Source organism: Chryseolinea sp. H1M3-3 (assembly GCF_029360725.1).
Taxonomy (GTDB): domain Bacteria; phylum Bacteroidota; class Bacteroidia; order Cytophagales; family Cyclobacteriaceae; genus Chryseolinea.
Window position 1 is genome coordinate 57,672 of the sequence record NZ_JARKMY010000014.1, and the last position, 57,671, is coordinate 115,342.

General features: G+C 41.5%; 54 protein-coding genes and 1 riboswitch (1 of these 55 only partly in view). Of the genes, 21 read left to right on the top strand and 33 right to left on the bottom strand.

Features of this window, described 5'->3' with window-relative positions:
- Positions 1-411: the 3' end of a DUF418 domain-containing protein gene (locus P2W71_RS21460; RefSeq protein WP_276373413.1), read on the top strand. It extends 849 nt beyond the left edge of the window; the window shows 411 of its 1,260 coding nt (coding positions 850-1,260); its start codon lies beyond the left edge, outside the window; it ends in the stop codon at positions 409-411.
- Positions 412-467: 56 nt separating this feature from the next.
- On the opposite strand, the gene P2W71_RS21465 is transcribed toward P2W71_RS21460, so the two are convergent.
- Positions 468-1,211 (bottom strand): porin family protein, encoded by a 744-nt coding sequence (locus P2W71_RS21465; RefSeq protein WP_276373414.1) that lies wholly within the window; start codon positions 1,209-1,211, stop codon positions 468-470.
- Positions 1,212-1,454: 243 nt separating this feature from the next.
- On the opposite strand from P2W71_RS21465, the gene P2W71_RS21470 reads away from it, so the two are divergent.
- From P2W71_RS21470 to P2W71_RS21515, 10 genes are all read left to right on the top strand, one after another.
- The gene (locus P2W71_RS21470; RefSeq protein WP_276373416.1) at positions 1,455-3,371 is read left to right on the top strand and encodes an adenylate/guanylate cyclase domain-containing protein; all 1,917 of its coding nucleotides are present in this window, start codon (positions 1,455-1,457) and stop codon (positions 3,369-3,371) included.
- Positions 3,372-3,463: 92 nt separating this feature from the next.
- Positions 3,464-3,814 (top strand): hypothetical protein, encoded by a 351-nt coding sequence (locus P2W71_RS21475; protein WP_276373417.1) that lies wholly within the window; start codon positions 3,464-3,466, stop codon positions 3,812-3,814.
- Positions 3,815-3,983: 169 nt separating this feature from the next.
- A complete protein-coding gene (locus P2W71_RS21480; RefSeq protein WP_276373419.1) occupies positions 3,984-4,337 on the top strand; it encodes a hypothetical protein in 354 nt (117 codons plus the stop codon).
- 129 nt (positions 4,338-4,466) lie between these two features.
- Positions 4,467-5,279 (top strand): MotA/TolQ/ExbB proton channel family protein, encoded by an 813-nt coding sequence (locus P2W71_RS21485; protein ID WP_276373420.1) that lies wholly within the window; start codon positions 4,467-4,469, stop codon positions 5,277-5,279.
- Between the two features lie 14 nt (positions 5,280-5,293).
- Complete coding sequence (locus tag P2W71_RS21490) at positions 5,294-5,890, top strand: biopolymer transporter ExbD (RefSeq protein WP_276373421.1); 597 nt, start codon at positions 5,294-5,296, stop codon at positions 5,888-5,890.
- Between the two features lie 37 nt (positions 5,891-5,927).
- Complete coding sequence (locus P2W71_RS21495) at positions 5,928-6,434, top strand: biopolymer transporter ExbD (protein WP_276373422.1); 507 nt, start codon at positions 5,928-5,930, stop codon at positions 6,432-6,434.
- Positions 6,431-7,234, top strand: a complete 804-nt coding sequence (locus tag P2W71_RS21500; RefSeq protein WP_276373423.1) for an energy transducer TonB — start codon at positions 6,431-6,433, stop codon at positions 7,232-7,234. The genes P2W71_RS21495 and P2W71_RS21500 overlap by 4 nt, the downstream gene beginning before the upstream one ends.
- Positions 7,231-7,434, top strand: coding sequence for a hypothetical protein (locus P2W71_RS21505; protein ID WP_276373424.1), 204 nt, complete (start codon positions 7,231-7,233; stop codon positions 7,432-7,434). Before P2W71_RS21500 ends, P2W71_RS21505 begins: the two co-directional genes overlap by 4 nt.
- Positions 7,431-8,339, top strand: coding sequence for a substrate-binding domain-containing protein (locus P2W71_RS21510; RefSeq protein ID WP_276373425.1), 909 nt, complete (start codon positions 7,431-7,433; stop codon positions 8,337-8,339). Before P2W71_RS21505 ends, P2W71_RS21510 begins: the two co-directional genes overlap by 4 nt.
- Positions 8,340-8,428: 89 nt before the next feature.
- Positions 8,429-10,039, top strand: a complete 1,611-nt coding sequence (locus P2W71_RS21515; RefSeq protein ID WP_276373426.1) for a tetratricopeptide repeat protein — start codon at positions 8,429-8,431, stop codon at positions 10,037-10,039.
- 130 nt (positions 10,040-10,169) lie between these two features.
- Here the strand turns inward: P2W71_RS21515 and P2W71_RS21520 are convergent, their stop codons facing one another.
- The 13 genes from P2W71_RS21520 to P2W71_RS21580 all read right to left on the bottom strand — a co-directional run bounded on the left by P2W71_RS21520 (position 10,170) and on the right by P2W71_RS21580 (position 26,385).
- Complete coding sequence (locus P2W71_RS21520; protein WP_276373427.1) at positions 10,170-11,420, bottom strand: glycosyltransferase family 4 protein; 1,251 nt, start codon at positions 11,418-11,420, stop codon at positions 10,170-10,172.
- 33 nt (positions 11,421-11,453) lie between these two features.
- Complete coding sequence (locus tag P2W71_RS21525) at positions 11,454-12,437, bottom strand: NAD(P)-dependent oxidoreductase (RefSeq protein ID WP_276373428.1); 984 nt, start codon at positions 12,435-12,437, stop codon at positions 11,454-11,456.
- 44 nt (positions 12,438-12,481) lie between these two features.
- The gene (locus P2W71_RS21530) at positions 12,482-13,036 is read right to left on the bottom strand and encodes a putative colanic acid biosynthesis acetyltransferase (RefSeq protein ID WP_276373429.1); all 555 of its coding nucleotides are present in this window, start codon (positions 13,034-13,036) and stop codon (positions 12,482-12,484) included.
- 28 nt (positions 13,037-13,064) lie between these two features.
- On the bottom strand, positions 13,065-14,252 hold the full coding sequence (locus P2W71_RS21535) for a glycosyltransferase (protein ID WP_276373430.1): 1,188 nt from the start codon (positions 14,250-14,252) through the stop codon (positions 13,065-13,067).
- A gap of 116 nt (positions 14,253-14,368) precedes the next feature.
- Positions 14,369-15,517, bottom strand: a complete 1,149-nt coding sequence (locus P2W71_RS21540; RefSeq protein ID WP_276373432.1) for a glycosyltransferase — start codon at positions 15,515-15,517, stop codon at positions 14,369-14,371.
- Between the two features lie 80 nt (positions 15,518-15,597).
- On the bottom strand, positions 15,598-17,250 hold the full coding sequence (locus tag P2W71_RS21545) for a hypothetical protein (RefSeq protein WP_276373433.1): 1,653 nt from the start codon (positions 17,248-17,250) through the stop codon (positions 15,598-15,600).
- A 45-nt stretch (positions 17,251-17,295) separates the two neighbouring features.
- Positions 17,296-18,222 (bottom strand): hypothetical protein, encoded by a 927-nt coding sequence (locus P2W71_RS21550; RefSeq protein ID WP_276373434.1) that lies wholly within the window; start codon positions 18,220-18,222, stop codon positions 17,296-17,298.
- A complete protein-coding gene (locus P2W71_RS21555; RefSeq protein WP_276373435.1) occupies positions 18,203-19,258 on the bottom strand; it encodes a glycosyltransferase family 2 protein in 1,056 nt (351 codons plus the stop codon). Before P2W71_RS21555 ends, P2W71_RS21550 begins: the two co-directional genes overlap by 20 nt.
- A gap of 97 nt (positions 19,259-19,355) precedes the next feature.
- Complete coding sequence (locus P2W71_RS21560; RefSeq protein ID WP_276373437.1) at positions 19,356-20,918, bottom strand: polysaccharide biosynthesis C-terminal domain-containing protein; 1,563 nt, start codon at positions 20,916-20,918, stop codon at positions 19,356-19,358.
- Between the two features lie 52 nt (positions 20,919-20,970).
- Positions 20,971-23,292 (bottom strand): polysaccharide biosynthesis tyrosine autokinase, encoded by a 2,322-nt coding sequence (locus P2W71_RS21565; protein ID WP_276373438.1) that lies wholly within the window; start codon positions 23,290-23,292, stop codon positions 20,971-20,973.
- 5 nt (positions 23,293-23,297) lie between these two features.
- The gene (locus P2W71_RS21570) at positions 23,298-24,080 is read right to left on the bottom strand and encodes a polysaccharide biosynthesis/export family protein (RefSeq protein WP_276373439.1); all 783 of its coding nucleotides are present in this window, start codon (positions 24,078-24,080) and stop codon (positions 23,298-23,300) included.
- 95 nt (positions 24,081-24,175) lie between these two features.
- Entirely contained in the window at positions 24,176-25,540 is a 1,365-nt protein-coding gene (locus P2W71_RS21575) for a WcaI family glycosyltransferase (protein ID WP_276373441.1), read from the bottom strand.
- Positions 25,541-26,238: 698 nt separating this feature from the next.
- Positions 26,239-26,385: a hypothetical protein gene (locus P2W71_RS21580; RefSeq protein WP_276373443.1), complete on the bottom strand. Its 147-nt coding sequence runs from the start codon at positions 26,383-26,385 to the stop codon at positions 26,239-26,241.
- Positions 26,386-26,441: 56 nt separating this feature from the next.
- Here P2W71_RS21580 and P2W71_RS21585 point away from each other — a divergent pair, with 56 nt between their 5' ends.
- Both P2W71_RS21585 and P2W71_RS21590 read left to right on the top strand, forming a co-directional pair.
- The gene (locus tag P2W71_RS21585) at positions 26,442-26,711 is read left to right on the top strand and encodes a hypothetical protein (RefSeq protein WP_276373444.1); all 270 of its coding nucleotides are present in this window, start codon (positions 26,442-26,444) and stop codon (positions 26,709-26,711) included.
- A 3-nt stretch (positions 26,712-26,714) separates the two neighbouring features.
- Entirely contained in the window at positions 26,715-28,142 is a 1,428-nt protein-coding gene (locus P2W71_RS21590; protein WP_276373445.1) for a PorP/SprF family type IX secretion system membrane protein, read from the top strand.
- Between the two features lie 15 nt (positions 28,143-28,157).
- Here the strand turns inward: P2W71_RS21590 and P2W71_RS21595 are convergent, their stop codons facing one another.
- The 4 genes from P2W71_RS21595 to P2W71_RS21610 are packed head-to-tail and all read right to left on the bottom strand — an operon-like array spanning position 28,158 to position 32,540.
- On the bottom strand, positions 28,158-30,587 hold the full coding sequence (locus P2W71_RS21595; RefSeq protein ID WP_276373446.1) for a leucine-rich repeat domain-containing protein: 2,430 nt from the start codon (positions 30,585-30,587) through the stop codon (positions 28,158-28,160).
- Positions 30,574-31,407: a hypothetical protein gene (locus P2W71_RS21600; RefSeq protein ID WP_276373447.1), complete on the bottom strand. Its 834-nt coding sequence runs from the start codon at positions 31,405-31,407 to the stop codon at positions 30,574-30,576. The genes P2W71_RS21595 and P2W71_RS21600 overlap by 14 nt, the downstream gene beginning before the upstream one ends.
- Positions 31,404-31,982, bottom strand: coding sequence for a hypothetical protein (locus tag P2W71_RS21605; protein WP_276373448.1), 579 nt, complete (start codon positions 31,980-31,982; stop codon positions 31,404-31,406). Before P2W71_RS21605 ends, P2W71_RS21600 begins: the two co-directional genes overlap by 4 nt.
- Before the next feature lie 24 nt (positions 31,983-32,006).
- On the bottom strand, positions 32,007-32,540 hold the full coding sequence (locus P2W71_RS21610; RefSeq protein WP_276373449.1) for a nucleoid-structuring protein H-NS: 534 nt from the start codon (positions 32,538-32,540) through the stop codon (positions 32,007-32,009).
- 514 nt (positions 32,541-33,054) lie between these two features.
- Here P2W71_RS21610 and P2W71_RS21615 point away from each other — a divergent pair.
- Positions 33,055-36,960, top strand: coding sequence for an Ig-like domain-containing protein (locus tag P2W71_RS21615; RefSeq protein WP_276373451.1), 3,906 nt, complete (start codon positions 33,055-33,057; stop codon positions 36,958-36,960).
- A gap of 5 nt (positions 36,961-36,965) precedes the next feature.
- Here the strand turns inward: P2W71_RS21615 and P2W71_RS21620 are convergent, their stop codons facing one another.
- The 6 genes from P2W71_RS21620 to P2W71_RS21645 all read right to left on the bottom strand — a co-directional run bounded on the left by P2W71_RS21620 (position 36,966) and on the right by P2W71_RS21645 (position 41,970).
- Positions 36,966-37,682: an ATP-binding cassette domain-containing protein gene (locus tag P2W71_RS21620; RefSeq protein WP_276373452.1), complete on the bottom strand. Its 717-nt coding sequence runs from the start codon at positions 37,680-37,682 to the stop codon at positions 36,966-36,968.
- On the bottom strand, positions 37,679-38,353 hold the full coding sequence (gene modB, locus P2W71_RS21625) for a molybdate ABC transporter permease subunit (RefSeq protein ID WP_276373453.1): 675 nt from the start codon (positions 38,351-38,353) through the stop codon (positions 37,679-37,681). The genes P2W71_RS21620 and modB overlap by 4 nt, the downstream gene beginning before the upstream one ends.
- Entirely contained in the window at positions 38,350-39,123 is a 774-nt protein-coding gene (modA, locus tag P2W71_RS21630) for a molybdate ABC transporter substrate-binding protein (protein ID WP_276373454.1), read from the bottom strand. The genes modB and modA overlap by 4 nt, the downstream gene beginning before the upstream one ends.
- 96 nt (positions 39,124-39,219) lie before the next feature.
- Positions 39,220-39,573 carry a winged helix-turn-helix domain-containing protein gene (locus tag P2W71_RS21635; protein ID WP_276373456.1) on the bottom strand — a complete coding sequence of 118 codons (354 nt, stop codon included), beginning with the start codon at positions 39,571-39,573 and terminating at the stop codon, positions 39,220-39,222.
- 14 nt (positions 39,574-39,587) lie between these two features.
- Entirely contained in the window at positions 39,588-40,883 is a 1,296-nt protein-coding gene (locus P2W71_RS21640; RefSeq protein WP_276373458.1) for an enolase C-terminal domain-like protein, read from the bottom strand.
- An 88-nt stretch (positions 40,884-40,971) separates the two neighbouring features.
- Positions 40,972-41,970, bottom strand: coding sequence for an AraC family transcriptional regulator (locus P2W71_RS21645; RefSeq protein WP_276373459.1), 999 nt, complete (start codon positions 41,968-41,970; stop codon positions 40,972-40,974).
- Positions 41,971-42,116: 146 nt separating this feature from the next.
- Here P2W71_RS21645 and P2W71_RS21650 point away from each other — a divergent pair, with 146 nt between their 5' ends.
- On the top strand, positions 42,117-42,503 hold the full coding sequence (locus tag P2W71_RS21650; protein ID WP_276373461.1) for a hypothetical protein: 387 nt from the start codon (positions 42,117-42,119) through the stop codon (positions 42,501-42,503).
- A gap of 100 nt (positions 42,504-42,603) precedes the next feature.
- Here P2W71_RS21650 and P2W71_RS21655 read toward each other — a convergent pair whose 3' ends face one another.
- The 4 genes from P2W71_RS21655 to P2W71_RS21670 form a co-directional block, all read right to left on the bottom strand.
- On the bottom strand, positions 42,604-42,897 hold the full coding sequence (locus tag P2W71_RS21655) for a hypothetical protein (RefSeq protein ID WP_276373462.1): 294 nt from the start codon (positions 42,895-42,897) through the stop codon (positions 42,604-42,606).
- 117 nt (positions 42,898-43,014) lie between these two features.
- Positions 43,015-43,422 (bottom strand): DUF1801 domain-containing protein, encoded by a 408-nt coding sequence (locus P2W71_RS21660; RefSeq protein WP_276373464.1) that lies wholly within the window; start codon positions 43,420-43,422, stop codon positions 43,015-43,017.
- A 24-nt stretch (positions 43,423-43,446) separates the two neighbouring features.
- Positions 43,447-43,851 carry a VOC family protein gene (locus P2W71_RS21665; protein ID WP_276373466.1) on the bottom strand — a complete coding sequence of 135 codons (405 nt, stop codon included), beginning with the start codon at positions 43,849-43,851 and terminating at the stop codon, positions 43,447-43,449.
- A gap of 55 nt (positions 43,852-43,906) precedes the next feature.
- Positions 43,907-44,329 carry a VOC family protein gene (locus P2W71_RS21670; protein WP_276373468.1) on the bottom strand — a complete coding sequence of 141 codons (423 nt, stop codon included), beginning with the start codon at positions 44,327-44,329 and terminating at the stop codon, positions 43,907-43,909.
- Positions 44,330-44,638: 309 nt separating this feature from the next.
- Here P2W71_RS21670 and P2W71_RS21675 point away from each other — a divergent pair, with 309 nt between their 5' ends.
- Entirely contained in the window at positions 44,639-45,619 is a 981-nt protein-coding gene (locus P2W71_RS21675) for a helix-turn-helix domain-containing protein (protein ID WP_276373470.1), read from the top strand.
- Positions 45,620-46,179: 560 nt separating this feature from the next.
- Here P2W71_RS21675 and P2W71_RS21680 read toward each other — a convergent pair.
- The 4 genes from P2W71_RS21680 to P2W71_RS21695 all read right to left on the bottom strand — a co-directional run bounded on the left by P2W71_RS21680 (position 46,180) and on the right by P2W71_RS21695 (position 49,472).
- The gene (locus P2W71_RS21680; protein ID WP_276373471.1) at positions 46,180-47,262 is read right to left on the bottom strand and encodes an acyl-CoA dehydrogenase; all 1,083 of its coding nucleotides are present in this window, start codon (positions 47,260-47,262) and stop codon (positions 46,180-46,182) included.
- Positions 47,263-47,264: 2 nt separating this feature from the next.
- Positions 47,265-47,903 carry a nicotinamide riboside transporter PnuC gene (gene pnuC / locus P2W71_RS21685; RefSeq protein ID WP_276373472.1) on the bottom strand — a complete coding sequence of 213 codons (639 nt, stop codon included), beginning with the start codon at positions 47,901-47,903 and terminating at the stop codon, positions 47,265-47,267.
- Between the two features lie 47 nt (positions 47,904-47,950).
- A riboswitch (TPP riboswitch) is annotated at positions 47,951-48,094 on the bottom strand.
- Positions 48,095-48,287: 193 nt separating this feature from the next.
- Positions 48,288-48,878 (bottom strand): DinB family protein, encoded by a 591-nt coding sequence (locus P2W71_RS21690; protein ID WP_276373473.1) that lies wholly within the window; start codon positions 48,876-48,878, stop codon positions 48,288-48,290.
- Positions 48,879-48,932: 54 nt separating this feature from the next.
- The gene (locus P2W71_RS21695) at positions 48,933-49,472 is read right to left on the bottom strand and encodes a Crp/Fnr family transcriptional regulator (RefSeq protein ID WP_276373474.1); all 540 of its coding nucleotides are present in this window, start codon (positions 49,470-49,472) and stop codon (positions 48,933-48,935) included.
- A 153-nt stretch (positions 49,473-49,625) separates the two neighbouring features.
- Between P2W71_RS21695 and P2W71_RS21700 the strand changes: the two genes are divergently transcribed.
- On the top strand, positions 49,626-51,263 hold the full coding sequence (locus tag P2W71_RS21700) for an ABC-F family ATP-binding cassette domain-containing protein (RefSeq protein ID WP_276373475.1): 1,638 nt from the start codon (positions 49,626-49,628) through the stop codon (positions 51,261-51,263).
- A gap of 79 nt (positions 51,264-51,342) precedes the next feature.
- Here the strand turns inward: P2W71_RS21700 and P2W71_RS21705 are convergent, their stop codons facing one another.
- Positions 51,343-52,233 carry a DUF2167 domain-containing protein gene (locus P2W71_RS21705; RefSeq protein WP_276373476.1) on the bottom strand — a complete coding sequence of 297 codons (891 nt, stop codon included), beginning with the start codon at positions 52,231-52,233 and terminating at the stop codon, positions 51,343-51,345.
- A 441-nt stretch (positions 52,234-52,674) separates the two neighbouring features.
- Here P2W71_RS21705 and P2W71_RS21710 point away from each other — a divergent pair, with 441 nt between their 5' ends.
- The 4 genes from P2W71_RS21710 to budA all read left to right on the top strand — a co-directional run bounded on the left by P2W71_RS21710 (position 52,675) and on the right by budA (position 57,658).
- Positions 52,675-53,838, top strand: coding sequence for a Gfo/Idh/MocA family oxidoreductase (locus P2W71_RS21710; RefSeq protein ID WP_276373477.1), 1,164 nt, complete (start codon positions 52,675-52,677; stop codon positions 53,836-53,838).
- Positions 53,839-53,947: 109 nt separating this feature from the next.
- Positions 53,948-55,267 (top strand): galactonate dehydratase, encoded by a 1,320-nt coding sequence (gene dgoD, locus P2W71_RS21715; protein ID WP_276373479.1) that lies wholly within the window; start codon positions 53,948-53,950, stop codon positions 55,265-55,267.
- A 194-nt stretch (positions 55,268-55,461) separates the two neighbouring features.
- The gene (locus tag P2W71_RS21720; protein WP_276373480.1) at positions 55,462-56,685 is read left to right on the top strand and encodes a heparan-alpha-glucosaminide N-acetyltransferase domain-containing protein; all 1,224 of its coding nucleotides are present in this window, start codon (positions 55,462-55,464) and stop codon (positions 56,683-56,685) included.
- A gap of 175 nt (positions 56,686-56,860) precedes the next feature.
- The gene (gene budA / locus P2W71_RS21725; RefSeq protein WP_276373481.1) at positions 56,861-57,658 is read left to right on the top strand and encodes an acetolactate decarboxylase; all 798 of its coding nucleotides are present in this window, start codon (positions 56,861-56,863) and stop codon (positions 57,656-57,658) included.
- Positions 57,659-57,671 lie beyond the last annotated feature (13 nt).

The window sequence follows — 57,671 nt, forward strand, 5'->3', positions numbered from 1 at the left end:
AATGACGCCAACATGTTGGCAGGTTTATCCTTTTTTAATGTATTTAACACTTTCCTGGCCGCTGTTTATGTAACATGGTTTGTGTTGCTGTTTCAAAAGGACAAATGGAAAAGCAGGCTCTTACATTTCTATTCGGCGGGAAGAATGGGTCTCACAACTTATTTAATGCAAAGCTGTTTTGGCATTCTGATATTCTCAACGCTTGGTTTTGGATTGTTAGGCGAACTGGGCGCCGCGACTTGCTTTGCCTTGGCCATCGTGCTCTTTTTGTTCCAAATGTGGATCAGTAAAGTATGGATGACCTATTTCAATTATGGACCGGTGGAGTGGGTTTGGAGAAGTCTTACGAACTTTAAAATGCAACCTTTAATGAAGTCTCGTGTAGCCAAACCGATGGTGGCACTCGAGTGACAACATAAAAAAACCTGACAAAATTTGTCAGGTTTTCTTACCATCCAATTGTAAATTTATTTACTTCTATGTCCGGCCAAGTTCACTGCCAGATAAATCTGACCCACGGAGTTCTTGGTGTCTCCCAACATTGCTTTGGCGCCCGAACTTCTGGCAATCGTATTCAATCCATAGTTGTAACGCGCACCTAATTGTATATCACCTAAATTAAAACCAATTCCGCCCACTAAACCGTAATCCCAATCATCAAAGTTATCGCGATCAAGCTGAACGAAACCATCTCCTAAGTCGCCATCTGTATCAATATTTGCACCTACCAGGTACGCCCAGTAAGCACCGGCATGTATTTCAGCCGCATTGCCTAACTTAAAGACAGCTAAGATGGGTACGTCGAGATAATTGAGATTGAACTTGGTTTCTTGATCGATCACTCCGAAGGTGGTAGTTACTTTATTTCCTTTGGTTGAATAATTCAACTCAGGCTGAATAGCAAAGCCTTCATTGGCAAAAAGTTGTCCATAGACACCGACGTGAAAACCATACCGTGCGTTGTTGTCTGTTACCTCATCCGTTATAAGATTACTTGCATTTAAACCGCCTTTAAAACCAGCGCGTGCGCGTGGCTGATCGTCGTCTCGATCGTCCGTGTCAGTGTCAATAGTGGTAGTTTCAGTTTGCGTTCTTACTGTTGTCTCAGTCGAAGTTTCATTTTGTGCCTGGGCGTTTATCGTAAAAGCCATAAACGCTGAAACAAGCGCGAGCATTCCAAGTTTTTCTTTCAATAATCTATTCGGTTTCATAGGTATATTTTTTGGTTAAACATTTTTCTTTTCATCAAAGAAACAACATGCCACTTTTGCTAAAAACTACTAGTGGTTGGTGTATAAGCAGCGTCTACGTTGCGCAATGGGCAAATTAGTTGTCAATCAATTTGTTTTCATGATGTGGGATTTTTCCCAGCATAGGAATTGTTGTGAAGTTGTGCTACAACATGTGGACATTTTTCAGCGTTAAATTCATTTTCTTGTTAGTTTTACAAATCAATGCGTCAACTGGTAGCTATCGTTTTTGCGGACATGACAGGGTATACAGCCCTCATGCAAGAAAATGAGCGCCTTGCAAAGTCTAAGCGAAAGCGTTTAAAGGAGGTTCTCGACGCCACCTTGGAAAAATACAACGGCAAAATTTTACAAAATTACGGTGATGGTTCATTAAGCATTTTTCAAAGTGCAATTGATGCGGTGAACTGTGCCATACACATACAACAACAACTCAGGCTGAAGCCAACGGTAGATTTGCGAATAGGTATACACACAGGTGATGTGACAGTAGAAGAAGAAACGATATATGGTGATGGCGTAAACATTGCATCAAGAATCGAATCCTTGGCAGTTTCCGGGAGCATCTTTGTATCCGAAAAAGTGTACGATGAATTAAAAAATCAGCAAGACATCTACACAAGGGAGGTGGGCTTTTTTGAACTAAAAAATGTTAAGCGTCCGATGCGTGTATTCGCGATAGCCAACGAAGGCATTGTCGTGCCCCATCGCAGCGATGTTATCGGAAAGACAACGCTGCCCACGAACCGACTGGCAGTTCTTCCTTTTGTCAACATGAGCGCTGACGCTGAAAATGAATATTTCAGTGACGGCATTACCGAGGAGTTGCTAAACGCTTTAACAAGAGTCGGGGGATTTCAGGTCACGTCGCGAACTTCAGTTTTTGCCTTCAAAGGTAAGCATGACGATATCCGTGATATCGCTACCAAACTCAACGTAGACAAAGTTTTAGAGGGAAGTGTAAGAAAGGTGGGTAACAGGGTGCGCATAACTGCCCAGTTAATCAATGCTGCAGATGGTTACCATTTGTGGAGTGAAAGTTATGACCGAAATCTGACAGACATTTTTGAAGTACAAGATGAAATCAGTGGGATTATTACCAATAAGCTTCGGGAAAACTTTTCCGCGGGCCATCACTCGGGACAACTTGTCAAAACGCCAACTGACAACATAGACGCTTACACAAGCTATCTCAGGGCCTTGCATTACTGGAATAAACTCACGCCTGCCGATACACGAAAAGCAATTGAATGTTTTGAGAGGGCTATCGCCTTAGCACCTGACTATGCGCAGGCGTACGCTATGGCTGCAGGCGCCTACAGTCAGCTGGGATCGATGGGGCAAATGCTTCCGGCCGAAGCATTTGAAATCGTACGTCGTTATGCCGATAAAGCGTTGGAAATAGACGATAGTATTGCCGAGGGATATATTGCGAAAGCAAGCCTGTATCTGTTTTATGAATGGAAATGGGAAGCGTGCTACAATGCCTTGCAAAGGGCCATTAAACTAAACCCAGGCGTTACAACAGCCTATCAGTTGCTGGCATACTACTATATTATTATGGGGCAGAAAGAGGATGCCGTAAAAACGATGGAAAAGGCAGTACAACTTGATCCGCTCTCTCCTATCATGAATCAATTCCTTGGGAACACATATATTTTCGCGGAACAGTATGATGACGCTATTTGTCGGGCTGACGTGTTGCTTGAGATGAATCCAGAAATGCGGGTAGGCATAGAGTTAAAAGGTTGGGCAACCGGGATGAAAGGCGATTGGGAGCAAGCGCTGAAGTTATTTCAAGAAGTCCACCGACTGACAAATCATCCTTTAAAAGGATTGATGGGTGTAGGATATGCTTATGCGATGATTGGCGAACAGAACAAAGCCATGGAATGCATTCAAAAATTAGAACGCCGTCAACGCGAAGATCCTAACACCATAATTGATGGTGACCTTGTAGGAATCTGGTATGCACTGGGAAATATGGATAAAGTCTTTTACCACATCAGTCAGTGTGTCAAAAAACGCACCGCACCTGTAAACTATTTTTTAGAATACCCTGTCTTCAAAGGCCTTGCAAAAGATCCACGTTATGCTGAATTACGGCTAAAAACGAATTAAAAAACTCGTTTTTATATCTCCACATATTATTTTTGTTGTCGTAATCATTTTCAGACAAATTTTGCTTTACCTTTGTGATACATTGATCAAATATGATCAGCAATAGGAAAAAAATCAGAAGCGTTGGTGGGTTGTTGCTTGAAGCATTAATGCTTCTTTTTATCTTCACCTGCTCTGTTTCCAAAACTTGCCATACAGACCGTGATTTGAAAAGAGGTCTGGTTATCAATGCTATTCCCGCCGATCAAATTGCTTTCCGGGATTCGGATTCTTCTTCGGAGATTTTATTAAGTTTTGTTTCTAAAATTCAAGCGAGTGATTTTTACACGTCCGCTGGCGCGGTCGATTTACCTGCTATTGAACTCACCAATGCTGAAGGATTTTCAGTCAATCCATTCCTTTCTAATACTTTCTATACACACATTACAGCAAGCGCCCCTTGATTAGTTGCCATTAGCACCGTCGTTCCGAAGGTGCTGGTAGTCTTTTCGTAACATTTAGCAAAGCATCTCAGCATGCAGCTATAGGTAGTCTCACTACGAAGGAAATGCGAATACGCAACTAACTTTTGATGTAATGAATTTCACTAGAAAAACCATGATTAAAAAGGTCATGGCGAGCTTATCAATTGCGCTGTTTATAGTCGCCATGCTTTCAAGTTATTTCCTTTCAGAGAGAATGGGAATTCAACATAAAAGTATGTCGTGGCGAACCGTGAAAGAACTGTCGATCTCTTCAAATGACTTCTGTTTTTCCCATCAGTTTGCCAATAGTGAATCTATCCAAAACATACAATTATATACCTTGCAAGGCGAAAAGCTTTTGCGATCCTCAATCTTCGATTACGACATCACGCATTTTTTAACATTAACACAAACGTGGTTTGTTCTTTCTCCTTATCGCTTATCCCTTTCGCCGAAATGGTGCCCATCGATACACATTGCCCACCGGAGACTTGTCATTTAAAGGTTTATTTAATAGTGATGTGACTTTCAGGCGATATTAACATTTCAATATTGCCTGCAGACAATTACGGATGATTTCTCATCCGGACGAAATATCATTTTCTTATAAATCTTTAATAATCATTTCAATATGAAAACTTCAACGTCATTATCTGATAATTTAAAATCTGTATTTGCAGCTGTAGTCATACCGATCGAATTGCTGCTCGCGATCGTCATCTATCTTTTTGTCCTGGGGAATCCAGACAACTTTCAAGGAAATGATCCGGCAAATCATCCGCTTCCTGGAAACTACCTGGGCATTGTGTACAAAGGTGGATTTATAGTTCCTATTCTGATTTCACTTCTAATGATGGTTCTAACGTTTGGTATAGAGCGCATACTTACCATTAGCAAAGCCAAGGGAAAAGGAAACATTAAAAATTTCATACAAAAAATCAGAACACTCCTTTCCACGAACAATGTAAGCCAAGCCATAACCGAATGCGACCAGCAAAAAGGATCGGTAGCAAATGTCGTCAAGGCCGGACTTACGAAATACGGTGAACTCTCAAAACACAACGGCATTGAATCGGACAAGAAGGTGCTCTTGATTCAAAAAGACATTGAAGAGACTACACAACTAGAGATGCCAATGCTCGAAAAAAACCTGGTCATAATTGCCACGATTGCATCCATTGCCACACTGTTGGGATTATTAGGAACGGTATTGGGTATGATTAAAGCCTTCGCCGCCCTCGCAACGGCAGGGGCACCCGATGCAGTTGCATTAGCAAACGGCATTTCCGAGGCCCTGATCAATACAGCGCTGGGCATTGGCACATCTGCAATTGCTATCATTCTATACAACTACTTTACAAGTAAAATTGATGCGCTAACGTATGGAATAGACGAAGCAAGCTATAGCATCATTCAGAATTTTACCGCCCATTCCAAAAATTAATTTAGTATGAGGTTATGGGAAAAGTAAAAGTAAACAGAAGCTCGACTTCTATTGATATGACGCCTATGGTCGACCTGGCCTTTCTGCTGGTAACATTTTTTATGCTTACCACAAAATTTGCCCCGGAAGAACCACTGGCTGTCGATATGCCAACGTCAGTGTCAGAGATAAAACTTCCCGATACAGACATCCTTACTATTTCGGTATCGAAAGAAGGTATCGTGTTTTTCAATATGGATGGGAAATACAACCGGGAAGAATTACTGACCAAGATGGGCGAAAAGTATGGGGTTGAATTTACACCACAAGAAGTACATGCATTTTCACTGCTTTCAAGTCTTGGAGTTCCTGTTGGAAACCTTAAACAATTTTTGAACCTCGAACCTGAGGCAAGAAAAATGACCAAACAACCGGGAATTCCGTGCGACTCGTTAAACAATGAACTCGCTGACTGGGTAATTTATTCCAGGATCACAAATCCTAAAGTGCGTATAGCCATTAAGGGAGATCGAGATGCCTATTACCCTGCGATAAAAAGTGTGCTAACCACGCTCATCGACAAAAAGGTAAATCGCTTTAATCTCATCACCAACATGGAAAAGGGCTCATGATAAGCAACGTGATTATCACCACAAAAATACTATTGAAATGGCAGAGATAAGCAGTCAAGGTGGCGGCAAAAATGGTAAAGTAAGGAGTAAAAAAACATCTACCCGGATCGACATGACGCCAATGGTAGACTTAGCATTCCTTTTACTAACTTTTTTTGTAATGACTACCACATTGAATAAACCTCAGACCATGGAGATTACCATGCCTGAGAAGCCTAAACAAGAAGATCAACAACCTATGGTTAATGAAAAACGTGTGCTCACGCTTGTTCTGGGAGAAAATGACAAGATATACTGGTACCTCGGTATTACAGACCCGAAGGTAAACGTAACGAACTTCTCTAATGATGGTGTACGTAAAATTCTATTACGCGAAAATGGCCAGATTAAAGATATGGTCGTGCTCATAAAACCGGCTGATGAATCGAAGTACAAAAACGTAGTCGATATACTGGATGAAATGAACATTAGTAATATCGCACGGTATGCTTTGGTGGATATCACCGCTGTGGATAAGGAACTCATCAAAGAATCAAATTTATGAAAACAAAAGAATTGGATTCATCTACATGGGAAGACATTGTCTTTGAAAACCGGAATAAGGCATATGGTGCATATTACCTCCGGAATACGTACAGAAGAAATATCGTGATTGCAGTGGCGATCGCAGTGACAATAATTGCATTTGTTTTGGCTTTTCCTGTCATCTCCGAATTCTTTAAGGATAACACTGATGCTGGGGAAGTTGAATTGAAACAAATCAAGTACAATGAATTGGCGCCTCCACCTCCGATTGATAAAAACACACCGCCGCCGCCGAAGCTCGATGTACCCCCGCCTGTTAAAACAATCATCAAGTTTCTTCCACCCAAAGTCACCGAGAAGGAAATTGTTGAAGAAGAGGAAATGCCTACCATTGAAGAGATCAAACAAAATGATACAGGCGCCGAAACGATGGAGGGTAATGGAGATATTGTTTTTGATGAACCTGTTGAAGAAGTGTTAAAGGAGAAAGGCGATGAAGATGTAATCTTCACCATTGTAGAACAACAAGCTGAATTTCCAGGAGGATTCGAAGCGATGGTAAAATTTCTCGCGAAAAATATGAAGTATCCGGCAGCCGCAAGACGAATGGGCGTTGAAGGATCGGTCTTCGTAAGTTTCGTCATTGACCGCGAAGGGAATATCAGTGATCCACAGGTAATAAAAGGAATCAGTGCAGAATGCGATAAGGAAGCTATTCGTGTGGTACAACTTATGCCACCATGGAAACCAGGCAAACAAAATGGAAAACCCGTACGATGCCGCTTTGTGCTGCCGATAAAGTTTAAGCTGGCAGTATGAAAACATTCGAAGTGATTTTAAAATACCTCGGATTCGCCATGGCCCTTATTTACATGGTTGCAGGTGTTACGGTGCTCTTACAGCCCGGTACACTTTTCAACATACCCAAACCTTATGTGGTGCCAATAGGCATAGCGTTAACAGGGTATGGTTTATTTAGGTCTTACCGGCTGTACCAAAAATATTTCAGACAAGTATGAAACAAATCATAATTGGTGCGCTTGGGATCATATTGCTGATGCGATGTGGGGATAAAGACAAACATGGAAATATGTTGGACACCCCAACAAGTGGCGCAATTACTATTACCGTGGACGAATCGCTTAAGCCCCTGATCGACGCTGAGATTAGCGCCTTTGAAGGAATATACCATAACGCCAAAGTCCATGTCGTATATACCAGCGAAAGTGAAGCAATTACCAGATTGCTCAATGACTCCGCGCGATTATCGATCATAACAAGAAAGTTACGTGAAAACGAGAAAGCAAATTTATTGCGCCAAGCCATCGTGCCGAGCCAATTAAAGTTGGCAACTGGAGGGATAGCGCTTATTTGTAACCCGGCATTCAACGATAGCTTGCTGTCGATTGCAAAGTTGAAAGCTCTCCTGTCGGGCGATAAAAATTCCATGTCGGTCACACCGGAAGCGGTTGTGTTCGATCAGCCTAACTCAGGCATCACTCGGTTTCTTACTGATACGTTAAAACTAGTCGGCCCCTTGCCAAATTATTGCTTTGCCGTAAATGGGAATGCCGAAGTCGTCGATTACGTATCTAAAAACCGAAAGGCAATCGGGCTAATCGATATTAGCTGGATAAGTGATCGAGACGACTCCACGGCAAACGAGTTTCTTAAAACAATTAAAGTACTTGCCCTTGCAAACGATTCAGCATTTTATCGCCCCTATCAAGCTTACATGGCTCAAGGACAATATCCGCTACTTCGTGATGTGATGATCGTCAGTCGCGAGGCAAGAACAGGCTTGGCTAGCGGTTTCATGGCCTTTATGGCCAGCGATAAGGGTCAGCGAATTGTTTTAAAATCAGGACTCGTTCCGGCCACGATGCCTATTCGGATTATAGAAGTCAATCATGAACCCTTTTAAAACAGGGAAACAGTCAATGCGAAGCAGTCTCAAATGGCGGCACATTAGACACCTTAATTCACAAATACAAAACGTCAAAAATTAATTAAATGAAAAAAAATATAATCGACCTCCTAAGCAGACTATGGTTCCCGATTTTGGTGCTGCTCTGCTGCCTTATACTAAGCATACGATTTGCCACAGGCCAGGATATTGAATTGAAAGACGCCAAAAGATTGGTAGAAGTAGACCAGCAAAAAAAAGCAATTTCATTGTTGAATGCGGCAATCGAAAAATATCCACTTAATGCTCAAGTATGGTTCCACCATGGAATGGTGCATCTAAAAAATAAAAACGTCGATGTAGCAACAAAGTCTTTCGACAAAGGAATTCAACTCGACGAGAAAGAACCCTTGAATTACATAGGGCGAGGATCAATCAGCCTTGCTGAAAACAACATCCAAAAAGCGGAAATAGATTTCACCAGGGCACAATCGCCTTCCAAGGGAAAAAATACTTCCGTTCTAAAAGTTCTGGGAGAAGCATATTTGCAGCACGCAAAGCTCCATGAAAAAGCTTTGGAAGTGTTATTGAAAGCAAAGGCCATTGACAATCATGATCCGGAAACTTTTTTGCTTTTAGGTGATGCGTACCTTGCCCAGAATAATGGAGGTCTCGCGGTAACAAGTTATGAAAACGCAGCGATGCTGGATTCAAAATCTGCCAGGCCACACTACAAGATTGGTCTTGTCTATTTGCGTTCCCGAAATTTTCCCGGAGCACAGGAAGCATTTGTTAAGGCTATTCAAATTGACCCAGCCTACACGTTAGCTTACAAGGAGCTGGGTGAATTGTACTATCAAATGAAAGATGGTCCTAAGGCAGTTAAGGCGTACGAATCTTATCTTTCCCTTACAGACCAACCTGACGAAGGAAAAGTACGCTATGCTTTTTTTCTATTCATGGCTAAGGATTTCGCGAAGGCGAATTCAATCTTTTCCGCTTTAATAGACAAAGGGTCCACTACCCCAACGATGCTGCGTTTTTATGCTTTCTCACTTTATGAAGCAGGCGATTTGCAACAAAGCCGAAAAATATTCGAGCAATATTTTACATCCGCCGCGACAGAAGAGATCGAGGCGTCCGATTATGCGTATTACGGCAAACTTTTGCTCAAACAAAACCAGGACTCAACAGCCATTGTTGCTTTCGGAAGAAGTCTTTCACTGGACGGAAATCAACCGGAGCTTCTTCAACTACAGGCGGAATCGTATTTCAAAATTAAAAAATATGCCCAGGCAATTGAATCATATGAAAAGTTGATGTCGATAAGGTCTAAGCCGTTATCGCAAGACCTTTATACACTTGGAAGGGCATATTATTTCAATCAAGAATATGATAAGGCGGAAGTCACTTTTCAAAAGTTGGTTGAACTTCAACCCAATATGACAGTAGGATATTTATGGACTGCCCGAACAAAATCTAACCTCGATCCTGAAAGTGAAAAGGGGTTAGCAAAACCATTCTACGAAACACTGATTGAGAAAGCGTTACCTACACCTGAAAAAAATAAGAACGATTTGATGGAGGCTTATTCATATTTAGGATATTATCATTTCCTGAAACAAGAAGCTGCTATTTCAAAGAGTTATTGGAATAAGTTGTTGGAATTAAATCCCAATGACACGAGAGCGAAAGAAGCGTTGAAGGCTTTTCAATAGTAATTGAAATATTAGGAGGCCTTGACAAAGCGAGCCCGCTAAGTACTGAATAAGTTTAAGCGCTTGAGATTGTAGTCAGATGTGAACAACGGTATGATTATGCTTTAGACAACGACGATGCAGGGTATGTTTATTCTTTGTTGAATTGCGTCAAACTATTTACAATGACAGAACCATAATTCTCCCACGTATAGGTTGCAGCATGTTGCTTTGCGTTGATACCCATTTGCGGAATGGCAGATCGATTGTCCAGGAACCATGAGATTTTTTCGGCTATGGCTTGAGGAGATCGGATTGGTACAAGAAAACCTGTTTTGCCTTCTTCCACTAAATCCGACCCACCGGTGTTCTCAGTGATGATGATCGGCAGGCCCTGGCTCATGGCTTCCTGCATCACGAGTGCCCGTCCCTCGACAATAGAGGGAAGACAAAACACATCACATGACCGCATCAATTCGAGCACTTGTTCGTTGGGACGGTTGGCCTCGTATTGAAAGTTCGAAAATTCTTTTTTGTAAAAATCCATCGGAGCCAGCAGAGAACCAAGTACGACGAGTTCAATATTCTTGTTGTTCAGCATTTTGAACGCATCGAAGAGATCTCCTAATCCTTTCCGCTGTCCCATGCTTCCAACGAATAAAACCCGAAGTGGTCGTTCAGCAGAAGGCTTGCGCTCGCGTTGGCTACTGGCTTGCCCTTCAGGAGACCCAAAAGGTGACACCACAATCTTTTTGTTTTTAGCCCATGATGGAAGGGAATTCATAACAAAACTTCCAGGCCCCACAACAACATCTGCGAGTTCCAACTCGCGAGTTTTTCGATTCAATTTTTCTTCCGAATCGGTTATACCCCCACCAAGTGTAATGGCCCAGGAAGGCTTACGTGTCGCCTCTTCAAGTAAAAGCTTCCGACTGGTTTCCCAATAAGCAATTGGCAAATCGTAAATACATTTTAACCCAAGGTTCTTTGCCCGTTTAAAAGTTTCGAAAGCACCGTCTTCATACCCATAAACAGCGTCAAACGGTTGTCTACGAAGTAATGAAGATAATCTTTTCGATACATTTTTATCAAGATCCCGGTATACAGCATCAATACTTGCAAAGCTTTTTTCACTTTGTGTAAATTTCGATAAGCCAAATTTCGGCAAAGCTAACCTAAGCCCTTCCAATATAGGGCGCGTTGTAACTCTGGAGGCAGGAATAGGATATGTCCTACGAAGCAATTCACTTCTTACTCCAGACGGCAATGCTTTTAGCCATGATGATGCGGCATCTACGTGAACCGTTGTATTAAATTCCGCGAGTAAACCGGCCTTATCAAAACTGCTCAGCACAGCCCTCACATTTCTATTGCCTGTAGGATGTGTTACAATAATCTTCATCAATTCGATCTTATGGGGTACACCGCCGCAGCATTAACCTCGAGGCGTCCTAATTTTATAACCTTTATAATCAATCAACCACTGAAGGGTTTTTTTAACCCCGTCTAGGCGGCTCACTGGAGCAGGTCCTGTAATTCTATAAATATCATCCAAGGGCAGAATATTATTGGTAGTCATATTGGACAACCTGAAACTTGTAATCGGAAATCTTATTTTAAGTTTAGATAAAATATCTCCACCCCATGCTGCCATTCTCATAACGAAGAAAGGAATTTTTTTAATGTTCCCTTTGCCCATTTCAACCGAAATCTCATTTGCCCATTCAGAAATTTGAATCGGGGGAATGTCACCAAGGTAAAAGGTTTTCCCGTGAACAGTATCTGAGGCAATCAATCTCTGAATTTGAAACACCGTATTTTCAACAAAGCCATAGGTCTTTGTACAAGTGTTGCCGAAATCAAAATACTTTCCCTGGTATACAATGTTAAAGAAATCAATGTAAGGTATTTTGAACCAAGGACCCCAGATCGAAGTCGGTCTGACAATCACCCAGCTGTAGTTTGAATTACTTATCTTTTTTACTAATTGCTCACCTTTGACTTTACTCTCCCCATACAGTGTGTGAGGTTTATAATCATCATAGTCTTTGGGGATATATCCTGGTTTACATACATACATCGAGGAAGTAAAGATCACCTTTTCTAGTAATGGCAACTTATTGCATACATCAATCAAATATTGCGTGCCTTCTACATTTGCACTATAGTATTGTTCGGTTTTTCCGTCAAGGTCTGTAACCGCGGCGAGGTGTAGGACAATCTCAGGATTGAATTTCAAAATTTCAGATTCAAGGTTCTGATAATCCAAAATGTCAACCTTCCTCCAATGTGAAAGATGTTGGTCTTTAAAAGGTTTGTCGCGATCCAGGTTCAGAACTATGTTTCCATCCTTCAATAAAGCATCCATCATATTGGTGCCTATAAAACCTGAACCGCCAGTGATAAGAATTCTTCTCATTATTCAATCAAATCTTAATTATTTAATGTGTACAGACCATAAGTTTAAGACTGGGAGGGCCGGTCTCTGATGGGTGTTGCTGGAGTTCCAACACAAATTTTTCCCGGCGGCAAGTCTTTCAAGACGCTGCTTCGTGCGCCTACAATTGTTCCTTTTCCGATTGTTACGCCAGGCGCGACATAAACATCCGTGGTAATCCAACATTCATCTTCTATCACCAGGGGTTTAAAAAAAATGTCAAACGTTTTTTTGTCGTATTCGTGTCCCCCCGTATTGAAATAAACTTTGTGAGCGATGGCCACGTGACTGCCTATGCGAATATCTCCAAGGCTGTACAGCATGCAATCATCACCCACCCACGTATAATCTCCAATGGTGACTTTCCATGGATAAGTGACTTTGACCGTTGATCTGATCTTGGCATGTTTTCCAATGCGAGCACCAAACAATCTTAGCAAAAACGCCCGCCAGCCGTACAAGAACTGCGGCGACCAGCTGAATAATGTTGCCTGAACAATCCACCAAAGTTGCACGGTGATTTTTGATCGGCCTCTAAATGAGTCCGGTACTTTGAATAAGCTTAAGTCTTGGTATCGCATTTCCGTTTAAACCTAAATGAAAACTGGTCTACAAACTATTGATTTTTTCCAAAAACCTTCTCGACGCAGGTCCTTTTTCAAAGGAATTGATAAAGCAGTCTTTAGCATTCTTAACCATTGATTTTTTTGCCGTGTCAGGCATGCTATACCAACGTTCAAGCATATGCGTTGTCCCTTCCATCGTGTCGTCTGCGATAAGTCCACCCCCGCCAGATTCAATTTCGCGCCAGATGTTCACTTGATTTGAAATGAGAACAGGTTTAGCACATGCCAGTGCCTCAACCACGGCAATACCAAAATTCTCTTGATGGCTTGGAAGGACAAATGCCTCGCAGCCATAAAAGGCCCCCCATTTCGCATCACCGGTAAGCATGCCAGGAAAGAATACCGACGAACCTAATCTTAGGGTGTCGTATGCCAAATGTTTCATATCCTGGCCATAATTACTTTCGAGGCCTGGACCCGCTATTACGAGTTTCGGCAACTGCGGAGTCCCTTTTACCTTTTTTGTAGCCAGCTCACCGTAAGCTTTTATCAGGAGGTCCACACCCTTTTTTTCGTGTATGCGACTAAGAAAAAGTATATATGCATCCACACCAAGTTCCGGTACCTTTTCTGAAAAAGATTTTGCCATCGCCGGCGTATATGCAGGAGGTTGATCAGAACCTAGCCCTACTACCAACTCGCGTTTTGGCTTGTAAGGACGAAACGGCTCGCGCGCAAGACGGCATTCCTCTTCACAAGTAAACAGAATGCCGTCGGCCATGTTAATAAGTTTTCCTTCAATGAGTTTCCAGTAAATAAAATTTCGCAGGGCTTTTAGCTTTCTTCCAGCCGCTCGTTGAAAATAAGGATCCAGCATTCCGTGGGGCATCACGAATAATTTCGGCTTTTTTCCGGTTATCTCTCCTATCGCCTTTCTCACGGCGTAACCGTAATAAAGCCACAAGCCGTGGACGACGATTGCATCAAACCTTGGTAAGTTAACAACTAACCAGGGAATGAGTTGGGGATGACGTGACCAAGGTCCCTGGCCAATTCCGATGCCATGCACCGGAAATGGATCCTCCTTTAGAAACTTGGCGTCAGACGCATCGAGGCTTACCACTTCGTTTTCAACTCCCAACGTTGAGAGACCTGAGATAATCAATCGCACAGCCTGACAAACGCCGCCGAGTTTTGGATCCATGCTCGGGCTAACATGCAGTATCTTCATGAAGCATTCCAGGTTTGCAATGGCGATATAAACAAGCTACGATGCATCTTGATTAACTTTAGGAACAATTTTTCGAAACCCGCCATTATTGAAATCATAATTACACGATGCTTACATTAAGAATTGTTAGGCATCAAACCATGCAATGCCAGATAACTGTTAATCATACGATCAACGCTGTACTCAGAAGCATTTGCAAAACCATTCCGTATCACATTTGCTCGAAAATTCTGATCTTTTAACTTTAAAAATGCTGCAGCAAATTCTTTAGGCTTTGTCGGGTCTGCGTGCAACGCAGTACCATTGCTTACCTCGGGCATGGGTTCAATCATACTCGCTATAACCGGTGCACCGCATGCCTGCGCCTCAATAAGAGGCCAACCGAATCCCTCCGAAAACGAAGGAAACACAAAAGCCTCGCATGCACTGTAAAGCGCAAGCAATGTTTGATGATCCGGATTAACAACGGAAAAAACCCGCTCACCTAGTCCTAACGCCTTTGCATGAGATCGTATGTCATCACCTATTCCTTGGCCCGCATAATATATATTTCCCGTCCATTGTGTCCCAAGTTCTGCCACCATGTCCATCAACATCTTCCTGTTTTTTCGGGGCTGATCAGATCCAACGTGGAGTATAAAAGGTACATCCGTTTTAACATTTGCTTTCACCAAGAGTGGAAGCCTTTGCTCGATTTCCAGTGGAGCGAACTTGGCATTAAATCCAAGATGAATTACGCGCCAATCTTTTTTAGCGTCTTGATGTGAAGAAAGATTTTCTAATTGCGACAGTGTGAGCCGTGAAGCGGCAGCCAGCAATCTTGACTTTGTTAAGTTACGTAGAATCCAGCGTTGAAGAATTTTGCCTGTGATCGAAGCCTCACAATAAGCATCCTGATAGCCCATAGCGCCACGTATGGCCAATACGTCATGACATGTAATACCGGTCCTGTCTTTAGGTAAAAATTTTAGATATGGTGAATTGGAATGGTCGCAGACATGAAATCTCGTACTTGCTTTCTTCAATTTCTTGTCACGCAGGCGCCACATCAACACAAGAGGGAAAATTATGTACTTATCAATATAACCCAACCACTTGGCTATGCCTCCAGTCGTTTTATCAGTTAAGGCTCCCACGATAATGTCAGGTTTCCAGATCTCCGCTTTGTAACCCGCATTTAATATTCCGCGGTTGAGCATTTCTGCAAATCGTTGCATACTTTCCTGCTTGTCATGAGAATAATTTCCAATCAAAATAATACGCATACGACCTCTATACCTTCAGTTTGGGTTGAATTTGATCTACGGAATTCGAAAACATGACGGGGAGAAATTTCAATACCAGGTTAATTAATGCTAAAACCGATCTGTCGTTTTCGGCGAACAAAGAAGATACTAACGAGACGCGTGACGTGGAACATCACGAAGTATAACACCACGATCTGTATCCACCCGCGCATGAGATAGATAACTCCCTGAACGACTGTTTCGAAAAGTAAGAATTGATAAAAGGAGGTTAACGCTAATGCGCCGCAAAGGCTGAATTTAAATCGATCTTCCGGAGCTTGGGATACGGCTGATATGCCATCTTTTCTAGGGCGAAAGAATTTATCATTTAAGTAAAATATTGGCATCACAACAAGTCCCAGACAAAGCAAATACCACCAGCCAAATGTTGCCATACCAGTTCCGGCAACATGGCCGACACGCCAACCCGTTGGTGTTCCATAGCCTCCGGAGAGGACGTATAAGTAGTCCCCAAAGGAAAGCGCATGAAGTGTCTCTTTGTCTACATCAAAATTAAACATGTCGAGCACGGGACTTGGAAGCGCTGCTAATAACTGATCGACTGAAAATTCCTGCATATCCGGGTCGTGTGTACCAACCTTAGAGTATGTGATGAGATTGGAGTCGTTGAATTTAATATTTGCGAAACGGGCTGTGAATATATTATCAAGGTATCGCTCATCCCAATCGAAGTCGAGTGATTCACTTCTATCATCATTTTTTCTTGCCTCAATTGCCTTTTTATCATCTAAAGCTTCAATTGTAAGACTTAAAAGTTCTGTTGGAGAAACATCATTTCTTTGATCCCTCACAATAAGCATGGCTGTTCCCAAATCTGTGAAGGGGCCGGTCAACAACCAAAAGAGGACTCCGGCGACTGCAAAATTCCTGAACGTAAATAACTTGGTCTTGAACACCCCTAATAATAGACCAATTACATATGCAAAGGCAGGTGTTGTTAAACCGAAAATAAATGTACCTCTGCTATTCTGCGCAATACTCAAAATAAAAAGTAGCACGGCGTAACCAAGTATTAACAGCGGAAAGGCTTTACTTGGTTTTTCATTACTTCCATACAATTTGCCTAGCGGAATAAAAAAAGGCGCATACATGAATAAGGCGAGCGCTTGTAAGAATTTTGCAGCCGGATCGCCCGTAGCACCCTGGCCAACCTCCGGATTTGCTAAATGAACATAGAATGATGAAGCCATGCCCAGCAACCCCATAAGCCACACCTGTAAGTTTGCGGGGGGCTGAAAAAAGCCCGCCTTCTCAAGTATGGAAAATGGTCGGTCAGGTGTAGCCTTCATTAAAAAACGATAGGCTGCGTGCGCTAGCACTAAAACCATCAGGCATAGGGTTGAGTGAAGAAATACTTCTTCGGGCATTTCCAGATTATGGATCAGCGGCTTATTTTCAATCGTAGTAAACAACAGGGGAAAATAAAACTGAGAAGCAGTGAACCCTAAAATCATAAACGTTGATAAGAGATACGTTTGCAACATGTTCGCCTGAAGCCAAATTTTTGTCGTTAGCAGCCAGGCAAACAGCACTGCCGCCATGGCGATGATATTTGTAAGACTTGAAAAGAATATTAATTGATATACAATGGAAAGTGACAATACAATCCACGAGAGCCGTACAATTTGTGAAAGAAAAGACGTTTCTTTCTTTCGAATACTCACATGTAAATCTTCATTCAGTTGGCTCATTGCTTCCATTGTAATAAAACAAATAAAATATTAAACAGTTGCGCTTCACTGGCAAGAGACTATATCCTCAATCTCTTTTGATAACACTTTTGCCCAGCGTCTCTGCCCCGTTTCATTTATGTGAATGTCATCCCGGAAATCACTCAGCTTTTCAGCAACGTCGATTCCGGTAATGACTTTGATATTGTTCTTCGCGCAGAATGACAAAATCGCTTCACCCTTCGAATTAAATTTTCCCTGCTCTACTTCTTTGCGCTCGGCGTGGAGGCAAACGAGTAACGGGATGTTGTTAGCTTCACTATAAGTTTTAAAAAACTCAAAACCAGGATTAAACTCTGTACCATCCTTGTTAATCATCAATTCATTCGCATTATCTCCAGAGCCAATCGCATTCATAATTCGGGGCATAACATAACGGCTCATCAATTCTAACAATGCCAAAGGATATTGTTTCTCAGGATACGACTTATGAACACCAACCGTTTTTTCGTGAGTCATATTGTCGTACGCGTCATGGCTGCTTACAAAAAGCAGAATCATCTTTGCGTTGAACGAACCGTACCTGTTTAAATAAGCTGCGCAATTATCAGGGCCCCAACTGGCAGCACTCACGTTAAGAAATCTTGCACCACTATAACTTTCTCTCAAAGATTTTTCAACGATGGTTGTGGCCAGACTATCCTGATCCGTTAAAGTTCCGCCATTAAGAACCGAATCACCAAAGCCCAACACAATACATTTATCCTGCTCCGTAAGGGGAAGACTTCGCATCGAATATTCATTATAAATATTATCATTTCCGAACCGAACAACATGCTGATTCGGTTTTGCGATGTATTCAAAATCCCGATCCTCCTGAAAAAGTAACATCTCTCCAAATCCCCATACATTTCTTAAAACTATCTCAACCACTATAAAAAGAATTCCGATGAACAAGAAAATAACAACTGCTCTAGTCCCTGACCTGTTCATGTGCGGGTTTCAATTTTGCCGAACTGATATATTCAATGTTTTCCACTTTATCGGATGTTAGCAGTTTTGACTTTTTTAGAATTTTTGTTGCCAGTCTTGAGGCCACCACATATCGTAGCTCTTGTGATAATGCATAAGGCAAACATCGCATAAATTGCATTCGCCAGAAAATTGGTGATTGCAGTCGAAAGAATAGTTTAAGTGCTGTTAATCGGCCATAAAATGCAGATTTAATTGCATCGCGTAAATGATAGGAACAAACTTGCGTGTTATAAAATGCAATTAGCGTCTTACGATCACAGTGCTTTGACAACTCATCTATGATTTTCTCATATACACCTACGGATTCTTCATGATACTCCCCCTTTGTGATAGCATACGTAGCGGCAACGCGGTCGTGCCTGCGGATATAAATCGCCTGCAACGTACTCAGGTAAATATTTTCTTTCTGAGTAAGCCGCAGCCAGAATTCGTAATCTGCGGAGAACTTAATATCATATAGAAAATGCTGTCCTGCTACCAACGATGTTTTCCCGGACACCTCTGAAAAATTTCCGGGAATGTTTCCAAATAAAAAGAACGCAAAAGTTGAATCAATGCCTTTAAATGTTTTGGGCAAGACTTCGTAAGAGAACGTTGTTAATTTGTCGTGCTTTAACTGTCGCTTTTTCCAATTGAATGATATCAAGCCAACATCAGCGCCGGCACCCTTCCATTCATTCATTATTTTGGTTAAAGATCCAGGATAGAAATAATCGTCCGCACACAACCCAACAAACAAAGGTGCACGTGCCTTATTAAATAAGAAATAGATATTTCTATAAACGCCCAAATTTTTCTCATGGCGGTATACTTTGATTCTCGGATCGTTCAAAGATTGAAGAAATTCGGAGGTTCCGTCAGTAGACGCATTGTCGCCAACGATCATTTCCCAGTCTTGAAAATCCTGTGCTAAGACTGACTCAACAGTTTCTTTGATGTAAGGGAGTCCATTCCATACAGGGGTTAGAATTGAAATTGCGGGCACTACAGACATATATATTAAAATTTTTAAAGGCTCACTACTGTTCTATTCCATTAGTTATTCAATATCGTTTGTTACTAAATAGGTTCCTGTTACTAAACAACTTACCCTATACTAAAAGCCATTTAACATCTAACAAAAATACCAATCGTTTGATACCGGGTACCCTATTAACGATGTTTTTAGCACTCTGAATGGCAACCGTCGGTAAGACCTGCCAATATTTCCAGAGGTTGATAAAACAGAGAACCAACGTTATCGAAAGTGTAACCCATTTCAAGTGCGGAAGTAAAATGATGCACACCAGACCGGCTGCAGCAATTACAACAGACAGCAAGGCAATATAAAATGGTCGTTTTGGCCACCTTAGATTATTTTCCCTTAGCCAACGTTCAGCTATAAATTTATAACCTACGGCAGCAACGACCTCAGCTGCCAATAATGCAATAGCGGCGCCGATAATACCAATGACCGGAACCAGTATAGCCAGCAGGACAAGGACGGTTAAAGCGGCAAAGGCAGACAGCCATAGCTGTATCTTTGTTAAGTTATTTCCAATCACCACGGCCACGGCGGGCTGCACTACGGCGTATACCAGAACACCAAGGGAGAGCAACGCAAACAGCAACGGATCAAATGTAATTTTCCCTTGGGTCCAGAACAAAAATAAGGGCTCAATAACTATTTGAAGAAGAACTACACCAGGTGCAATACATGCTACTACAACTATCCATACCGTTGCAAAAGCGGCTTCACTGCGCGCCTGATCCCGGTCATGCAGGAATCTCATCAGATCCGGAAGCATCGGATTAACAATAGTGTTCAATCCTTGCAATGCCATGTTCGCTCCCGTCCGCATTGTTGAAAATGCAGCTAATCCAGTTGCCCCTGCTAAAGGCGCGAGCACCAGACGTACGCCTTGTTGTCTTACGTTCTCAAATAAGGCTTTACCCAGCAAAGGCGTGGACTTTCGGAAATTAGAAATCCCTAAGGCCACGGAAGGCTTGACAAGTATTATTCTTACCTTCTTCAGCAGTTTGTACAAGTCGACAAAGAAAATCAAGGCGTATAAAAAAGCCCCCAACGTCAAGGCGATACCTGCCATAAGAAGATCGCCTCCCATCACAACCGCGATGAGCGGTGCTAAGGTTGTGATGATGGTATAAACAAATCCCCACCAAGCCATTCTGGGATAATATCCAAAGACTGCTAAACCTCTTACAATCAATCCTGAAAAAGACATGACGACAAGCCATGAAATACCTTGCAAAATCAATACTATTCCTGCTGCATTGATTAGGTCGATATCATTTGTGCCGGATTCGCCGAGCAGAAAAGTCATGATCCCTGTAAAAAAGAATAACACGATCAACAATATTTGTCCAACGCTAATCAGAACTGACACCACAATAGCTGACCAAAGCGCTTTGCTCAAATCCAGTATATTTTTACTGCCGAGTCGCAGAAATTCGAAGCCCATATAATTTTGATGACCGAGATCCAGCATAGAGAGTGCGCTCATTATTCCCTGAATAGCAAGCCAAATACCATACGTTTTGACACTCCAATAATTGAGGTATACCGGCACCAGCACAATCTGAGCAGCGACTGTTGCAGCAATCTGTGCCCACGAAGCTGCACTCCCGGAAATCAAACGCGCAGCTGTGGACATATATACCTCATATTAATTCACTTCATTGCCTTTACTACTCTTCAGCGTCTAACTAAAGATTAACGAGGCTAATCTGTTCCTTTTCAATTTCATGACTCTTGTATCCATACCCGCTTGCTTCTTTGGAGTCATTAAGGACGATCATAGGATGAGGGAATTTTTTATTAACATAAATGTCATCTATTAGCTCAATGTTTGCCCTAGTGGTATGGTTATATCTCAGGATATAAATTACAGAGTCCACGACGGAGTTGAGACTGAATGCATCGGCCACTTTTCCAACAGGAGGAGTATCAATAATGATATAATCAAATTTTTCTCTAAGCTCCGTGATGAAGTTAGCCAAATTTTTTGAGGTCATTAACTCCGAAGGATTTGGAGGGATTGAACCTGATAGAGCAATGAACATACCACGAACAGATTTATGTTGTTTAATGATATCTTCAAGCCCATACTTTTCTTTACCAATCAGGTAATTTGTAATACCCAATCCTGGTTTCAATCCAAGCTGTTTTGCCATTGTAGGTCTTCTTAAATCAAGTTCAAGAACCACTACTGATTTTCCAATCAATGCAAGGCTTGCAGCCAAGTTGATTGAGAAAAATGTTTTTCCTTCTCCGGGCATGCTTGACGTAATCATCAGAACTTTGTTCTCCTGCCCTGCCGTTGCAAAATAAAGATTTGAACGAATAAGGCGGAAAAGCTCTGCCAAAGGCGAGGTACTATCTTTAGTTATCACCAGGCTATTACCGGATGAGTTGCGCGAAATTTCTCCCAAAATCGGCGTACGGGTAAGCCGTTGTACTTCGCGTTTTGATCGAATTTTGTTGTTCAGTGCGTTTTGGATGTATATCCCCGAAAAAGGCAAACCGAGACCAACGATTATTGCGAACAAATACACCAATGACTTTTTAGGACTGACGGGTTTATCTTCTACTAACGCAGGATCGATCATACGAGACTTAGCGACGGTTGCTTCAAGGGCCAATGCAGCCTGTTCACGCTTTTCTAACAAATAGAGATAAAGATTTCCTTTTGTTCCCTGTTGTCTATTGATTTCCAAAAGCTCTCGTTCAATAGTAGGTACCTTACTGATTTGAGTCCGGAATTTGCCTGACGTTGATTGCATATTCCTCCGGCTGATCATTAAGCCTTGCTTAATGGTGTGAAGGTTTTCAAGGATGCTCAAGTGTAGTGATGCAAGCTGATCGTTAAGATCCTGAACCAGTGGATTGCTTGGCAGTGCCGTACGCAACATCCGTTCACGTTCCAATTGAAGTTCATTAAATTTAGAAATCAACGTTTCTAATGTCGGCTCACTTATACTTAGGGTACTTGGCACAACTTCATACTTGCCACCCCGCTCCTGTAAATATTTCTCAAGTGATTCAAGAACATCTATCTGATTGTTCAACTCAGCAAGCTGCTGATTATACGTAGATGCCTGTTTCAAATATTCATCGGTGTCAGACGTTACGTTAGTTACCAGGTTGTCACGTTTGAATGCTTCCACATCCTTTTCAACATTTGTCAATTCATCTGTAAGATATTTTAATCGTTCATCGATAAACTGAATGGTTGTGTTGGCAAGCCGGTTTCTATCTTCTAAGGCTTCCTTGCTATAAACTTCTAATAATTTGTTTATAATATCCCTGCCCTTCTCGGGAACAGCTTCAATTACACTTAGTCTGATTACACTGGCCCTCTTATTCACTGCTTCAATTGTCAGTCCTTCACTATAATCATTAGCGAGCTTAACGATATCATGAAACTTTACAATAATGGGTTGTGCTGTACGTCTTTTCGCTGCCGAATCCAGCGGTGCAGCTATTACAGTAAAGAGACCATAAGGCATACTGATTTCTTCACCATACTTATGACTTACAGGTTTCTGACCTTCCTCCTGTATTGTAAACATGGTACTGGTTTTCCTGGTGATCGTAATGGAACGACCGTATGCAGTAGGGTGCAATTTGGTAATACTCAATTTCAACGGAAGTTCGGCACCATAGATTTCTTTGGTTTTGAATCCTTCCTCAATATGGTAAGTTACAGAGAGCGAAAGCTCCGAAAATACACGATGCAGTAAGCTTTTCGCATTTAAAACCTCGAGTTCGTTATCGATATTCTGCTTTGTATTAAAAAGCGTTACATCGGTTGGATCAGAGTTCCTCAGTGTATTCTGATTTTCTTCATTTTTCAAAAGTATGCTGCTGCTGACGCGATACTTGGGCGGCGCAAAATATAAATACACAAATGCGAGGCCTAAGCTCAATATCAATCCGAGGAGGAATAAATACCAACGGCGTGAATAATTTTTAACCACCTGAATGGCATCAACATATTCCGCGGAATCCTTTTCTCTCTTGTCCATAATTTCTACCTGTTATAATAAATCGTAACTATTACAAAACCCAATGTTGAAATAATCGATGCCCATATCGGGATATATCGATTATTTGGATTTATTTCTGCTGCTTTTTCACGGTTCGATGGCTCAACATAAACAATATCATTTTGCTGTAAGTAGAAAAATGGTGAGTTGAGCACGTCCTTGTTATTTAAATTAATCCTGGTAGCGCGGCGCACACCTTGTTGTTCTCGAATGATTAAAACATTTTCACGCTTTCCAAATGCAGTCATATCGCCCGCTAAGCCTAACGCCTCTAAAACATTAATTTTTTCAGTCTCAACTGTGAAGGTAGACGGTGCGTTAACTTCACCAATAACTGTGATTTTAAAATTTAAGAATCTAACATTCACAATGGGATTTTTAACATGGGTTTTTATTTCCGAAGTCAATTTATCGGTCGCCTGCTCTTTAGTTAAACCAGCAAGCATTACTTTTCCAATGACTGGGAAATTGATATATCCGGTCTTATCAACCAAATAACCTTCACTTACTTTCGTAGCTGCTATAACGTTGCCGTTATTCGCAGTAGCCGGCAGGATAACATTATTAAAAAGGACATTGGACTCTGGATTCAAACTGCTTACCGTAATACTTAAAATATCATCCGGTTGAATTGTTGGTTGTACATAATTCTTGATCGGTGCTTCATGTGCTGATCCTGTAGGTAAGTCGCTGAAATAAACTAAATTTCTTTGAGCGCATGAAGTTCCCAAGAATATCATAAGAACAAAAAGAAGTTTGATGTTCATCCTACCGTAGTAGTTATACATGTTTTTCACAGAGCAAGTGGTTTGTTGGATAATATTTATTAATTGTCAGTTCGAGTGTTCTACGTAATCTTAAATTAGTTATTTATTTTGATTGTTAGTTTTGACTTCGGCTCCTTCATTTCTTTTATTTTGGAACTCAATGCCCCAACCTTTGCAACAGAAACATCAGACAAAATATTTTCTTGACCGACCCTCTTACTTTGAATGAATGATTCGTATGCATTTAGAATCTTATCACCTCGGAGATATTCCTCAGCATATTTCCGGGCATTAATATTCATCGCCGAGTAATCATTGTTTACGATGTTAAGAATACATGCCTTTAGTTCATCTATGTTTTCTGCACTTACCAAGACGCCAATTTTATGTTCTTTAATCAATGTATGAAGACCTGAGCCGGGATTAGCAGTAACAATGGCCAAACCACCAACAGCTAAAATTGCAGAAAGCTTAGATGGCATCACCAGGTCCACAGCACTTGCTTTTTGCAATACCAAGTGGATATCAGCAAGATTGAGAAAATCATTAAATTCCGAAGGCGGTTGCAACGGCATAAAATTGACGTTACTAAGTTTCAATCTTTTAGCTAAATCCTGCAATTCTTTTTTATAAGGTCCAGAGCCGCAGATAATAAATTTAATATTTTTAAGGCTCCTTAACTGGTTGGCAATCGTCAAGATTGAATCCAAGCCCTGCTTTTCTCCAATTGCACCAGAATATAAAACGATTTTATCGGAAGGTTCGTAAGAAAATTTCTTTTTAAGATTTGATTTGTCTTCAATGGGATAAAATGAATTGACGTCCGTCCAATTAGGAAATAGTAGAACATCCTTTTTAGCTTTATTTCTCACCTTAACCACCATACCTGGGGAAATGGTACTGATAACATCACATTTATTGAATATGTATTTTTCAACTTTGAAGAGGAGATTGATGACGCCTTTGGATTTAATTAATTTCAAATCCTTCGCAGCTTCAATTTGTAAGTCTTGAATATGATAAAGGAATTTCGCCTTATGCAATTTTCTAAAGAGTATGCCAAACAAACCTAGTTGAAAGGAAGGCGCAACAGTCATGACATAATCAAATTTTTTACCGGCCAACAACTTTAGCACGGGAAAAAAAGCAGACGTCAAAAACGATAAATCCAAAACCATTCTTTTCAACCCGGAAGGATTGTTCGGAACGTATTGCGGGCATCTGTAAATTTCAAGAGATCCACCCGAATTTGCATCCACCGTTTTTTCAATGGTATAACGAAAACGTCTTTTATAATAAGGCTCCTGAATTTTCCAAAAGGGATAATAAGGATAGGATGTCACCACGGTACAATCGTATCCTTGGCTTACAAACCAAGAAACCATTTCACCACTGTATTTACCAATACCTGTTGGCTCTGGATAGAAATTATATCCAATTAATAATAATCGATTCTTCATAAACGGGGTTTTTACAGCAGCAAGGGTTTACATTTTCTTATTTTTTTATATTAATACTTGGTTTAATTTTCAATTAACTAATGACCTTGGCCCGTTATTCATAATGGGACACAAATCGATCGTGTATTGAATTTTACTCCACCCAACATACAGCTAAACGTGATTAAATTAGCTTTTCAAGCTGAATTCCCACAAAGTTTAAAACTGAATGTGCCACCGCTGCCTTTCTCATTAACATTTATATCAACGAAAGGGATAATTTGCTACTGCGTTAACCCTCATGTTCAATCAAAAACGGCTTGAAAAAACCTATAAATAACGATTTTCTCAATGACCCCGGTTTTGATTAGTCGATGATATTGCTCATGGGCTATTGAATATTCGGGGAATAACTTCCTTTATTCCTAATTTCAAACGGTAGCATAAACATTATCTTTCATCTGATTGCGAGTGGATTTTTTTAATTCATTTTGAAAATTCCCGAAGCTCCGGTGACATTAACATGATAAAATATGAAATGTTTAGGATAACGGTCGACTATACTTAACACCCCAACAACTAAGATTTTACATAACCCATTTGATGTACGTGTTGCTCATACGCCGCCTTTAAATTGCAAAAATTGATAAATTCGGGATCAAAGAATGAATGTGTCGCAAAAACACTCGCCGCCGCCAACTCTAAATTGACACTTTTATCTACAAATAAGGTGCTTTATCGAAAGCACTTTTACCTCCATTATTAATGGGCCCATATTGTAACATCTTTTTAAGATCTACATCCATCGAGAGTTGAATGACTTTCGAAAAAAAATATGAGAGTGAATGATAATTTTTACTCTTCATTAAATTTTTTCAACAAAATTTTTAATCTAAGTTTTTTGAGACTTTAGAAAGTTCTGATGAGGCGGATAACATTACTAATCCTTTGTGTAGTTACCGGAAGTGCAAGTTCTTTTGCGCTCACCCAACCATACGGCACATCTCACGAACTTCCGTTGAGCGGAGGTTGCAATCATGCTCCCGCCGATTTGATAACATCCAAATTTAAAAATACGAATCCTGGTAAGTTAGAGAGAGTCATACTCAGTGAGGAATTCAGCTATGCTGCGATCCATTGGAGTGGTGAGTATGATGTGAAGGCAGCCAGACAATTCGCTAACATTTTTTGAGCCATGAAAAAAAGACTTCTCGCACTCGCATTAATCACTGTTGGGCTAGTGTACAATATACAAGCGCAGACGCCCGGGCATAGACCTTATCGTCAATTCTTTGCCAACTCTTATCTTTTCAATCCTGCATACGTTGGAATAAACAATCAGGCCGAACTTAATCTTTCATATCGTCAACAGTGGGTAAATTTTAAAGATGCACCCGTAATAACAGGGCTAAATCTTCAACTGCCAACAAATAACCGGGTTGCGTTAGGCTTTAGTATCACCAGCGACAAACAGGTTTTACTTCGCAATTCAACGTTCATGGCTACGTTTGGATATGTGGTGCCGATTGCAGACAATCAATCTATACGATTCGGACTTTCCGGCGGAGTGGGCATGAATCAATTGGATTTAACTTCAGAAGAATTGAATACAAACGATCCCGCTATTATCAATGCAGCTGATAATAATTTTTATGTTGATGGAAACGTAGGCGTTGTTTATGCCCACTCAGGGTTTAAACTGGGCTTTGCGTTTACAGAACTTTTTAGTTCCAATTCATTCAATCATGATTCATTTAGCAAATTCGCATTTTCAAATTTAAAGAATCGCCTGTACTCTATGAGCTATCGCTTCAACTTAGGAATGATGCAAAATTTTGCCATGGAGCCTTATGTTTTGTATCGCCAAAGTGCCGATGGTTTACAAGACGCATGGGAAGCAGCGTCCCTGGTTTATTATAAAGACAAAGTATGGACGGGTGCTGGATTTAACCAAAATAAAGGTTTAGCGCTTTTCTTTGGTATGAATGTGAAGGATAAATTCAGATTCAGCTACAGTTACGATTTCCCTCCCTTTAAATCGGGCGTAAGTGCAACGAGTGCCCATGAGTTACACCTGAGTTTGAAATTTGGAAAGAAGAAGACTTTCCCGTTTGTGAAGAGCAAACCAAAACCTGCAATTTATTCACGGCCTGCTACCGAAGTAGCGAATGCTAATACTCCGAAAACAGATAGCATTGAGACGATGAATAAGGAAGCTAAAATAGCAAAGAAGTCACCTTCGAATGATGCGAAGAAAATTACGCCTCAAAGTGATCCTTCCCAAAACAATGCAAAACGAAACCCTGAAGAGTATGTAGTAGACAATAAATCCATCGCAAAAACAGAGATTAAAAAACCTGCCGGCCGACCTGCAAAGAGCTTTACTATCACGAAAGGGCATTATGTGGTCGTCGGGGTGTTCAGTATGATGGACCACTCTACACGATTTACCAAACAATTGCTGAAAGAAGGCTATGATGTTAACGTAGCACTCAATCCCAAGAACAAGTTCTACTACGTCTACATCTTCTCCTCATACGATATTGAGGAAGCGAAAAAGATTAGAAACCAATATCGCTGGAAAAATCTATTCAAAGAAGCATGGGTCTTCACAATGGAATAAGAACGAAGGTTCTACTTAGCGATAGTAAACGACATTACATTCAGGAATACGACTCTTAAGTTTCTCAACTTCCTTACTAGACACTCGAGTGTTATAACACTTGAGTGTTTTTAGTGGAAGACCAAAAAGTGGTTCCAGCTTTTTTACATTCGTATTCGAACAGTCAAGAGATTCCAAAGACAAATTATCCAATGGGCTAAGGCTGCTTACCTGCGTCCCGGAGCAATTTAATACGCGGAGGTTTTCAAGGGCGCTCAATGGTTTTAGCTCTTCAATTGGCGTATTTGAAATGTCCAGCTCTTCCAAGTTGTTTAGCTGGGCTAACGGTCCCAGATCCCGAAGAGGGCTGTTTGTCGCGGACAATTTTTTAATGGTCTTTAAATTTACCAACGGGGAAATATCAGACAGCGCTGTTCCGGAGAAACTTAGGTTTGTAAGCCTGATGAATACTCCCAATGTTGACAGGTCATTAACAGCGACATCCTTAAACTGGAGGGTCTCAAGTTCAATAAGCCGATGGAGGTCCTCTCGCCTTGACTTTGATTGAATAGAAACCTGCGCATTAAAAATTGCTTTCCAATCTTCTGAAAGCTCATTCCACCAGGTTAGCAACGTATCTGTTTTATAAACAATCAGGCAGTCAGAATTTTTTCTTAAAAAATTTTGGACGTCTGTATCGTCAACGCCCGTCTCGTCTGCATATATTTTTTTAAGACTACGCAGGCCTACAAGAGGTTCCAGGTCTTGTATTTTGCTTTGGTCAGCCTTAAGCATTGTAAGATTGCCGAACTGCGGCAATAAAGAAATATCACTCACTGCTGTGTTGCTGATGTCGAGTGTTTTTATTCGCTTGTGCTCTTGCAAAGGCGATAGATTATTAATGCCGGTGCCGCTCGCAAGTAAGACCTGCAATTTCTGCAACCGCTGCAATGGTTCAACATCTTTCAGGTCATTGTTATCCGTAACGTTGATAGAATCAAGATTGGTTATTTTCACTAACTCCTCGTTCGTGGGTAACGTACCTGTACCTGCAGCGTCACGAAATACTTTTTGCCACGCCTGAGAAAGCGAATCCCACCATCCCTTTAAATCTTTCGAATCATAAATAACCAGTACGCCCTTTCTTGAAGCCATGAAGGATTCAGCAACGGACCGATTAATTTTCGTTTGATCACAATAAATCCTTTCAATATTAGGCAGATCGTGAAAAGCATTTAAATCTGAAATCAATGTGTTGTTAAGTCTGACAATTTTCAAATTTTTTAAATCAGACAAAGGTTTAATGTAAGAAACCTGCGTGCTATCCAAGTTGAGCACGGTTAAATTATTCAATCCTTTTAGTGGATTAACATTTTCTGTCAAGGTCCGCGATGCATTTAATTCGTTGAGGTTGAACAACGAATCCAACGGTGAAAGATTCGATATTTTTGCTTTCTCCAGATTCAAATATTTTAATGCGGTGAGATAACTAAGTGGTGTAAATTCGGTCACGTTTGTTCCACTCAAATCCAGATTTTCGAGTCGTGACATTCTTTCAAGAACCGTGATATCACTGATAGCCGTGCCGTTAAGATTTAGTTTTACGAGTTTATCGGCATACTTGAGTGCAGCGATATCTTCCAACTTCGTGTTCGACAAATTTAAATCCACGAGGTCTGTAAGATTTCTTATTGGACTTATGTCAGTGACAGAACTGTTGGATAGATTCAGCGCTTGTAAACCCGACAACTGCGTTAAAGGCTCGATGTCTTGTATAAACTGATTGCCGGTAAGGTCAAGTGCTTCAATAGAAGCAATGTTCTGAAGATCGGTTAAATCTACGCTATCAGTAATGTTTAACTTTCGTTGAAGTATCGATTGCCACTCAAACGATAACTGTTTCCACCAACTAAGCAGGGCGCCCTTTTCATCAAACTGATTTGTATAGATGCTAACGATCTTGAGATCCTGATCTTTAGGATCGTAATTAATCTCTATGTACCGGGGAATTGTATTGTTAACAAGTTTACCTTCAACGGTTGTGCCTTGAATATTTCTTATCAACGAGACCTTATAAAACAGTCTGTCATTAGCGTTAACCTTCCCCTGAATGTCTTTTATCGTAAACTCGAACTTCAGATTATCGTAAAAAAAATCAACGTCTTTTAAATAGGCTTGAACATCCTTGTTGGTAATAACATTTCTTTTTTCAACAAGATCATCTTCTATCTGAACTTTGGCGTCGCGAAAAATCTTGGTATAACTTTCCGTAATCAACACATCTTTATCGCGGGCTGACGTTGTTCCACTGCCTATAGTATTGAGGACGTACTCCAGAAAGGCGACCATGTCCCTGACTTTTTGCTCGTGCTTTTTTGTGTCAGGTTTGGATTGCTGGGCTTGCACCTCCACACCTGCTATGAAAATAAAAAAAGCCGAAAGAAACCACCATTTATTTTGTCTCATAATAGACGTACTTTCTGAGAAGATTTTTTTCAGACTCATTTTTTACCTTAACAAGATTAGAGATCAACCATCCTGTATTATATCCGGAGCGGTTAAATTCGGCCAGTTCAAAATACCATCCATTAATCTGAAAAAAGTGAAATTTCACCTCTTCAACAGTCTTGAATTTCATGTTTCCTTTCCTTATCTCATACAAAAAAACGGATAGATGATCAGGAATGAATTTTTTTAATGTGTATTGATTTACACTATCTGCATTGCTAAAGGCCTTTCTCAAGTTCATGAAATCCAGTTCATGACTTAAGGGATGAAGAAATTTTCCAACCTTGACGGTGTCTTTTTCAAAGACAGATTTGAAGACTTCGGAATAGACGCGGCTGATCACCCAGCGTGTACCCAGGTGGTGTTTTTCCAATTCCATGAATAGGGTAACAGGTACATCTTTTCCGTTCATCGTGAAAAGTGTGTGTACTTCAGAAAACCAGTTGGCCCCATGAAAATTCAAAATAACGGGTTTATCCTTGTTAAGGACTTCTTTCGCGAATTCTACTTTTAGCTCCGGACTAATACCTGGATTGCTGGCGTCAAACAACATTCCGATATACTTTTTCCGGAGCTTTTCACTGCGATATTGTCTGTCTTTTGGATAATACCTTTCACCCTTCTCATCCTCCTCGCCATTAAAGCGCCTGAAGAACTGATTTACTTGCTTATTCTCAGCATAGAGCCTGCTCTCATCCTCCATCTCCTCTACAAGCTGTGCGTGCAAGGAATTGGACAGTAATATTCCTACAATGAAGACTATGAATTTTATTCTCATGCACTCGTTTCGGCCACCCTGATATCACCCAGCAACACATCCCAGAATTCGATTGTCCTCCCTTGAATCTGTGTTTTTTTCTTTTCGACGTAGATCGTGATGTCCTTTTTTGTGGTGTCCTTATATTTTAATCCGTCATCAGATGATCCTTCAAATCGTTGATAAATTGTGACAACACCGACATACCTTCCATCTGGTTGTCTTTCCAGATCGCTGATGTAATGAATATCGTACCATGAAATTGTAACACGGTCATAGTTAAGTGCCATTAAGCGCTCAAAATATTTACGCACTTTATAGTAGTTGATTTCTTTTCTGTTCAAAGAAGAAACACCCATTTCGCTGTCGGGGGCAAACAATTCTTCCGCCCTATCCATGACACGTGTTGCTTCTGAGAACGGCGTTTTCTTATTTCCGATAATGCTGATGTATTTACTTAAGTCTCTTACCTTTTCCAACGCAAGAGAGTCAATTGCCTGTTTTCGGGCTGGGCTTATATCATCCTTCTGTGCAAATGCAAAGCTTACGATACACAGGCCGAGGAACAGCGTAGATAAAAATTTATAGTTAAGCATGTTATTGTTTTTTAAGAATTTGAATTATTTCTGTTTTACCAATTCTACCTCAGTGATTTTTCCTGCGTTGTCGAATTGGAGGTTTCCAATTTTATCGGCTTGCTTCTTCTGATCTTTTAAGTAGTGAAGGTAATTCCGGATTGTTGTTGGCCTGTCATAATCCTTTTGACCACCTGCTTCATGAATCACGATCAGCACAGGGGTATCGGGCGATGCAAACATCGATAATGCTTCATTGATGCTGCTATTGGCCGATGCCTCATTAGATGAATTTGATATCGCGCCGAAATATTGCTCCAGCTGGCTTTGAGGATTTTTCTTTTTTGCGTCTTCAGCGGCCCTTCTTGCTGCTTCTTCATCAGCTTCTCTCTGCCTGCGTGCTTCTTCTTCCTGTTGTTTTTTGAGCGCTGCTGCTTCCTGCTCCATTCTGGCTTTTTCAGCAGCTGCGGCAGCTTCAGCTGCCTTCTTTTTACTCTTACAGCCTCCCGCCGTCGCCATGAGAACGACGAGCAAGGCCAACATGATGAATCGTGATGTGTTTCGGATTACTTGTACCATGGGTTGTCTAGTTTTTAAAAATGAGGACTCCTGAATATTGGTAATTTTTGTGCCAATTTTTTTTGATGGCTCGAAAGTAAAAAAACTTAACGAACTAACCTTGTAAATTACATAAACGCAATATGCAAAAGATGTGTAGAAAAAATCTACAACATTTGTAATTTTTAGCTGCTGCAACGATTGTATAAATTTATCCAGGCGTTTGAGCCACGAAGACAAATTATGTTAATGTATTTTTACCGCTTGTAACACATTAAAAGTACATCACTAAACACAAATTATATGTCTTTCACACGCTGGGTCAATTATCTGAACATAGGGTATTCTATCGAGCCTCTTCCTTCCTAATCGGAATCCATTATTTAATGCATCGCTTTCGTTCTACCTTTGACCAGCATTTGTAGTTTAACCACTTGAAACAAACTACACTACCTAATGTTAGAATCGTACAAAGTCTATTATCCATTAACACCCATTTAGTGTTACTAATCTCAATTTTTTTAAACTTAAAAGGATGAATAGGATAATTCTCTCGATCTTATTAGTTGTGGGCTTTTGTGATGTAATCGCCAGAGATTATTATGTGGGTGGAACCGGTGCTTCCGATAATAACCCAGGCACAGCAGCACAGCCTTTCGCTACCATCCAAAAGGCTGCTAGTGTTGCCGTCGCCGGTGACATTGTTAAAATTCGCTCAGGTACCTATCGGGAAACTATTGTTCCTGCCAATTCAGGCGCCGCAGGAAACCCAATCATTTATCAACCCGATGGAAATGCAACCGTCTTAATCAGCGGTTTGAATGAAGTAGGCACTACGGGTTGGACCCTGCACAATGGTAATGTTTATAAGAAAAGCATTACACTTCCGGTTAACGGGTTTAACACAAGTACCACGCGTATAGAAAACAATACAACCATTTATGCCAACCAGATCTTTAAGGATGGTGAAATGATGTTTGAAGCACGGTGGCCTAAAATAGATAAATTTGCCGACCTGCTTGATCGTAATAAATTCAGACAAAGATCCAGCATGGTCATCTGGGAACCTGGATATCTTCAAGATAACGGTTTACCCCTCCCCGCCCCTCAGTTACAAGGTGCTACTTTAGTATCCAACGGTTGGTTCATAACGGAAACAAGAACGATTACTTCTCATTCCGGCAATCAGCTTAATCATGCTGACATTTGGAACAACACAGCAACGGGAAAATGGAGCCGTCAACGTTATTATGTAACAGGCAAACTGGCCTTGCTAACACAAGCAAAAGAATGGCATTACGAAAACGGTACTTTATATTTCTGGCAACCAGGCGGCGGAATCCCATCTGGTACCATTGAATATAAAGCAAGAAACTGGGCTTTCGATATTCGTGGAAAATCAAACATTACCATTGCAGGCCTGACTTTTAAAGGATGCGAGCCCGCCGTAGGTAATGCTGCCAGTGTGAATACACTCCTCGATAATATCCGGGCATCTTACATGAATCACCATGTTAGGCATGACGTTGGAGAATGGCAGGGCGTCGGCATGTCTAAAATATTTGGAATTAAATTACTTGGCGCAAACAGCGTTATCAAAAACAGTGAGCTACATTCCTCAGGTTCATCTGGCGTATGGCTTGGACCAAACTGCCGCGCAGAAAATAATTTGATGCACGATATGGGATATGTCGGATTCTGGGCGAATCCGATAAGTTTATGGGACCGCGATGGCGGGCAAGTTATCACACGGAACACCATATACAGGACTGGCCGATCCTGCTTTGATTTTGGTTACAATTGGAATGGTCAGCATTTCAATGTAGAAATTAGCTACAACGATTTTTCACAATGGGGACTCATCAGCCAGGATGTTGGAGCAACTTACGCTTGGGGCCAATGTAATTTAACAGGAATGAATTATCACCACAACTGGATTCACGATACTGGCGCACCTGATGGGCCAGACGTTGGAGCAAACGTGGGCATTTACTTTGACCAGGCTACAGGGCCTGGAACTATACATCATAATGTTACCTGGAATTGTGGTGCGGCAGATGTGTATCACGAGGTAGTGAATGAGACGCGAAATTCAACCCATGGACTGGGCACACCGAGTACCATAAATTTTTACAACAATACTTTTGCGAACACCGGTGGTTCATATCCAAGATCATACATCACTTATCGTACAAGTCCTTTCGATATACAAAGAAATAATATTTACAGAAGTCAGATCATCATCGGACCTGGGCTTCCTGGCGATATTGCAAACGCCTTGTTACCCGCTATCAATCCGCAGTTTGTTAACTCCGGGCAAGGAGGCTTGATATACAGACCTAACACAGGCTCGCCTGCAATCAACGCGGGTGTTATTATACCTGGTATAACTGATGGCAGCGTTGGCGCACCTGATATCGGTGCTTATGAATTCGGTGGCGAAGCCTGGGTACCTGGTTATAAACCAGTGCAGTTTAATTATGGTGGCGCAAGCAATAGTCAGCCTGTAGGGAGCATTACAAGCCCGGCAAATAATACCTCATTTGCACAAGGCACACCCATCACCATTACAGCGAGCGCATCCGACCCGGACGGAACAGTAACTAAAGTTGAGTTTTTCAACGGTACTACTAAACTTGGAGAAGACACAGCCGCTCCCTATACCTTTGTCTGGAACAACGCACCTAATGGAACGCATAGCCTTACAGTTAAAGTGACGGACAATCTCAATGCTGTTATAACCTCAGCTGCCAGAAGTATCACGGTCAGTGCCAACAGCGCACCTGGCGTCTCCATCACAGCACCTGCTAACAATGCTCAATTTAATACTGGTGTGCCCATCACCATTACGGCTACTGCTTCGGATACGAACGGCAGCGTAACCAAGGTTGAATTCTTCAATGGAACAACTAAACTAGGCGAAGACCTTACAAGTCCCTACAGCTTTACCTGGAATAACGCAGCAGCGGGAACACACGCATTAACCGCAAAAGCTACTGATAATGCTAATAGTGTTACAACGTCAGCATCAGTAAGCATTACGGTGGGAACCGGGAATATTCCGCCCGCGGTTGCCATTATCACGCCTGCAAACAACTCACAGTTTAATTCTGGTGCTTCCATAACCATCACGGCAACAGCCTCGGATTCTAACGGGTCGGTAAGTAAAGTTGAATTCTTTAATGGAGCGACCAAACTTGGCGAAGATCTTACCGCGCCGTACAGTTTCACCTGGAGAAGTGCACCACTGGGCACACATGCTTTAACGGCAAAAGCGACGGACAATCAAAATAGCGTGACAACGTCAAGTGTTGTTAGTGTTGTTGTAGGAGCTGCTAATGTTCCCCCGACCGTTGCTTTAATAACGCCATCAAACAATGCAAGATATAATAACGGTGCACCTATTGTACTTTCAGCTACGGCTGCAGACGCGAACGGCTCTATAACTAAAGTAGAATTCTTTAACGGAACCACGAAAATCGGCGAAGACCTGACCGCTCCTTACAGTTTCACCTGGAACGGCGCACCCGCAGGGACACATACCTTGAGAGCCAAGGCTACTGACAATCAAAACGCCGTGACTACATCTGCATCAGTAAGTATTACAGTGGGTGGGGTAAATTCAGCACCAACAATATCCATTACAAGTCCATTGAACAACTCTCAGTTCAATACTGGAACGATAACCATCACAGCAACGGCTTCTGATGCAAACGGTACTGTTTCCAAAGTTGAGTTCTTCAACGGCACGGTTAAATTAGGCGAAGATTTAATAAGTCCATACAGCTTCATCTGGGCCAATGTTGCCGCGGGGAGCTATGAATTAACAGCAACAGCAACCGATAACTCGAATGCTGTTTCAACATCGGAGGTTATTTCTATTACTGTTGGAGGTGGCATATCTCCGGTCGCGAACGCAGGAGATGATATTATACTTGTTTTGCCAAACAATTCGACAACACTCTCTGCACCTAGAGAAAATCCGGATGGCCCTTCACTTGAATATACCTGGCAACAGGTTGAAGGACCCAGCTCTCCTATTTTCAATCCGCAACATACCGAGATTATCCTGTCAGACCTGGTTGAAGGAACCTATGTGTTTGAACTGACCGTCGTCGGTGAAGACGGGATGTCAAGCAGTGATCTTGTCAATGTAATAGTTCAGTCTTCTTCGGAGTCGGAAGGTATTATCCCTCGGGTTTTTACACCCAATGGGGATGGCAAAGAAGATTATTGGATTTGGCCTGATGACGAACGTTATAAAAATTCCAGGTTAACAATTCTTAATCAGGCAGGACAGATCGTGTATGAGGCAGTGTCTTACAACAATACCTGGGATGGAACGATGGGAGGCCAACCTCTCCAGGAAGGACAATATCAATACGTCATTCATCTTCCTGACTCCACCCCTATAAAGGCATCTGTAAGAATTAGAAGATAAGATTTTTAGTCACCCTTTGGCAGTCCTTCGATCAAACGCCTCAAAGTTTGCAATGGAAGGACTGCAGCAGGTGCACCTTCCCGTACAATTTTTCCTTGCTCCATCAGGTAAACATGTTTCGAAAGCCTGATAACTTCAAAGATATCATGGCTTACTAAAATGGTTGTCAGGTTGTATTGCCGATGCACCTGAAGAATATAATCCTGTATCTTTAAACGTAAGACGGTGTCCAACGCAGACATGGGTTCATCAAGAAGTAAAATTTTCGGCCTGCGCACCAATGCTCTCGCAATGGCTACACGCTGTCGCTGCCCACCTGAAAGAAATCCTGGTTTTTTGTCATGGAAACTAGTCAGTTCCATCAGTTCCAGCAAATCATTAACAATATCTTTCGATTGGTTCTTTCCCAGGGCATAGGTTAAATTTTCTCTAACGGTCATGTTTGGAAATAGTGCATAGTCCTGAAAAACAATTCCTACATTGCGCTGTTGCGGTTTCAGGTTAATCTTCTTCTCATGGTCAAACCAGGTTTCATCTTGTACCATCACAGAACCCCCATCCGGATTAGTTAGCCCACAGACCATTCTTAGTAACGTAGTTTTACCTGCTCCTGACGCGCCGTAGAGTGTAACCAATTCCCCAGTATTGACTTTGAAATCAACGTCGAGATTCATGTCACCCCGCGACGAAAATAATTTCTTTTTAAGACAAATGTGGATCATGCAACGCGGTTAATAGTGGATCGATTGTTAACCAGGTATACCACTAACAGGGTAAGGAAAGCAAATAGAAGAAGTGAAATGGCGTACAAGTGCGCTTGTCCATAATTCATTGCTTCAACTTCGTCATACAGTGCAATAGATACGACACGCGTTTCCCGTGGTATATTTCCTCCTACCATTAAGACAACCCCAAACTCGCCTACAGTATGCGCAAAGGTGAGAATACTTCCGGTGATCAAGGACGTACGAATATTTGGAAGTAATATTTTTCTTAGCGTAGTCATGCGACCTTTTCCAAGTGTGTAAGAAGCTTCCAGCAAAGATGATGGCAACATCTTAAAGCCGTTGTACAAAGGCTGGATCATGAAGGGAAGACTATATAATATAGAAGCTACGACAAGACCTGGAAATGTAAAGACGAGTCTCACCTCGAAATATTCATCAAGAAACTTCCCAAAAGAATTCTGTGGGCTGAATGCCAGAAGCAAATAAAACCCCAACACGGAGGGAGGCAAGATCAGAGGGAGACTAACTAACGCTTCTACAACATATTTTATTTTATACCGACTGTAGGTTAGCCAATATGCAAGTGGAATGCCGATTAAAAAAAGTATAATAGTAGTGACTGTCGCAAGTTTAAAAGTAAGAACAAAAGGATCTAGTTCTATCATGAGCCCCCTTTGTTAATTTTAGCGAAACCGAAATAAGAAAGAATGTCAGTCGCTTGTTTTGAAAGGACAAAATCTCTGAACATCGGCGCCAACGAATTATGCTCAGCATGCTTTAGCATGACGAAACCCTGCTCCAGCCGTCTGTGTGACGCTTCCGGGATGACGTAGTAATGTCCTATGTGCTTTTTCATGGTTGGAGAAAGCGCCAATGACAACGCGATGATACCGATGTCTGCTGCACCTGCAGTAACGAATTGTGCAGCCTGTGAAATATTTTCACCATAGACGAGTTTTGAACTTACACCCTCATAAACCTTATAAAATTTTAGCGCTTCTTCCGCCCTCTTTCCATACGGGGCATGCTTTGGATTTGCCATGGAGATTTTCAAAACATCTTTATCCAGAAGTATATTTATACCTGTTCGATTTGGATCGAACTGTTTGCTCCAGATAACGATCCTACCAATGCCATAGGGGTATACTTCTGAAATAGTAAACCCATTTTTCTTAAGACTGATCGGATATTCATTATCGGCGGAAAAGAAAAAGTCAAACGGCGCCGAATGGCTGATCTGCTCATAAAGTTTTCCGGACGATCCATACGTAACATTGATGTCTATACCTGGATGTTCTTTTTTAAAAACTAATACTATGGAGTCCATCGCAAATTTTAAATCAGAAGCCGCCGCGATCAAGATCTTTTCGGATGGCTGCGCATAAGTCAATACTGCACTCCATATCACGAAAATTAAAAAAATCAATTTCTTCATGCTCGGGCGTCTGTTATCTCAACGATATGTACGGATGGGTATAACGCAAGATAATAATATTAACAAAAATTTCGGAACCAATATACAGAACCGGCATCAGATCAGTTTTAGAATATCGATGTTGCTTTCAACAATCGAAAACAATCGTTTATTCAGTTTTTGGTAGGACTTTAACATCTTTAACCCAGCCGGGGTGACTTCTGCTCCTCCACCCTGCTGGCCACCTTTATGAGAAATGACGTAGGGTTTACTTCCGTTGGCATTTAATCCATCGACCATGGTCCAGGCTTTTTTGTACGACATGCCCATTGCCTTTGCAGCCTTAGAAATGGAGCCCGTTTCGTGTATCAACGCTAACAATTCCGCGCGGCCAGGACCAAAGAAGCGTTCACCATCGATGTCAATCCAACAACGAAATCTAAGCTGTTTACCTTTTGATTTGGCGCTCATAGGTGCAGAGGAAATTAACTCGTGATAACTTGTTGGCTTTCAATTTTAGCTTCGTCCAATGCTATCCCGAAGCCAGGCTTTTGTGGCAACGGGAGAATACCGTTAGTCGTAAGCAAGGGTTCTTTTTGAAAATGCATTTTATGCGCAACATGATTAATAAGGTATTCCACTAAAGGACAGACTTCGGGAGATTGGCTTGCTACAACGTGAAGTGTTGCATGGATTGCATGACCATGAGGAAAAACTTTTGCACCGAATGACGACGCTATATTACAGATCTTCACTAATTCACTTACACCGCCGCACCATTCAGGATCAGCCTGAACAATTTGAATGGCACCTTCGCGCAAAAAGTTTTGAGCTTCCCAACGGCCATAGAAATGTTCCCCGGTTGCCACCGGAATTGAAGTGCTTCTTGACAGTTGAATAAAATTATCGAGGCGTTCTGGGCTGAAAGCCTCCTCAATCCAATAAGGCCGAAATTTTTCTACGGCTTTACACCATGCAGTAGCAAAGGGTAAGTCCCACCCCATGTATGCGTCGAACATGATTTCCGCGTCAAAACCTAAAGCTGCGCGTAATTCCTCTACCAGGTCAATGTTTTTTTTTAGTCCTGCGTTCCCATCTCCAGGGCTATACGCAAGAAACCATTTCTGGTGCAGAAAACCTTGGTCGTACAGTTGCTTCGCCCTAGGCGCAACCTTCCCTTTTTCTACAGTAAATCCAAGGCAACTTCCGTACACCCGGACGTCTTTCCTCGTCGGGCCTCCCAGCAATTCATAGACCGGTGCATTAAATTTTTTGCCTCGTAAATCCCACAATGTATTGTCTACGGCGCTCAGGGCCATCATATAATGCCCTGCTCTGGCGTGTCGGTTATTTCGGTACAACTGATCCCAAAGTGTTTCGCCTGCAAGGGCATCCTTTCCTATCAAGAATGGTCGGAGTTGTTTTAAGATCGGTGTAATCGCTTCAGCATCTATCGCACCGTACATTCCCGACAGCCCACCCTTTGTGCGAATGCGAAGATAATCGTGTACTAATTTTTCTGTGGTTTCCTTGGCGTTAACATTATCAGAATACGGTGCCGGATGCTGATCCGGATAAATGTGAATCGGTTTTGCCTGATACTGACGATGTAAACCAGGAATAACTTTATGAGAGCCTGTCAGCCTCACAATTTCAACTTCATCAATAATAGTGTCTTGATTAACAGAAGACGCCGCAAAAAGGTCTTGAACGTGTAAAGGCAAAAAAGCGAGCGTAGATGCTTGCGACAGCTGAGAAATGAATCGCCGGCGTGTACTCATAAGTCAGGAGGGTTTCAGATTGTGCGCAGCAATGTAAAAAACTTTAAAGATTATATCCAACAAGACACTGTCTCCAGCCAGGTAACGGTCATGATAAATAATTGCCTGGTGCTTTTCCCGTCCATCGTTTAAAAGCACGTGAGAAGGCGCTCAATTCGTTATAACCCAGCATGTGGGAAATTTCCTTTACAGGATGTTTTCCTGATTCCAAATAATGTAATGCCAGTAACTTGCGTACATCATCCGACAACTGCTGAAAAGTGGCGCCCTCCGCCTGAAGCCTACGTTGCAAACTCCGTGGTGTGATGTTAAAATTCGCTGCTACATCTTGTAAAGAAGGGATTCCAAGATATGCGTTACTCAATAAATGTTGAAAAATTTGCTCGCGATATTTCGGTGTTGCAGCGTCCCGTAAAGAGCTCTTCACTTTTTGCAATAGAAATTGCTGCAGTTCATAATCCGCTGATAAAATGGGTTCGCCCCAATACTTACTGTTAAAATAAATGGCACACTCATTTTTCTGTACAGTGGGCACACATCTTAAAATGCGTGTGTATTCTTGGATTTCTGAAATCGGATAAGCATATACGACCTTCTCCGGCTTGACCTTTTCAAAAACAAGTCCATCTAACTCGTGAATAGAAAATACCATCAACAAATCCATGAATTGGCGTTCAAAAAAATTGTCACGCAACGGTTTAACTACCAGGCGAATTCGGATTTTAAACCATTCATTGGACCGTATTACTTCAATAACGAATCTGTCGGTTATAAGCGGTGTTAGCGAGGCTGCAATAGTAATTGCTTCACCGACTGTTCTGCTACCCTTAATGATCTCACCAACAATACCTAATGCCGACAGCTGAAGTGACTCACCAAAGTGAAGTCCGAACAACGGATCGCTACATAAATGACTTGCCTGAAACCATAGGTCTTCGACTTGTTTATCTGTAATGATATACGCCGGGTCGTTTTTAACTGCAGCAAAGTCAACGTTCGAATATGTGCAAAGTTGCTGTGCATTAATATCTCGCTGCACTGCATAGCCAATCAAGCTTTGTACAAATTGTTTCCGTTGATTATCCATGCTACAAAAATATTTTTTTCATCCATCATTCAAACACCCGCGAAGCACTTTGTCATGAAATGATAAATTGTTGACGTAAAAAGGTAAACCTGATGCCTCGGGCCTGGAATACCTTTGTCTCACACTCAACAAAAAACTATATGGATATGAAAACACTCAAAAATGTATTGCTTGTCAACGGGCTAAGTTCCGGTGCGACTGGCGTTGTATTATTGGTATTTGCTGATCAGATTGCCACGCTTTTCACGGTGCACAACAGCACGCCTTTTATAGCAGTGGGAATTTTCCTTGTTGCATTTGCGACCATGGTATTTTTTGAAAGCAGAAGGCTAGCTCACAACGTAAAAATGGTAAAGGTTATCATTACCATGGATTGCCTTTGGATAATTGCAAGTGCATCGATTGTCGTTTTGCAATTGTTCAACTTATCGCCGTTGGGATATGGCCTCATTGGCGCTGTCGCCGTGTGGGTTATGTTGATGGCTTACCTGCAATTTACGGGCGTCAAAAACATCGGTGTCGAGAAACTTTAGGTGATGAAATTAAGATCAGCGTGTAGCATACGCTGATCTTAACTATTGTTACAACAATTATTGTTAATCAATTGAATGCGAAGTAAAACGAATCTGTCCCTCAAGCGTGTATATCGGATAACTCCATACTTACCTCTTCAGACAAGTCCTCTCCAAGAAATGGCCCATCATCCGGCAATATCTCTGCATCATACCCGAAACTTTTAACAACACTTATTATTTGGCAAATATCCGTTTCACCAGTAATTCCTTTTACACGGAGAATTCTGTCACAGTCGTCCAGGTCGAAGTTAACACAACAATGACACAGGACGCGCTCTATTCGATCCGCTAGCTTACCTGCTTGTTCTCTATCCGAAACGTTGGTTTTGAATACTTCAATCATACTGCTCATACTTTACTATTAAGACTACCAAAATACTTTTCATAATGACACAGATTTGATATGAGGCGTTGTAATTGTACATTCTTGCCTGTTGTGATACTTTGACAATGCGAATGTACCCATATTTTATTTTTTCTTTTGCTTTGATTTACGTTCTAAGAGTATCGTCTCATTTTCCTGCATCCTGGCCTTTACTATCTTCTTAACAAGGTTCGCCGGAAGTGGTTTATCCTGAGCGAATCGAATGGTGCCCTTCGAAGTATCATAATCTTTCAAGTCATCCTTAAATAAATCCATTACCTGCGGACTCATAACATAAAACGCACAATGATTCTTTGCTGCGCCGAGACCGACAAGAGGGCCGTTGTTTTTAAAAACCGGAATGCCATAGCTAACTGCCTCTTCCGATTTCGGCGCTGCAGCCTTAATTGTACTACGCATCTTTTCTAGTGTAGCACGTACCTGCGCAGGTAACGCATCGTAATACGCGTCGATGGTTACATTCGATGTCATTTTGGATGCCGCTGCTTTCATAGTGTTATTTATTTATTACGCTTTTTAAGATTGAGGACCTGCGGGATCCGTGTACAACACTTCCCAAAGATGTCCATCGGGATCCTGAAAACTCCAGCTATACATCCAACCATAATCCTGAGGATCATTTGATCTCGCGCCGCCGGCTTTAAATGCTTTATTTACAAGTTCGTCGACTTCCTTTTTGCTTTCTACAGAAATTGCAATAATGACTTCAGTAGCTTTACTGGCGTCGGTAATCTCCTTTTTTGTGAATGTTTTAAAAAAAGGTTCTGTGAGTAACATCGCATAGATCGTATCGCTGATTACAAGGCAGCCGGCTTTGTCGTCGGTAAACTGCGGATTAAAACTATAACCTAAAGCTTCAAAAAAAGCTATTGACCTGGAAAGATTTTTTACCGGAAGATTAACAAAAATTTGAGTAGCCATTCAATATTGATTAAGATTCAAGTATTTACAATTATTTTTAATTCTACCTCGCCTATCACTTCTCATCATTGCTCACCATCCATTGGATATCGTACTTATCGGTACACATACCAAAGTATGAGCCCCAAAACGTTTTACCCAACGGCACGGTTATCCTACCACCTGCGGATAAACCAGTAAAAATCCTTTTCGTTTCATCATTACTATCTGTGCTAATCGAAAGGTGCATATTATTTCCATTTGTCAATGAACGCTCGGCAGATTCCAATGCATCAGTGGCCATTAGAATGTTTGCCTCACCTATCGGCAAGGAAATGTGCATAATTTTTTCCTGGTCATTAGTTGCAACACTGTCCTTTTCCGGAGTGTCTTTGAACCGCTGAAGAACAATAAATTCTCCGCCGAAAACAGATCTATAAAAATTAAAAGCTTCTTCAGCATTTCCATTAAAATTGAGGTACGGATTTACGGAGATCATGTTGTTAAATATTTGATTTTTTAGCCCATTTTTTTTTGATTTTTTGATCACGATACATGTGTGAACTTGTATTCCTCTCTTGAAGCGGTGCCGTTGTTAGTAATTGGTGTTGTGTGTCAAAATACTTTGCACTCCTTCTGCATTGTCCTTCCAAGAGTTTTAAATGAAGGATACGGATTCAAAAGTAAACGATATTAACAGGTTTGGTGGGTTGCAATTCCGACATTATGTAGGGCCGATTACGCCATACTTTGTATCTTTGACCTGATAAAAATTTAACAGTATTAAAATCGAAAATTGTCTTCCAGTATGAAACACATTTCCATTATAGTACCGAACGAAGCTGTACTAGCGAGCATTGAAGATCCACGATATATGTTTACAGCTGCGAATGAATTTCTAGAAGCTATGGGTAGGCAGCCGGTGTTTAAAGTTCAACTTGTGGGATTATCAAAAGAGGTAAGGTTGCACAATGGATCTTTTACAGTTCATATCGACGAATTAATCAGCGATGTTAAAAAAACCGATTTGATATTTGTGCCAGCATTGTTTGGTGAAATGAAGAAGGCGCTGGAAGTAAATCAGGATTTTATTCCATGGATCGTTAAGCAATACAGGCAAGGCGCAGAAGTCGCGAGTCTGTGCATAGGAGCATTTTTATTGGCATCGACAGGATTATTAAACGGAAAGCAATGTTCAACACATTGGCGCTCCGCGAATCTTTTCCGGAGCATGTTCCCTGAAGTAAATTTAGTCGACGATCGAATCATCACTGAAGAACAGGGTCTCTACTCAAGCGGTGGGGCGAATTCCTACTGGAACCTGTTGCTTTATCTTTTAGAAAAATATACGGATCGAGAAATTGCTATCGTTGCTGCCAAGGTATTTGCTGTTGAATTCGATCGAAAAAGTCAGTCACCATTTATTATGTTCAACGGCCAAAAGGGACATGAAGATGAATCGGTCAAAAAGGCTCAAGAATTCATAGAAAATAACGTGGCGTATCGAATTTCTGTTGAAGATCTTGCAATGAGGCTTGCTGTGGGTAAACGAAATTTTGAGAGACGTTTTAAGAAGGCAACCAACAATACGCCGGTCGAGTATATGCAACGCGTTAAAATTGAAGTAGCAAAAAAATGTCTTGAGACCAGCCGGAAAAGTGTGAATGAAATTATGTATGACGTTGGTTATACCGACACCAAAGCATTTAGAAGCGTGTTCAAGAAAATTACAGGGCTATCGCCGGTTGATTATCGGAACAAGTACAGCAAGATTGCTGTGGCGGTATAAGCGCTACGTATAAGCGTGACGTTGCATGGTAACGTTAATGATCTACTAACTATGGTCATAGTAGAGAAGTCTGAATAAAAGACGAAAAACTTGTAACTTTTTACGCCCACATATGGGTTAGGCTTATCATTGTGCAGTGGTTCCGTGTTTGAACACCATCTAAAGGGAGTGAAACTTGGGCTTTGGAAGGTGGCATGGGTTTAAGAATGTCTGCATCGTAATTTGTTGTTACGATTGCATTGCCTCTTGTTCTGACTACGCCATCATAAAATATTTGTAACGTACCCTCCATTGTTCTATGGAACTAGCCTTGAAGATGCCTATCGATTCCGCGATCCTTGCATCAGAATCGGTTTTGATGCAGGAACCTTGCGTCAACAGGGGCACCTATCGGAAGCCTGACGCAAGAACGACGCATAGACCATGCAACCTCGACGGAAGGGACACAGATGCTATACGATAGTCTATAAGCGAAAGGTAAAATCCGCATTTGAAATTAATTGCACTGTGAACTACTTCACTATCAATAACTTTTTTGGGTCATCCGAACAAAATCCAGATCAGAAATTCTTTCCGAACAAACTATGCTGGCTTGCCGTATGGAAATTTCGCCAGACGCGGTTGATTTCATTTCGCATATCGGCAGCCTCCAGGCCACAGTAACCATAAAATTCATTAATGAGCACCCGTGTCCGATGCACCAATTGATGGCTCAAATTGCTAACATTAATCAGGACTGCCTCGGAAACATGATTTTTAGATATCAACTCGTCCCATGCAGTCTCAACACCAAAATAAAATTCAGCTCTGATGTCATCTTGATTTTTACGGCTACTGCAAAGTTTTGTATGAAGTGCCTTGCTCTTTTTTGTTGAAAACAATTCCCCACATAACTCCAAAAAGCGATAACCTATCCCCGACAAATTTACCGCTAAGGTTGTTTCAGCAAGTTGCAAAAAAGGGAACTTAAAAATGTGTTGGCTTAATGTTGTATGCGATGGATGTATTTGGAAAGAACGATTTAACGGTACGACAACATTTTTCACTTCGATAGCATGACTGCCGGTCGCGATCATTCCCATGCACGTCCAGGTATCATGAACAACCACTTCCTCCCTCTTTAATAAGAACGATGTAACTACGGGAGATCCATCCGAATTATATAATAGGTTACCATTCTCTCTTACCTGGCAGTTTACCGTGAAAACAGAAGCCAGTAACGAACCCGTTGCATATTTCCAATGTCCTTCGATTGCATAACCTCTTTTTGTCTTATTTGCTGTACCTGTTACGGCGCCGCTACCTGCAAAGCAAACATTAGGGTGAGCAAATACTTCCTTGGCCAAAGCTGGGTCAATAAATCCTACAAACCACGCTGCCCCGCTACAAAGGGTTACTACCCAGGCGGTACTTCCATCTGCCCAACCAAGGCATTCTTCTATTCTCAAAATTTCGGGCAGCGAAAGTTCCAGCCCACCATAAACCTTCGGGACATATAAATTAAACCAGTTTTGCTGATGAATAATCTTTCGCTGTGTGTCGGTAAGATTCCTGTGTCGCTCGGCTTCACTACTTTCTTTCATAATTTCAGCCGTCACTGATTTTGATAAGAATATGGATGGATGCTGGATTGTATTGCTCATATTTAAAAGGTGGTCACACTTTCTCTAATCATTCTCTTCCGCGCGATTTTAAGCCAGCCAAAATATCCTTTGCATGCTACGATGAACAGAAACAAGGTGAGTAGACCCAGTAGCGGAAGTCCCTTGTAAAAGAGCAAAGGAATAGCGAATGCGTTGGAAATATTTAGCAGTAACCAGTTTTCAATTTTACGTTTCGCTAACAGCCACATACCCGCCCACCCTGTTGCACTTACCCACGCATCCCAGGCAGGAACTTGAGAATCGGTCATGTTTGAAAGAAATAAGAACAACACAACGGACCCGCCAAACACAATGACAAATGTAATGATCCAGTCTTTGGATGACGTAAACGTTATCTCTACCGCTTTTGCGTTTTTTTTTTTCGCAGCCCAATACCACCACCCATAGATGCTCATGACAAGGTAGTATGCATGCAATAAGCATTCGGCATACAGCTGTGCTGAAAACAAACTAAAGATTCCCAATATTGTAGCAATTATACCGGTAGGATAAAGCAAAATGTTGTTCGCTCTGGCCAGCAGAACTTCTGAAACGCCAAATATTAAAACGGCAACCTGAATCGCGTCAATGTGTAGTAATTCCTGCCTGAAAAGCTCAAGCCATTCGTGAACATAATGCATGCTTTGGGTCGTTTAGTCATGCTCACGAAGTGTACCTATAGGAGTACGGTCTTGTGATTTCTCTCCCTACGCTGGTATTATCCAGATCAGGTATATGGAAGTTTATTTCATCCTCCAATGGGTATAATCTCAGCCTGTTTTTCAGCGAATGCATTTTTAATGCATTCACAAGGGCACCCCATGAGCAGTGATGTAAAGGTAATGTTTTTTAGGATCGGAACATAAATAATTCCAGAAAGCGCAACCGAGGTTAGGGAATTTAACTTTACCTAACGATCGCGTGACCCTAGCTAAGATAAATTTTGAGAAAGCTTTTATCTTGATCCCGCTGCCATGCTGACTTATTGAAAAAAAATTTCAGTTAAAATATTTATTGAATAGCCATTAAACATTCATGGCCTTCACCTTCTCATGCTCAAACACACTTACATTATTAAGTACCCTTTCAGCTTGCAAAACGTGTCGTTCAATGTGATAGGTGTAAAACCGTAAAGTATCCCCTAATCTTAATTTGATAAATGAAGTTAAAGAAATGGAGGTCTTCGTTTTCGTCAAGTCAATTGCGCGGCATTTATTCAATAGATCTACAAGCCTTTCCTGCTGCTTAAGAAAACGGCTAATTGTTGTAGTAGTCAACGTGGTATTTGAGGGATTTTTATCTTTAGGCGATTTCATTTTTTTAATTTTTCCATCTTTCACCTCCATTAAATTCGCAAAATAGTTTCCGATCAAACCACTTTTAAATTTTGTTGATCCAGCTTTGTATGGGCTCGCCAGAATTTGTTTTTCTATCTCAACAAGATAAAAATCGCCGTACAAATTTAAATGTTCAAGGCATTCCAAAATACTCCATTGGCTTTCGGCCTTGAAGCGCAGTTGTTCCAAGGATAACGATTCGAATTGCTTTACCTTGTTTGTACAGTTTTCAATACGTCTCAGCAGGTCATTGACTAAAACATTGTTATCGATTTGCATATTGTTTTTTTTAACAAAGCTCTGGACTAATCAATTTCCCCGCATTGATTCAAATCAAGAATTCCGAATCCGGCTAAGGGTTTCGGGTGTCATTCTTAGATAAGATGCAATGTACTTCAGCGGAATTTCCTGGAATAAATTAGGACTTCTTTCCAAAACGCGTTGCAACCTTTTGGTAGGTGATTCAGTCAACAAATCAATCTCACGTTCAATTTGCTGAACGATGAGCGCTTCCAACAGTTTGTTGTATTGGACCATACTTTCCATGTCCTGATTTGCAACTTGAGACAAATGATGTTTCGGAATTATTCTCAGCGTTGTTTTTCTAAGAGCCTCTATGTAAAACTCAGAGGGCTTCCCTGTGATAAATGATGATAATGAAGTTATGATGGAACCTTCGTATCCAAAACGAATGGTCTGTTCTTCAAACTCTGTAACATGAAAAACCCTGACAGCGCCAGTCTCTATAACGTAAAACGACTGTTCTACTTGACCTTCGCGAATGATGTAGTCCCCTTTTGAAAAAATTTTTAAAATAGATGAGTCATGCGCTGAATCCAAAAGCTTCTTAATAAAAATTTTGTCTGGCGTCATTTGATGCAAGATTCTTCATGTTAAATTAAACAATCCTAAACTTCCTTTTTAACTAATGTAGCGACCAATATATAACTTCATGCCAATCACCTACAATGCCGCTTTAAGTTTCACCCAATAACGCTTACCTTTGCCGCCTTATTTTAGCAAATCATGATTTCAGTTGACGCGGTCAGTGTTGAGTTTAATGGGTCGGCGCTTTTTAGCAATATCACTTTTAACATCAACGAAAACGATAGAATCGCCCTAATGGGCAAAAACGGTGCGGGAAAATCCACGCTGTTAAAAATAATTGCCGGAGCTAGTAAACCTACCCGTGGAAAGGTATCAGCGCCAAAAGATGCGATAATTGCTTACTTGCCCCAGCATCTGCTGACAAAAGATGATGCCACAGTTTTTGAAGAGGCTTCAAAAGCTTTTTCGAAGATTTTAGGCATGAAGCAACAGATGGAAGACCTTAACCGTCAGCTAGAAACCAGAACTGATTATGAATCGGATGAATATTCCAAAATTATTGAACAGGTCTCGGAATTGAGTGAAAAATACTATTCCATTGAAGAAATCAACTTTGACGCTGAAGTTGAAAAAACGTTGATGGGATTGGGATTCCTAAGATCAGATTTTACCCGGCCAACTTCCGAATTCAGCGGTGGCTGGCGGATGCGAATTGAGCTGGCAAAAATCCTTTTGCAAAAACCTGATTTGATCCTTCTGGATGAGCCCACCAATCACATGGACATAGAATCAATTCAGTGGTTGGAAGAATTCCTGGTCAATAATGCTAAGGCGGTAATTGTGATTAGTCACGACAAAACGTTTGTTGACAACCTTACAAATCGTACAATCGAGATAACCATGGGTCGCATCTATGATTATAAGACCAACTACACCCATTATTTGCAATTACGAAAAGAAAGACGCGAACAACAACAAAAGCAATTTGAAGATCAGGCCAAACAAATTGCCGACATCCAGCAATTTATTGATCGATTTAAAGGAACTTATTCAAAAACGCTCCAGGTACAATCTCGGGTAAAAATGCTTGAAAAAATTGAGATTGTAGAAGTAGACGAAGTTGACACCTCAGCGCTTAACCTCAAATTTCCGCCTGCGCCGCGGTCTGGTAGCTATCCCGTTATTGTTGACGGGCTCACGAAAAAGTATGGTGATCACGTTGTATTTAAAGATGCATCGTTCACCATCGCCCGAGGTGAAAAAGTTGCGTTCGTTGGAAAAAACGGTGAAGGAAAATCCACATTGGTAAAAGCCATTATGGGTGAAATCGATTTTGAGGGCAAACTTCAGATGGGCCACAACGCAATGATCGGCTACTTTGCACAGAATCAGGCGTCGTTATTGGATCAAGAGCTTACCGTATTTCAAACCATAGACCAAATTGCCGAAGGTGATATTCGTACCAAGATCAAAGACATTTTGGGCGCCTTTATGTTCAGCGGGGAAACAATTGACAAAAAAGTAAAAATGCTTTCCGGCGGAGAACGTACGCGTCTGGCAATGATCAAACTGTTGCTTCAACCCGTTAATTTGTTAATTCTGGATGAGCCCACAAATCACCTGGACATTAAGACTAAGGATATTTTAAAAGACGCATTAAAAGCGTTTGATGGAACACTCATCCTCGTATCTCATGATCGAGATTTTCTGGATGGCCTTGCAAATAAAGTGTTTGAGTTTGGCAACAAACGCATCAAGGAACATTTTGAAGACATAACTGGATTTTTGCGAAACAAAAAAATCGAAAACTTAAAAGAAATTGAGCGAAAGAACTGAGTAGCATTTAAAGTGAAAGCAGAAAGTTTAAGCTTTAACAAGCCAACTTTCTGCTTTGTGATTGAAGCTTGTTTATCTGTCAGCTTTCTATTTTTCTTACCGTAGGTGTTTCCGTTTTCTTCTTATACCATCTCCATATACCGGTAGCCAGTCCACCGATGGCTAATGCAATCAATTTGATGTTCTTTAAAACCAAAGCGAAGATGCCGGCTTTCGCAAGTACTTTACCAGCCACAAGGCCACCGATTGTCCACGCCGCTACTTCGTCCATTTCCGGATTGAAATCGGCATACTTATTACCATCGGCATAGCTGATGGACGCGAGTACGGGCTCGATGTTTTGTTGAACATCGGGCAACTCCATCATCGATGCAACAGCATTTAGGACAATTACGCCTTTGCGTCCAAGAATCCGCACGTTATAATTCAGTGTGGTGCCTTCGCTTTCGCCAAATTTTATCTCCTTCGCCCAGTGCAATACTTTTTTCTCGCTATCGTAATAAGGTTTTGCGGCCCATCCCACGATGGCTATTGATTCATAACCCTCCTTAGCACGCTCCTCATTCGCTGCGGCAGCATCGCTTTGCATTTCTTTCAGCAAATCATCATAATCGATATCATCGGCGTCATCATCTTTTACATAGCCCATTTCTTCATAGGTAATAATGAAGGCCCATGATCGCTCCTCGGTGATACCTATATTTTCGGGAACGATCATTCCCAATGTACCTTCACCGTGAGGATTACCCCATAGATCGTGAATGATATAAGCTGCCTGCTTAGGATCAAGATAGCGAAAACCTTCAGGAACGTTTAACGTCCCTATGCCATCGTCAAGCTTAATTTCCCCATGCTGATACGTGAAGGAAGCTTCGAGGCTGTCAAAAAATAGTTTTGCACTATCTGTCTCAATAGCTGCAACTGCGTGCACAACCGACACGCACAAGAGAAGCGCGATAACTTTTTTCATGTTTATAAAGTGTTGAAGTTTTGGTGCCTGCATACCGCAGGTAGGTTTGAAGTGTTGAAGTTTCTAAAGATTCGGCTTGTACCTCGAGTAACGATAACAGCTTCGGTGGTTTGGTTTATTGTATAATGAAGAAAGCCAAACCACCGAAAAAAAGGAAGTGGTTGTAAGGTTTCTTACTATTGCTCAGCAGCTTTTTGGCGTATCCCGTTTAAGCGACAATAACAAACACGAAATGCATTTATAGGATTTAAATCACATAAATTTTACGACAACGAACCAAAGAAAAACTTACCAGGTAGGGATTTATAGTGGAAGATAAAAAATATAAGGCAGTGTTGTAATTGACTGCCTACACGCATAAATTCTCAAGATTACACATTGCAAAGGATTGAAAAATTGGAAAAATATGGCAGATTGTATTCTGATTTATAACGCCACCCTATGCACGCTAACAGACGCAAATTTTTGAGACAGTCACTGGCAACAGCGGCTGGAATAATTTCGGCCGCTGACCTTTCAGCTTATGATGCAATGAAATCCAGGCCCATTCGGCATGAGGGTTTTGAGACCAAACCCGTTTCCAAACATACCGCTCCCATTAGATTTTCAGTTATCGGTTTAAACCATGGGCACATCTACGGCCAGTCGGAAGCGATGATCAGAAATGGCGCACAACTGGTATCTTTTTATGCGAAGGAACCTGAACTGATAAGCGGTTTTACCAAACGATTCCCTGATGCTAAGCTAGCCAGAAGTGAAAAAGAAATCCTAGAAGATTCAACCATTCAATTGATTGTAAGCGCATCCATTCCCATTGATCGGGCCCCACTCGGAATACAGGTGATGAAACATGGAAAGGATTTTATGGTCGACAAACCGGGGATCGTTACGCTCGAGCAGCTTGAAGAAGTGAGAAAAGTACAAAAGGAAACCAAGCGAATATATTCCATCATGTACAGTGAACGCTTCGAGAATAGGGCAACCGTTAAAGCGGGAGAACTGGTAAAAGCAGGCGCTATCGGAAATGTGATTCAAACTATCGGGCTTGGGCCGCACCGGATAAATCTAAAATCAAGACCAGAATGGTTTTTCGATAAAAAACATTTTGGCGGAATCATTTGTGACATCGGCTCCCATCAATGTGATCAATTTCTCTTCTTTACAGGATCGACACAAGCAGAGGTCGTTGCATCACAATTTGGAAATGTACATTATCCTCAATATCCAAATTTTGAAGATTTTGGTGACATGACGGTGCGGGGTAATGGCGGAACCGGGTACATCCGCGTTGATTGGTTTACACCGGATGGGCTGAATACATGGGGAGACGGGCGCCTTACAATTCTTGGTACCGAAGGATACATGGAGCTGCGTAAAAATGTTGACATCGCAGGGCGGGAGGGTGGTAATCATCTGTTCCTTGTTGATAAAAAAGAAACACGGTATTTTGATTGCAGCAAAGATCCACTACCCTATGGACAACAGCTCATTGATGACATTACCAACAGAACGGAAACCGCAATGACGCAAGCACATTGTTTTCTAGCTACTGAGTTAGCCTTGAAAGCTCAGCAACAAGCGCGCAAGCTTGACTTAAAAAAATAAGTGAGTCGCGGGTAGTAAAAAAGTAAGTGGTGGTCAAAGCTAAACTTACTATCTGCACCTTCACTCTTGATACCGGTTACCCAATAACGATTACCAACCTAATCAACCTATGAAAACCAACTTTTCCCGAAGAACGTGGATGAAATATTTATCTGCGGGCATGGGCGGCCTTTTGCTTACCGAGCAACAAGCAACAGCGATGTCTGTCCAGCAACCACCGGCGCCCTTTAATAATAATCTGGCCATGATCGCGCCACGTGATAACATTAAAATAACCAAGCTTGAAATCATACCTGTACATACCTGCCGTACGATCTTCGTGAAAATGCATACCGATGCCGGTATTGTTGGAATCGGGGAAGGCACAGTTGAGGGCCGTATACCTACAACAGTGACAGCAATACAGGAGTTAGAAAAATATCTTATTGGAAAGGATCCAAGACAACCAGCACATCATTGGCAGGCTATGTACCGCCATGCATTCTACCGCGGAGGCATTATTCTAACGAGCGCCCTATCTGCTATCGATATTGCCATGTGGGATATTAAAGGTAAAGCGCTAGGCGTACCTGTTTATGAGTTGTTAGGTGGGCCAACGCGCGACCGGATTCGGGTATATGGCCAGGCAGGATCTCCGGAGGGCGCCAAAGAGGTAATGGCAGAAGGCTATCAATCCATGAAAGTAAGTGTGACTTCAAGCCGCGGGCGACTTTCAAGATATGTTGAAAATCCTGACTTCGTTCAAGGTGTAGTCGAGAACGTCAAGGCTATACGCGACACAATCGGCCCCAAAGTAGATATGGGCATTGAACTTCATGGCGACCACCAGCCGCAAACCTCGATGATATTAATCAAAGCCCTGGAACCCTTTCAACCTTGGTTCTATGAGGAGCCGATCCAGTTCCAGAACCTTCCACTGATGGCTGAGATGTCGAAAAAAACGCATATACCTTTCGCGACAGGAGAACGTATGGTTACAAAATGGCAATTCAGAGAACTGCTAACCTTAGGCGCTGCTTCTCTGTTACAGCCCGACATTACGCATTGCGGTGGAATAACAGAACTAAAAGCCATTGCCACTCTTGCTGAAGCATTTTATGCAGGCATGCTTCCCCATGCAAAGGAAGGAATCGTTGGAGCCGTTGCATCCATGCATGTCGCCGCTTCCATTCCTAACCTCGTTGCGCACGAACTTCCAAGCTTACAGGCTGCTCCAAAAGACAAGGTAGAACGCAGCTATCTCGGAAAAAGCTACATTAAGAAACCTTTGGTAATGGACGACGGCCATATTATTGTTAAAAAGAATTTTGGTGGGCCAGGCTTAGGCATCGAACTCGACGACAACCTTGTTGAAAATGAACGCGGCGTTCCTGAATGGGAGTTCCCTGAAATGTGGGATAACTATGACGGCTCCGTATTGGATCATTGAGTTTAATTTGGTGATAAGAAATTCAGCTAGAGTGCTACCATGACGCGGCGGAAGGTTCTTAAATAGTTCATGACTTCATTCAGCAGCATCATCCTAAAGCTGTCACACTAATGGTTACTTCTTTTATTCGCAATTTTTTAACTTCATAAAATTTTCAGCGTATAAGGCTTTGTTCTATTAAGTAAGTAAAAACAATGACCTCAACAATAACTGCAACTGCACCGCTCACACAAGACTCGTTGGTTGGCAAACCGCGGATTGCTTCTATCGACATTATGAGAGGAATAGTAATGGTAATTATGGCTCTTGATCACACAAGAGATTTTTATCATCATGCAACGGGCGTGTTCGATCCGACGGATTTAACGAAAACAAATCCGGCGCTGTTCTTTACCAGGATTGTTACACATTTTTGCGCTCCAACGTTTGTCTTTCTTTCGGGGATGTCAGCTTACATCAGCTCTCAACGAAAATCATTAAAAGAGTTGTCGTTGTTTCTATTGACACGGGGTTTGTGGCTGATTTTTCTTGAATTCACTGTGGTGCGTTTTGGACTCGTTTTCAATTTATACTACGACTTTATCATCTTCCAGGTGATATGGGTGATCGGTGCTTCGATGGTGGTGCTTGCAGGCCTCATCTTTTTGGGATACCGCGTCGTTCTAACCATTGGCCTTATCCTGGTATTTGGTCACAACCTTTTGGATGTTATTCAACTGGGTCCGGAAGATAACGGGTACATGGGGTGGTTGATTTTCCAGCAGTCGGGCTTCGTCGCTTCCGGGTCAGGAGAATTTTATCTTATAGCTTATCCGTTGCTACCGTGGCTGGGAATCATGCTAACTGGCTATGGCGCCGGTTTGATATACAACCGAACTTTTGATAGTGCAAGGCGGAAAAAAATTCTCATGTACACGGGTCTAGCGTCAATTTTTATTTTTATTGTATTACGTTATACCAATGTGTATGGCGATCCAAGCTCGTGGTCGACACAAAAAAATATGATGTTTACTTTCATGAGTTTCGTGAATGTCACAAAATATCCGGTGTCCTTGCAGTATACTTTAATGACACTTGGCCCCGTGTTGATTATTATGTCTTGGATGGAAAACCTTAAAACAAATATCCTGGAACCTATGCGCATCATTGGCCGGGTTCCGTTATTCTATTACATCCTTCATTTTTACATCATCCATTTTACATCCCTTTGTGTTTATACGATTGTCAGTAATGTTTCATGGTCGGATATTGATTTTCATTTTTCAAAAGGCTTCGGCGGCATCCCCGCAGGCACAGGCTATGCGTTGGGCTGGGTCTATGTAGCATGGATATCCATAGTAGTTGCCTTATATCCGCTTTGTCGCTGGTATCATCGTTACAAAAGCACCCGCCAGCATTGGTGGCTGGGATACCTGTAGCGTTAAACGATTTTGCTAGCTATCACTTCGCTTTAACACCGTTGATCATCCACGAGAAGCTATCGTCTCTTTCACATTCACGGTTAGCGATTAATTATTTATTTTGCGGGGAAGGCGTTTATTGTAAAGACAACACCTAGAAAAAAATAAAGACCCTTAATCTAATCCCTATTCGATGAAAGTAAAGTTAACCTTGTTCGCTGTCATATTATTATTACTCAATTCTTGCGATAATACCTCGACAACTTCAACACCCGCTGAACAAACACTCTCAAAATCGGATGACACATTTTATCACTACTCCATTTGGTGGGCATTTGTAAATAAAGTTTTTGATGGAACGCTAACAGCAAAAGAACTAAAAACGAAAGGCGATATTGGGCTGGGATCTTACAACGCACTGGATGGTGAACTTGTTATGCTGGACAACGTACCCTACAAAGTAACTGAAGATGGTGTTGTGAGTGTAGCAAAGGATGATGAATTGATCGTGTACGCAAATGCCGTTCATTTTACACCCGAACAAAGCTTTACAGTCGATTCAACCGTACATCATCAAGGATTAAGAGATGCCATTAACAGTCAGCTTAAAAGCAAAAATGTATTTTATGCTTTTAAGATCCATGGCGAATTCAGCGCCATTAAATTAGGTGGGCTCCACAAACAGCAGAAACCGTATGAAACAGGACTAGACGTATTAATCCCCAACCGGCCCGTATTCGAAGGTGAAAATGTAACAGGAACGATTGTAGGGTTTTTCTGCCCCGAATACATCGGCAATATCGGCGTCGCCAACTATCATTTTCATTTTATATCAGACGATAAAAAATTGGGGGGACATGTGATGGAACTCACCGGCAAAAACTTAAAAGTGGAAGTAGACCCCATTCATAAGTACACATTTGAGTTACCGCAAACCCCTGAATTTATCAATGGTAAGTTTGATAAGGAGTTTCAGTATAATAATAAATAACATGCGTTGACCT

Bases quoted from the DNA above. Each gene is read 5' to 3' on its own strand.
- budA (WP_276373481.1), top strand. From the start codon at position 56,861: ATGAAAGTAAAGTTAACCTTGTTCGCTGTCATATTATTATTACTCAAT.
- P2W71_RS21700 (WP_276373475.1), top strand. From the start codon at position 49,626: ATGATTTCAGTTGACGCGGTCAGTGTTGAGTTTAATGGGTCGGCGCTT.
- modA (WP_276373454.1), bottom strand. From the start codon at position 39,123: ATGAAGAAATTGATTTTTTTAATTTTCGTGATATGGAGTGCAGTATTG.
- P2W71_RS21680 (WP_276373471.1), bottom strand. From the start codon at position 47,262: ATGAGCAATACAATCCAGCATCCATCCATATTCTTATCAAAATCAGTG.
- pnuC (WP_276373472.1), bottom strand. From the start codon at position 47,903: ATGCATTATGTTCACGAATGGCTTGAGCTTTTCAGGCAGGAATTACTA.
- P2W71_RS21480 (WP_276373419.1), top strand. From the start codon at position 3,984: ATGGCGAGCTTATCAATTGCGCTGTTTATAGTCGCCATGCTTTCAAGT.
- P2W71_RS21590 (WP_276373445.1), top strand. From the start codon at position 26,715: ATGAAAAAAAGACTTCTCGCACTCGCATTAATCACTGTTGGGCTAGTG.
- P2W71_RS21620 (WP_276373452.1), bottom strand. From the start codon at position 37,682: ATGATCCACATTTGTCTTAAAAAGAAATTATTTTCGTCGCGGGGTGAC.
- P2W71_RS21500 (WP_276373423.1), top strand. From the start codon at position 6,431: ATGAAAACAAAAGAATTGGATTCATCTACATGGGAAGACATTGTCTTT.
- P2W71_RS21470 (WP_276373416.1), top strand. From the start codon at position 1,455: ATGCGTCAACTGGTAGCTATCGTTTTTGCGGACATGACAGGGTATACA.
- P2W71_RS21485 (WP_276373420.1), top strand. From the start codon at position 4,467: ATGAAAACTTCAACGTCATTATCTGATAATTTAAAATCTGTATTTGCA.
- P2W71_RS21505 (WP_276373424.1), top strand. From the start codon at position 7,231: ATGAAAACATTCGAAGTGATTTTAAAATACCTCGGATTCGCCATGGCC.
- P2W71_RS21510 (WP_276373425.1), top strand. From the start codon at position 7,431: ATGAAACAAATCATAATTGGTGCGCTTGGGATCATATTGCTGATGCGA.
- P2W71_RS21555 (WP_276373435.1), bottom strand. From the start codon at position 19,258: ATGTCTGTAGTGCCCGCAATTTCAATTCTAACCCCTGTATGGAATGGA.
- P2W71_RS21675 (WP_276373470.1), top strand. From the start codon at position 44,639: ATGAAACACATTTCCATTATAGTACCGAACGAAGCTGTACTAGCGAGC.
- P2W71_RS21565 (WP_276373438.1), bottom strand. From the start codon at position 23,292: ATGGACAAGAGAGAAAAGGATTCCGCGGAATATGTTGATGCCATTCAG.
- P2W71_RS21650 (WP_276373461.1), top strand. From the start codon at position 42,117: ATGAAAACACTCAAAAATGTATTGCTTGTCAACGGGCTAAGTTCCGGT.
- modB (WP_276373453.1), bottom strand. From the start codon at position 38,353: ATGATAGAACTAGATCCTTTTGTTCTTACTTTTAAACTTGCGACAGTC.
- P2W71_RS21490 (WP_276373421.1), top strand. From the start codon at position 5,294: ATGGGAAAAGTAAAAGTAAACAGAAGCTCGACTTCTATTGATATGACG.
- P2W71_RS21475 (WP_276373417.1), top strand. From the start codon at position 3,464: ATGATCAGCAATAGGAAAAAAATCAGAAGCGTTGGTGGGTTGTTGCTT.
- P2W71_RS21640 (WP_276373458.1), bottom strand. From the start codon at position 40,883: ATGAGTACACGCCGGCGATTCATTTCTCAGCTGTCGCAAGCATCTACG.
- P2W71_RS21495 (WP_276373422.1), top strand. From the start codon at position 5,928: ATGGCAGAGATAAGCAGTCAAGGTGGCGGCAAAAATGGTAAAGTAAGG.
- P2W71_RS21595 (WP_276373446.1), bottom strand. From the start codon at position 30,587: ATGAGACAAAATAAATGGTGGTTTCTTTCGGCTTTTTTTATTTTCATA.
- P2W71_RS21535 (WP_276373430.1), bottom strand. From the start codon at position 14,252: ATGAAGATACTGCATGTTAGCCCGAGCATGGATCCAAAACTCGGCGGC.
- P2W71_RS21690 (WP_276373473.1), bottom strand. From the start codon at position 48,878: ATGCAAATCGATAACAATGTTTTAGTCAATGACCTGCTGAGACGTATT.
- P2W71_RS21665 (WP_276373466.1), bottom strand. From the start codon at position 43,851: ATGGCTACTCAAATTTTTGTTAATCTTCCGGTAAAAAATCTTTCCAGG.
- P2W71_RS21575 (WP_276373441.1), bottom strand. From the start codon at position 25,540: ATGAAGAATCGATTATTATTAATTGGATATAATTTCTATCCAGAGCCA.
- P2W71_RS21695 (WP_276373474.1), bottom strand. From the start codon at position 49,472: ATGACGCCAGACAAAATTTTTATTAAGAAGCTTTTGGATTCAGCGCAT.
- P2W71_RS21600 (WP_276373447.1), bottom strand. From the start codon at position 31,407: ATGAGAATAAAATTCATAGTCTTCATTGTAGGAATATTACTGTCCAAT.
- P2W71_RS21670 (WP_276373468.1), bottom strand. From the start codon at position 44,329: ATGATCTCCGTAAATCCGTACCTCAATTTTAATGGAAATGCTGAAGAA.
- P2W71_RS21605 (WP_276373448.1), bottom strand. From the start codon at position 31,982: ATGCTTAACTATAAATTTTTATCTACGCTGTTCCTCGGCCTGTGTATC.
- P2W71_RS21550 (WP_276373434.1), bottom strand. From the start codon at position 18,222: ATGAACAGGTCAGGGACTAGAGCAGTTGTTATTTTCTTGTTCATCGGA.
- P2W71_RS21615 (WP_276373451.1), top strand. From the start codon at position 33,055: ATGAATAGGATAATTCTCTCGATCTTATTAGTTGTGGGCTTTTGTGAT.
- P2W71_RS21560 (WP_276373437.1), bottom strand. From the start codon at position 20,918: ATGTCCACAGCTGCGCGTTTGATTTCCGGGAGTGCAGCTTCGTGGGCA.
- P2W71_RS21520 (WP_276373427.1), bottom strand. From the start codon at position 11,420: ATGAAGATTATTGTAACACATCCTACAGGCAATAGAAATGTGAGGGCT.
- P2W71_RS21705 (WP_276373476.1), bottom strand. From the start codon at position 52,233: ATGAAAAAAGTTATCGCGCTTCTCTTGTGCGTGTCGGTTGTGCACGCA.
- P2W71_RS21660 (WP_276373464.1), bottom strand. From the start codon at position 43,422: ATGAAAGCAGCGGCATCCAAAATGACATCGAATGTAACCATCGACGCG.
- P2W71_RS21585 (WP_276373444.1), top strand. From the start codon at position 26,442: ATGAGGCGGATAACATTACTAATCCTTTGTGTAGTTACCGGAAGTGCA.
- P2W71_RS21645 (WP_276373459.1), bottom strand. From the start codon at position 41,970: ATGGATAATCAACGGAAACAATTTGTACAAAGCTTGATTGGCTATGCA.
- P2W71_RS21580 (WP_276373443.1), bottom strand. From the start codon at position 26,385: ATGAAGAGTAAAAATTATCATTCACTCTCATATTTTTTTTCGAAAGTC.
- P2W71_RS21710 (WP_276373477.1), top strand. From the start codon at position 52,675: ATGCACGCTAACAGACGCAAATTTTTGAGACAGTCACTGGCAACAGCG.
- dgoD (WP_276373479.1), top strand. From the start codon at position 53,948: ATGAAAACCAACTTTTCCCGAAGAACGTGGATGAAATATTTATCTGCG.
- P2W71_RS21540 (WP_276373432.1), bottom strand. From the start codon at position 15,517: ATGCGTATTATTTTGATTGGAAATTATTCTCATGACAAGCAGGAAAGT.
- P2W71_RS21570 (WP_276373439.1), bottom strand. From the start codon at position 24,080: ATGAACATCAAACTTCTTTTTGTTCTTATGATATTCTTGGGAACTTCA.
- P2W71_RS21530 (WP_276373429.1), bottom strand. From the start codon at position 13,036: ATGCGATACCAAGACTTAAGCTTATTCAAAGTACCGGACTCATTTAGA.
- P2W71_RS21545 (WP_276373433.1), bottom strand. From the start codon at position 17,250: ATGAGCCAACTGAATGAAGATTTACATGTGAGTATTCGAAAGAAAGAA.
- P2W71_RS21720 (WP_276373480.1), top strand. From the start codon at position 55,462: ATGACCTCAACAATAACTGCAACTGCACCGCTCACACAAGACTCGTTG.
- P2W71_RS21635 (WP_276373456.1), bottom strand. From the start codon at position 39,573: ATGAGCGCCAAATCAAAAGGTAAACAGCTTAGATTTCGTTGTTGGATT.
- P2W71_RS21525 (WP_276373428.1), bottom strand. From the start codon at position 12,437: ATGAGAAGAATTCTTATCACTGGCGGTTCAGGTTTTATAGGCACCAAT.
- P2W71_RS21655 (WP_276373462.1), bottom strand. From the start codon at position 42,897: ATGAGCAGTATGATTGAAGTATTCAAAACCAACGTTTCGGATAGAGAA.
- P2W71_RS21515 (WP_276373426.1), top strand. From the start codon at position 8,429: ATGAAAAAAAATATAATCGACCTCCTAAGCAGACTATGGTTCCCGATT.
- P2W71_RS21610 (WP_276373449.1), bottom strand. From the start codon at position 32,540: ATGGTACAAGTAATCCGAAACACATCACGATTCATCATGTTGGCCTTG.
- P2W71_RS21465 (WP_276373414.1), bottom strand. From the start codon at position 1,211: ATGAAACCGAATAGATTATTGAAAGAAAAACTTGGAATGCTCGCGCTT.